We start from the raw sequence: 55,806 nt of genomic DNA, 5'->3' as shown, positions 1-55,806 counted from the left end.
ATTTTCCCCCTTTCACATTATATTCGTTAGAATAGTGTACCATAAAAAACAAAAGTTTTCCACAGATAATTTTAAAAATCCACACTGTTAAGAAAAGTTTTCCACAAGATGTGAATAAAAGTCAGAACCTTTGCTGGTCCTGACTTTTTGTAATGATTTTAGTGTGGAAAAGAGTGTTTATAAAAATAAATTGTAAACAAGTCTATTTTAAATTGTTGATAATTCTTTCGAATTCATCGAGGTCATTAAAGCTAATCCGAATTTCTCCGCTCCCGTTTTTCTTCTTGATAATTTTTGTAGCTGTTCCAAGAGTTTTACTGAGTGAATCTTCCTGTTCTTTTAAAAATTGGTCGCGTTGTTTAAGTTTAGTGTGTTTTTTCTTATTTGCAGCTATTAATTTTTCAAGCGTACGCACACTTAAATCCTTTGATAAAATGAGTTGAACCCATTCGGCTTGCTTTTCTTCTGAAAATGACACCAATTGTCGCGCGTGCCCTTGTGAAATTTGTCCTTCTTCTACAGCTTGTTTAGTCTGAGATGATAGATTTAGTAGGCGCAATAAATTACTGATATATGGTCTTGATTTTCCCATGATTTGAGCAACTTCATCATGTGTTAACCCTCTACTAATCAATTTTTGATAAGAGGCTGCTTCTTCTATCGGATTTAAGTTAGAACGCTGCAGATTCTCTATGATAGCCTGATAGAGTAAATCATCATCAGTTAGTTCTTTTACCACTGCTGGTATTGTAGTCAGTCCAGCTAATTGACTGGCTCGCAACCTTCTTTCTCCAGCTAATAATTCGTATCCTATAATAGAAGATTTTCTTACAATAATCGGTTGAATTAAGCCATTTTCCCTAATGGATTGAGCGAGCTCAAGTAGCTCCTTTTCATCAAAATGAATTCTTGGCTGATAGGGATTGGGATGGATTTCTGAAATATCTAGTGTACGTAATTCTTCCATATATCCTTATTCTAGCAAAAAAAACGAGACTTTACAATTGTGTAAAGTCTCATTTCAGATTGCAGACAAACATCGTTTTGGTGTTTGTCTTTTTTACTGTTTTTAGAGAAAAATGGCTGTTTTAATGCTGAAACCACCCCATCTGGACAAAATAAAAAGGCCTTCTTGCCATCCTTTTAACTAGTTTTTTGAGATTTAAGCACGCCAAAGTCAGTCCAATCTTATCCTCCATTTTGGACTTGCCTTTTTCTCTCGTGTAGCGCAGATTATGGTATTCCTTGGCTGTGCCAAATAGCCGTTCAATCGTCTCTTTCCGATGTTGATAGAGTTCCTTCATCCCTCTTTGATGACGAATATCCTCGCACTGTTCCAAATACTCCTTCCAAATATGCCGCGTGACAACTTTTTGATGGTTCTTACTGGTCGTACATACTGATAATAGGGGACAGTTGGCACAAATTGCTGGATCACTTTTGTATTCTCGGTAGCCTTCTCGGGTAGTCGTGCGATAGGTCAAGGCCTGATGTTCAGGACACAGGATACAATCGAAGTGTTCGTCATAGACAAAATCTTTAGGACGAAGTTGTCCCTTCTTCCCACGGGGACGGGTGTAGGGAAGGACAGGAGTGATTTCCTTATCAAGCAAAAACTTGGCAATACTGGGAGTTTTATAGCCTGAATCCGCAATGATATACTCTGGTTTCAAGGGTTCAAGCTTGGCAAAAAGTGCAGGAAAAGCCTGGCTGTCATGGATATTGCCAGCCTCAACACTATAAGCAAGTGCCCAGCCATACTTATCACAGGCAACTTGGGCAGAATAAGCGAAAACTTCCTTATGATCACCTTTATGGAACCAGCCACTCTCAGGGTCGGTAGTGGATAGTTTCTGGTTTTTAACCTCTCTTTTTTCGACGGGCTTTAGTGGCTTTTTTCCGTGCTTTACCCGATCTTGATTAATTTCGATTTCCAGCTGTTCACTCATGAATTTGGCCTGCTTTTCCACCTCTTGGTTGATAAACTTACGATTATTGGCCGCAGCTTTAATATGAGTTCCGTCTATGAAAATCTCCGTCGGGTCAATTAGGCCTGCATTGATACACAGCCCAAGAATATGCGTGAAAATGGACTCAATCAACCCTTTCTCTTGAAAGCGACGGGAATAATTTTTGCCGTATGTCGTGAAGTGAGGCACCTTGTCATCTAGGGTTAAACCAAGAAACCAGCGATAGGCAGTATTCACTTCAATATCCTTGATGGTCTGACGCATGGAACGAATACCATAAAAGCACTGAATCAGAGGAATTTTAACTAACATGACAGGGTCAAGACTAGGACGACCATTATCAGGCGAATAGGTATCTTCTACTAGGTCATAAATGAAGTCGAAGTCAATCACAACTTCCACTTGGCGCAGGAAATGATCTGCAGGCACAAGCTGGTCAAGGGTATAGAAACCGTACTGATTGCGGTTATAGTCAGGTTTTTCTTTGTGTAGCATAGGAGAACCTCATAAGTTCTTTTTCTTATATTATACTCCTAAATACGAAGAAAAGCCCTTAGAAAATCAATTCTAAGGACTTTGTCTTCAGTCTGAAACGAGACTTTACAATTGTGTAAAGTCTCGTTTGTCAATTATTCGCTAAGTTCTTCTGTAGAATGTGTCAACTTAATGTCAACAGTTTGTTTCTGATTATTGCGGTAATAAGTTACAGTGATTGTGTCTCCGATTTGATGTTTGTAGAGAGCACTTTGGAGATCACTCTTATTTTGAATAGTTTCTCCGTCAATCTCAGTAATGACATCAAAAGTTTCTAATTTTCCATCTGCAGGTAGTCCACTTTGTGTAGAGACAATTACGACACCGGATGTTAATTCCGTATTTGATAATCCAGCTTTTTCCAATTGACTAGTTGACAAGGTCGTCAAGTTAACCATATGAACTCCAAGAGCAGGTCGGCTAACTTTTCCAGCTTTCTCAAGTTGATTGATAATGGCTACGGCATCATTTGCAGGAATAGCAAATCCCATCCCTTCCACAGCCACACCTGAGCTACTTACAGAACTTGAGGTGATTTTGCTAGAGGTGATACCAATAACTTGTCCTTGGATATTAATCAATGGTCCTCCAGAGTTTCCAGGGTTGATAGCTGTATCAGTTTGAATAGCGTTGGTTGAGATTGTTTGACCATCTTCTGATTGTGAAGTAACTGTCCGACTTAGGCTAGAAATAATACCTTGAGTAACTGTATTAGCGTAGACGCTACCTAGAGGACTACCAATTGCGATAGCAGTTTCTCCAACTTTAATTGTATCGGAATCAGCAAATTCAGCAACAGCAGTGACTTTATCTGCTGATATTTTTATAACAGCTATATCAGAATAGGTATCGGAACCAACGAGTTCACCGCTGATTTTTTCTCCAGATGCTAAAAGAATATCAATCTTTTCTGCGTTATTAATAACATGCGTATTTGTCACAATATAGGCATATTGACCATCTTTTTTATAGATAACCCCAGACCCCTCTCCAGCAACAGCTAGTTCGTCAGATGATTCAATATTTCCAAAGATAACACCAAGACTATTGTTGGCTGATTTTTGGTAATTAATAACAGACACAACAGCATTTTGTACTTTCTCTACAGCTTTTGTGGTGGAAGTTTCATTATTATATTGAACATTGCTGACACTAGTGATGGCAGAATTTGCTTGTTGAACCTGTGGTTGGAAGAAAGATGCTGATAAGGCCCCAATAAGACCCCCAAAAAATCCAATTACAAATAAAATCGCAAATTTCAAATATTTTTTCATATAAGGAATCCTTTCCATTTCTTTAATTTTCTTTAAGATTACTCTTGCTTTCTTAATTATAGCTTAAAGTTTTCAAAAATCAATCCACAACCTGTGGATAACTCTGTGAATTATGTGAAAAACTGTAGCCATATCCTGATTTTCTAAAAATATTTTCTGTCGTATGCTTGTGGATATGTTACAATTATTTTATGAAAATAAAATTGATTACCGTTGGAAAATTGAAAGAAAAGTACCTTAAAGAAGGTATTGCAGAATATAGTAAACGATTGGGACGATTTACTAAGTTGGATATGATTGAGCTTCCTGATGAAAAAACACCAGATAAAGCCAGTCAGGCAGAGAATGAACAAATATTAAAAAAAGAAGCCGATAGAATTATGTCTAAAATTGGAGAGCGAGATTTTGTCATTGCCTTAGCGATAGAAGGCAAACAATTTCCATCGGAAGAATTTAGTCAAAAGATATCTGACATTGTAGTAAATGGGTATTCAGATATAACTTTTATCATTGGTGGTAGTTTGGGTCTCGATTCTTGTATTAAAAAAAGAGCTAATTTGTTGATGAGTTTTGGACAGTTGACGCTTCCCCATCAACTAATGAAATTAGTTCTCATCGAGCAGATTTATCGCGCATTTATGATTCAGCAGGGAAGCCCATATCATAAGTAGTTTCACGTGAAACAAGGAGTGAAAATGAATCAAAAAGAGTATCGTGTTTTTGAGGGATTGAGAATTGCTTGTTCATTAACGTTTATCAGTGGTTATTTAAATGCCTTTACTTTTGTGACTCAGGGTGGTCGCTTTGCTGGAGTGCAATCAGGAAATGTTATTTCCCTAGCTTATTTTTTAGCTAAAGGTGATTTTGCGCAGGTAGTTAATTTTTCCATTCCCATTTTATTTTTTGTATTCGGACAATTTTTTACCTACTTAGCAAGAAGGTATTTTGAAAAACAAACATGGTCTTGGCACTTTGGTAGTAGTGTAATGATGTTAGTTCTTATTTTACTAACTATCATTCTCTCACCTATAATGCCTGCGTCTTTTACAATTGCTAGTCTAGCCTTCGTAGCCTCTATTCAAGTAGAAACATTTAGAAGGTTACGAGGTGCTCCGTATGCCAATGTGATGATGACAGGGAATGTCAAAAATGCTGCTTATCTCTGGTTTAAAGGAGTTATTGAAAAAGATTCAGAACTTAGAAAAACAGGTAGAAACATCTTATTGACCATTATAGGGTTTATGCTAGGTGTCATCATATCTACTCACCTATCCTTCAAATTTGAAGAATATGCCCTTATTGGTCTGATTTTGCCGGTTTTATATATTAATTATGAATTATGGCAAGAAAAAAGACCTACTCGAGGTAGGTCTAAATGATTCCAGCAGGATTCGAACCTGCGACCGTTCGCTTAGAAGGCGAATGCTCTATCCAGCTGAGCTATGGAACCTTAACCATTTTATTTTACATTAAACAAAGCACTCTGTCAATACAATAAAAAATCAAAAAATGTATTGACAAACAAAGTCACATGTATTATACTAGTTATTGTTCTAAAAATGGTCCGTTGGTCAAGGGGTTAAGACACCGCCTTTTCACGGCGGTAACACGGGTTCGAATCCCGTACGGACTATTTCTTCCGCCATAGCTCAGTTGGTAGAGCGCATGACTGTTAATCATGATGTCACAGGTTCGAGCCCTGTTGGCGGAGTAAATAAAGACTAAGAAACCTTGAGAAATCAAGGTTTTTTGCTTTTTACAAGAAAAAACCGAGAAAGTTTAGTATTCTCGGTTCTTAGAATAATAGTATCCAATGAATTGATAGGAGAAAAATACAAAAACTGCACCAAAAGAAATCAGTAAACCTAGATAGAAACCATTTGGTACAAAGGTTAAAACTAGTTTAGTTTGACCTGGACTTACATCCACTTTCATAAAACCCTCTTGCGATTTTTGGATTTTGATAGGTTTACCATCAATGGTTGCATTCCATCCTTTATCATAGGGTAAAGTAAGGAGGAGTGAGGCTTCTTTATCGGTTACAAAATCAACGGTTACTTTATTACCATCAGTTTTTGTTACTACTTGTTTTTCTTGGAGAATGGAAATAGCCTGTTGGAAAGCTAATAAGTCCAATCGATAAAATTGTGGTTTATCAAAAGAAACTTGATTATTCTCAGGAAAATATACATCGACTTGAACTTGTACATCTGTAGTAAAGCTCCCCACATTGAAGAAAGAGAAAGCATTATCTAGTGTAAATTCACTTGACTGATTATTGACAGTAATGACAACTTTTTTTTGATTCTCATTTGAGAATGTTAAATTTGGCAAATTTAAGTATACTTGGCTATTTGCAGGTATATTTACTAAGAAAGTTGCCTTTGCAGCATCCTCATTATCAACTTTGTTGACAGTCATTCGATTGCTCAACTCAACTGTATTTTGTGAAACAACATCTGATAAAGTGTGGTAGTATTTTTGAGATAGCCTTGTTAGTTGATTAAGAAAATTTGTTTGATTATCGAGAGTCAGATTTGTAAAATTGACATCTTTGTAAATCCCTTCAGTCAATAGGGCTAACCCTAGATTAAAACTATTTTCGTAAAGATTAATAGTAGACTGACTCTGATTCAGTGTGAAACCAAACTTATTTGGGTCCGTAGTAGCTAAATTATATTTGACTCCGAATAGGCTATCAGCAATGATTGTATTATTCTGATAACGAAGATTCAAATTGGTACCGTCTGAACGGAAACCGAGCTTATCTAGTACTGAGCTGGAAGCACGATTTCGAATGGAGGAGAATTGAGAAATACCATTGTAATTGAATTTCATGCTATCATTGCCAGTTTGTGGTAATAGACGTTCTATACGATAAAATGAATCAGTTTTAGTCTTTGTAGACTTTACAATACTGTCAATATCTGTCAATTTTTCTTCATAGTTTGATTGGCTAGGAAAATGCCATTCATCAGAAATCCCCTGAACCTGATAATGGCTATGTAATCCAAGTTCTAAGAAAGTGAAGAACAATAAAACAATATTAATCCATTTTAAGGATGATTTATAGCGAATCATTGCTACAAAAAGAATGAAGTAGGCTATTAGAAATTCTAGTGTGAGTAGGAAATTTACATCCGTTAGAAACTCATAATGATCTCTAAAAATAAAGGTAGAAGTAAAGCAAATGAGTAAAAATGAAACAATTAGAGTAAAATTTTTAATACTTACTTGACGTAGTCGTACCAATGTCTCTGCTGCTAAATAGATAACGGTTATTGATAGAGCCCATGCATAACGATAGAGGAACATGTTTGGCGCATGCATACCTTGCCAAAAAAGATTGAGTGGTTGTAGGTAGAAACTTGAAATAATGAATGTAAAGAATAGAGCATAGGAGAGTTTGACAGTTGGTTTTATTTCTTTTAATGTAAAGAATAGTAAAGCGAGTATTAATGGAACGAGACCAACAGAGATCATGGGAATAGAACTGAATTTTGTTGTATCAAAGCTACCAACTAAGTTTTTTGCAAAGAAGTCCAGATACCAAGAGTCCTCGGTTTTTAGGTTGACAATTTTTGTAAATGTCTCACCATGAGTTTTTAAATCCAAATAGGTTGGCAACAACATGAACATGCTGCTTAGAGCAGATAAAATTGACACTATTGTAAAGTTGATAAATCTTTTGATTCTCTGACTATCTATCCATGATAATTGAACCAATGTCCATAATGTTAGAAAAATAGCCACCATATAACCGAAGTAATAGTTTTGGATAAACAAGCATGTTAATGTTATGTAGTAGAGAATCGGACCCTGTTTTTTTAATAATCGATGCAATCCAAGAAGAACGAGTGGGAGGAGTAAAAAAACGTCTAGCCAGTTGTTTATTTCTAATTGACTTGTACTAAAACTCATCAGAGAAAAACTAGTAGCGAGTAACAGTGCCCATTCTTCTTTCAAATTTTTATGGATACCCTTTAGACTGAAATAAGTTGACAACCCAGTCAATCCAAATTTGACAATAGTGACAAGGTAAATAGCGTCAGGCATGGATTGTAAATCAAAGAAAAAGACAATTGGAGATAGGAATGAGCCTAGGTAATAGGAGGATAGAGCATAAAAATTGAGTCCTAGACCACTTGTAAAGGTGTAAAAAAGAGAGCCGTCTCCGTGTAAAGTATTTCGTAATGTTTGATTAAAAATAACATACTGATGGAAACCATCACTGGCCAATATTGTTGTATCACTTCCCCACCAGATTCCTTGAAATGCTAAGACGATAGAAATAATAGTCAGCGGAATAAGGAAAGATAAGAGATAATAAATGGATGTTTTTGTAAATATTTTTTTCATAGATTTAAAAGAAAAGGGAGTGGGAAAGAACTTGATCGGTCAAAAAAGAGTTCGTCAACAAGTCTTTATTTCTAGTTGTTGAGCTGAAACAGTCTATTCCCAGACTGTCTCACTCCCACCCCCGCACAGCTCAAACTGTCTGGGAGACAGTTTGAGGTTGGAGATAAGGCGAACTTTGTTCGCAACAGTCGTAATGGTCAGATTTGGAGTGTGAAACACGAACAAATCTGACAATCAACCACTGCGCTGAGATGTTGACACGAACTCTGAGAAGAGAGGCTGGGACTTTTGCCCAGCCTCTTTTTATTATGCTTTCCAAAGTTCTTGTACTTTTGCTTGTACTTCAGCATTTTCCAAGAATTCATCATAAGTTTCGTCGATTCGGTCGATAACACCGTTTTTAGAAATGACGATGATATGGTTTGCTAAAGTTTGAATAAATTCGTGGTCATGGCTGGCAAAGATGATGGACTCTTTAAAAGCTTTTAAACCATCGTTCAGACTGGAAATTGACTCCAAGTCCAAGTGGTTGGTTGGATCATCTAAGACCAAGACATTTGACTTGAGGAGCATGAGTTTTGACAACATCACGCGCACTTTTTCGCCCCCTGACAAGACGTTTACAGGTTTGTTAACCTCATCACCCGAGAAGAGCATACGTCCCAAGAAACCGCGCAAGAAGGTATTGTCATCTTCTTCCTTGCTGGCAAATTGACGGAGCCAATCAAGGATAGATTCGTTTGTATCAAAATCACGAGTATTGTCTTTTGGTAAGTAGGATTGACTAGTAGTGACACCCCACTTAACAGTACCTTCATATTCAATATCGCCCATAAGAGCACGAATGAGAGCAGTTGTTTGGATGTCGTTTTGACCAATAAGAGCAGTCTTGTCACCTGGACGCAGGATAAAGCTGATATTGTCAAGAATCGTTTCACCATCGATGACAACTTTCAAGTTTTCAACTGTTAAGAGGTCATTACCGATTTCACGTTCTGATTTGAAGTTGATAAATGGGTACTTACGGCTAGAAGGAATAATTTCCTCCAACTCGATTTTGTCCAACATCTTCTTACGTGAAGTAGCTTGCTTAGACTTAGAGGCATTAGCAGAGAAACGGGCAACGAATTCTTGTAGTTCTTTGATTTTTTCTTCTGCTTTGGCATTACGGTCAGCTTGTAGTTTAGCTGCTAGTTCACTGGATTGTTTCCAGAAGTCATAGTTACCAACGAAAATCTTGATTTTACCGAAGTCAAGGTCGGCCATGTGGGTACATACTTTGTTTAAGAAGTGGCGGTCGTGGGACACGACGATAACCGTATTTTCAAAGTCAATCAAGAAATCTTCGAGCCAGTTGATGGATTGGATGTCCAGACCGTTGGTTGGCTCGTCCAAAAGAAGAACATCAGGCTTACCAAAGAGAGCCTTAGCCAAGAGGACCTTAACCTTCTCACCGTTGGTCAATTCGCTCATGTTTTGGTAGTGGAGGTCTTCTGAAATGTTGAGGTTTTGGAGCAATTGAGAAGCTTCACTTTCAGCTTCCCAGCCACCAAGTTCAGCAAACTCACCTTCTAATTCAGCAGCACGAACACCATCTTCATCAGAAAAATCTTCCTTCATGTAAATAGCATCTTTTTCTTTCATGATGCTGTAAAGTTGCTCATTTCCCATGATAACAACGTCAATCACGCGCTCATCTTCATAGTCAAAATGGTTCTGACGTAGTACAGAAAGGCGTTCGTCTGGTCCAAGTGAGATATGGCCTGTTGATGGTTCAATGTCACCAGCAAGAATTTTCAAAAATGTAGATTTACCAGCACCATTGGCACCAATCAAACCGTAGGTATTTCCTGCTGTAAATTTGATATTGACATCGTCAAATAATTTGCGGTCGCTAAAGCGAAGCGACACGTCTGATACTGTAAGCATAGTTTCTCCTCTATTTCTGTCTATTAGTTTTATTGTACTAGAAAGAACTTGAATTTTCAATGAATTACATTGGAATCAAAATATCTTCATCATAATGTTTATGGTCTTTTTGAAGACTGAAGCCACGTCCACGCACCTGACTCGCAGGCATAACAACCATAAAGGCAGTTTCATCAATTTCTAATACCGCTGTCTCCAGTTTCTGCATTTCTGGAATAGAGATGGTAGTCATCAACATGCGCTTGTCAACCCCTGTAAAGCCACCGATAATTGGAAGTTCTGTCACACCGCGATCAGCAACTTTAGTAATATAGTCTTTAATTTCTTCTGATTTTTGAGAAATAATCATGACATTTCGAGAAGATTGGGTACCAGACATCATGCGGTTGACAATATAAGTAATGGTCATTAGGGCAATAATCGAGTACATAACAGTATCAGTATCGAAGGCAACAAATCCAAGACCAACGATAATACCATCAATAATAGCCATTGTCAGACCTAATGATAAAGGGGTGTACTTGTGAATAAATTGAATAAGAATACCTGTTCCACCAGTAGAAGAATTTCCAAGGAAGACAAGCCCAAGTCCAAAACCTAGGATAATTCCACCGAAAATAGCAGCTAGGAGAGGATTTTCTGTCAAGTTGGGTAAACCTGCTGTCAACTTGATGCAAAGAGGATAGATGATAGCTCCATAGACAGTTTTGATAAATACAGATTTTCCTAAGAAAAACCAACAGATGATTAATAAAGGGATGTTACAGTAGAGGACAAAGTCAGATGGACTCCACCCCAGAAGAGCATTGAGTGCGATTGCTAAACCTCCGACACCACCAGATACGATATTATTCTCTAGAAAAAAACTGTTAAATCCAATGGCCATGACAACTGATCCGAGTGTGACAGAGATAAAGTCCTTTATACGTTCTTTCATATATTCTCCTTGGTTAGTGTTATAAAAGCAATTTCTATTATCCCTAATTTAGACAGTATCGTCAAGGATTTGTCAGCTTGACTTTCTAATTTTTTGCGGTTATAATAGGAATCAATCAGAAGAGTAGTAAGTGGATAATTTTTAGAGAGTTTGTGGTTGGTGTAAACAAACAAGAGTCGCTTATGAATGGACTGAGTGAATAGAATCTGAATAAATAAGGATTCGGCTAGCAGGCCTTATGTGCAAAAAGATGTAAGCTTATTTAAAATGCTTATAAGTGAGGTGGCACCGTGTCCTTGACGCCCTCGCACAGTTTTCTGTGCGTGGGCTTTTATTATGTAAAAGGAGAACATTTTATGAGTAAACCGATTATCCTAACAGGAGACCGTCCAACAGGCAAATTACATATTGGACATTATGTTGGTTCGTTGAAAAATCGTGTTTTATTACAGGATGCAGGTCAACATGAACTTTTTGTCTTTTTAGCAGACCAACAAGCGTTGACAGATCATGCAAAGGAACCGCAAAAGATTGTTGAATCCGTTGGAAACGTAGCACTAGATTATCTAGCGGCAGGACTTGATCCAGCTAAGACAACGATTTTCATCCAAAGTCAAATTCCTGAATTGGCAGAGCTGACCATGTACTACATGAACTTGGTATCTGTGGCTCGTTTGGAACGCAATCCGACTGTAAAAACCGAGATTGCTCAGAAGGGATTTGGCGAAGGAATTCCAGCTGGTTTCTTGGTTTATCCTGTTTCTCAAGCGGCAGATATTACAGCCTTCAAGGCAAACTTTGTTCCAGTAGGAAATGACCAGAAACCTATGATTGAGCAGACTCGTGAAATCGTTCGTAGTTTTAACCATGCTTACCAGACGGACATTTTGGTGGAGCCGGAGGGCATTTATCCTGAAAATGAGGCAGCTGGTCGCTTGCCAGGTTTGGACGGCAATGCCAAGATGTCTAAGTCACTTGGAAATGGTATTTATCTGGCAGATGACATGGATACGCTCAAGAAGAAAGTCATGTCCATGTACACTGATCCCAACCACATCCGTGTTGAAGACCCAGGTAAGATTGAAGGAAACATGGTTTTCCACTATCTTGACGTCTTTGGGCGCGAAGAAGATAAGGCTGAGATTGAGGCTATGAAGGAGCACTATCAACGTGGTGGTTTGGGCGATGTGAAGACCAAACGTTATTTGCTGGACATTTTAGAGAGAGAATTAGGACCAATCCGTGAACGCCGTCTGGAGTTTGCACAGGATATGGGACAGGTTTATGCCATGCTGAATGAAGGAAGTCGCAAGGCTCGTCAGGTTGCGGCCACTACCCTTGATCAAGTAAAGGATGCCATGGGAATCAACTACTTTAAATAAGGTTAACAATAAAAGAGCAATGTCATAAAAACGTTGCTTTTTTTATTTGTTTTATAATAAAGTAAAAAACAAACGTTCGATTTTCTAAAAGAAAGTAGTAAAGAATTTTCTGAATTTTTATCATTACTTATTTTAAAGCGAATAATAATTGACAAATGATTTCAAAATGTTATCATAAATAAAATAATTATAGCGATAGCTAGTAACAAAAAAGAAAAGAGGAAGAAAATGTCAAACTGGGACACTAAATTTTTGAAAAAAGGCTTTACCTTTGATGATGTATTACTTATTCCGGCTGAAAGTCATGTATTGCCACATGATATTGATTTAAAAACACAATTAGCACCAAATTTGACCCTTAATCTTCCGATTATTTCTGCTGCCATGGATACAGTAACAGATAGCAAAATGGCTATCGCTATGGCGCGTGCAGGTGGTTTGGGCGTCATCCATAAGAACATGTCTATCGCGGAGCAGGCTGATGAGGTGCGTAAGGTAAAACGTTCTGAAAATGGTGTCATTATCGATCCATTCTTCTTAACACCAGAACACACCATTGCTGAAGCTGAGAAATTGATGGCTACTTATCGTATTTCCGGTGTGCCAATCGTTGAAACATTAGAAAATCGTAAGTTGGTCGGTATTATCACCAACCGCGATATGCGTTTCATTTCAGATTACTCACAGCCAATTTCGACCAACATGACAAGCGATGAATTGGTGACAGCGCCAGTTGGAACAGATCTTGCGACTGCGGAGTCTATTCTTCACAAGCATCGTATTGAAAAATTGCCATTGGTTGATGAAAATGGTCGTTTGTCAGGTTTGATTACCATCAAAGATATTGAGAAAGTGATTGAGTTCCCAAATGCAGCAAAAGATGAATTTGGTCGTCTTTTGGTTGCGGGTGCTGTTGGTGTTACATCTGATACTTTTGAACGTGCAGAAGCCCTTTTTGAAGCGGGTGCAGACGCGATTGTCATCGATACAGCTCACGGTCACTCAGCAGGCGTTCTTCGCAAGATTAAAGAAATTCGTGAACACTTCCCAACTCGTACCTTGATTGCAGGTAATATTGCCACAGCTGAAGGAGCTCGTGCTCTTTATGAAGCTGGTGTTGATGTTGTGAAGGTCGGTATTGGACCAGGTTCAATCTGTACAACACGTGTCATCGCAGGTGTCGGTGTACCACAAGTGACAGCTATCTATGATGCCGCTGGTGTTGCGCGTGAATATGGTAAAACGATTATCGCTGATGGTGGTATCAAATATTCTGGAGATATTGTCAAGGCACTTGCCGCTGGTGGTCATGCCGTTATGCTTGGTTCTATGTTTGCAGGAACTGATGAAGCACCAGGTGAGACAGAAATCTTCCAAGGTCGTAAGTTCAAGACCTATCGCGGTATGGGCTCTATTGCTGCCATGAAACAAGGTTCAAAAGACCGTTACTTCCAAGCATCTGTCAATGAAGCTAACAAGTTGGTTCCAGAAGGAATTGAAGGTCGCGTAGCCTATAAAGGTTCTGTTGCAGATATGATTTTCCAAATGGTTGGTGGACTTCGCTCAGGTATGGGCTATGTAGGTGCTGGTAACTTGACTGAATTGCATGAAAATGCTCAATTCATCGAAATGTCAGGTGCTGGTTTGAAAGAAAGCCATCCACACGATGTTCAAATCACAAACGAAGCTCCAAACTATTCAGTTCAGTAAAACAAAAACAAGACCCTGTTGACAGGGTCTTTCAGATTGAAGAAAAAGTCCATTTTGGATAATTTTCTTCAATCTTTTTTCTTTATGTTGAAAATAAAAAAACTCTCAGAAACGCCGAAATATCAATATTTCTAAGAGTTTAATAACTTGCTATCTTCCGCAAACTTCTTCAATTTTTTATATTTTTAGGAGTTTGTCTACGTTCTGCAAGACCCTCTTGACAGGGTCTTTACTTTTTTGTAAATTTTATTGACAACAGTGTAAACAATCTTATTCTGACTCAGTAACCTTACCAGACTCAATATGGAAGATTTTTAAATTATCAGGTAGCTTATGTAAATGGTCTAAAGATGTCGTTGTAATAAATGTTTGAATCGTATCTGTAATAGTTTCTAGTAGTTTGATTTGACGATTATTATCCAGCTCACTCATAACATCATCTAAGAGTAGAATTGGGTATTCTCGTGTGACCTCCTTCATCAGCTCAATTTCAGCCAGTTTGAGTGACAGAACGAGACTGCGGTGCTGACCTTGGCTACCATAATGGGCATTCATTCCATTTATAAAGAAAGCTACATCATCTCGATGTGGTCCAACTCCTGTATTTTTCTTAAATAAATCACGTTTACGGCATTTTTCGAGTTCTGTCAAGAAATTGTCAATTAAGTTGTCAGTATTTGTAAAGTTTATAGAGGATTGATATTCGATGGTCAATTCTTCTTTTTGATCAGAGATTTCCTGAACTTTTTTGTTCCCAAATCTCTCTAGTTTTTTAAGGAAATCAAGCCTGTGTTGAATAACTCGACTGCCGAATTCAGCAAGCTGGTGATCAAGTACTGATAGAAAGGTTTCGTCGATCTTATCAGTGGATTTTAGATAGGCATTGCGTTGCTTGAGAGTATGATTGTAGTTAGTCAAGTCAGCAAGATAGAGTGGTTTGATTTGCCCTAGCTCGACATCGATGAACTTTCTTCTCAAAGCAGGCGCACCTTTTATCAGCTGTAAATCTTCAGGGGCGAAGAGAACAACATTCATGTGGCCGATATAGTTGGAAAGCTTGGCTTGTTTGAGATGGTTGACCTTGGTCACTCGCCCCTTGTCTGTCAAGTGAATGTCAAGGGGAACTTTACCGCTTGTGCGATGGAGTAAACCAGAAATAGATAATTCCTTTTCTTGAAACTGTAGTAGGTCCTTATCTGTCCGTGTTCGATGACTTCGTGTTAAGGCTAAAACATAGATAGATTCTAGAATATTGGTTTTTCCTTGGGCGTTTTCGCCTAAAAAGACATTGAGCCCTTTGTGGAACTCAATATCTAATTGGTTGTAATTGCGAAAATGTTGTAACTCTAATCGTTCTAGCCACATGTCTATATACCAGGGAAACGAACAGGTTTTCTTTCAGTATTTTTAGTTGCTTTTTTAGGAGTTTTTACCTGTTTCTTATTCTTTTTATTTTCTTGATTTAACTTTTTAACGATTGCAGCCACACGTTCTTTTTCAGCTTGATCCTCTTGGTGCTGTTTGATTTCCTCTGCACTAGGAGCGACGATTGTGATGCTGGTGTTGTGGTCTGGGAGTGTGATAACATCTCCGACACGGATTTTTTTACCGCGTCTTTTTTCATCCTCTCCATTGAAAAGAATGGTATTTTCTTCTAAGAAACCTTTAATGGCACCTCCTGAATGGAGAATACCAGTCGTTTTTAACAATGCTTGTAATGTGATGTAGTCATCAAATAATTTAAATTCCATAAGTCACCTCGTTACAGAATATTATATCACAAAATGGTATAATGGAAGGTACAATGTTTGAAAGAGGAAGACGATGAAATTACAAGAGGGAGTAGATCTTCATTTTATTGATACAGATCAGTTTACGACAAATCGTATACGTATTCGCTTTGCAGCTGAAATGAGTGAGGCTACAGTTGCTGGTCGTGTGTTAGTTGCAAATATTTTTGAAATGGGTAACCAAGAATTTCAGACTGCTCAGGCTGTTCGGAGAAGATTGGCAGAATTGTATGGTGCTCAGTTCTCGACCTCAGTTTCGAAACGTGGTAGGGTGCACTGTATAGATGTGACAATTTCATATGTCAGTCCTCGTCACTTGCCAGAAAATGAGGATATTACAGTAGAGATTCTTGATTTTTTATACACATGTATATTTAGACCACTGAAAAAGGGACGAGGATTTGATAGCCAGATTTTCGAGGTGGAAAAAACGAATTTAATCAATTTTCTTCAGTCAGAGATAGAAGATAATTTTTATCATGCAGATGTTGAAATGAGTAAGCTTTTTTATAAAGATCCCTCTCTTCAAATTCCACGCGTCGGTAGGCTTGATTTGGTTGAAAAAGAAACAGCAGAATCAACCTTTCAGATTTATCGGAATATGTTGCGTATGGATAAAATTGATATATTTGTCTTAGGGAAGGTTGACAGAGAACAAGTCAAAAGAAAACTTGAAGATTTTGGTTTTACTTATAGAAAACCAAAATTAGAGTTAGAATATCATCAGGAATACTCAAACATCACGCAAGAAAAAATCGAGCGTAAACAGGCAAGGCAGTCCATTTTAGAATTGGCATATCATTTACAAGTGGTTTACAACGATGTAAACTATCCAGCTTTGATGGTATTTAATGGTCTACTAGGTGCTTTCTCCCATTCGAAATTATTTATGAATGTTCGTGAGAAAGAAAGTTTGGCCTATACAATTGGAAGTCAGGTCTCTATTTTTTCAGGAATGCTGAAGGTCTATGCTGGAATTAGCCGTGAAAATAGACTCAGGGTAATGAAGTTAATTAGTAAACAACTACTTGATTTAAAATGTGGTAAGTTTACAGAAGAAGAATTAGAGTTGACAAAAAACATGTTGATTCATTCAGCAACCTTGGCTCAAGATAGGCAGAATAATTTGATAGAACAAGTATATAATCAAGTTACCTTAGGAAATAGAAATTTAAGTTGGTTAGATTGGATTGAGGCTATCAAATCGGTATCAATAGACGATGTCATTCGAGTAGGACAGATGATTAATTTACAGGCTGTTTACTTTATGGAGGGGACAGAAGAATGAAGTTAGTTGAGAAGAAGTATCCTTACATGAAAGAATCTGTCTTTTATGGGAAAGTTGACAATGGGTTGACAGTTATTTTACTTCCTAAAGTCGATTTCCATGAGACATATGGAATTCTAACGACAAATTTTGGGGGTATTCATACTCGATTTACATTGGCTAATGGTAATAGTGTTGTTTATCCTGCAGGGATTGCACATTTTTTAGAACATAAGCTGTTTGAAACTGAGAATGAAGAGGATATTATGAATGAGTTTGCTAAATTGGGAGCAAGCGCAAATGCTTATACCAGTTTTAGACAGACTAGTTACTTATTTTCAACGACTCAGAAAGTGTTGGAGTCTCTATCACTTTTACAATCTTTTGTTCGAGAACCGTATTTTACAGAAGACAATGTAAAAAGAGAACAGGGGATTATTGAACAAGAAATCGAGATGTATCAAGATGATGCAGATTATCGCTTGTTTACGGGAATTCTATCATCACTTTATCCAGAAAGTCCTTTGGCCTATGATATAGCAGGGACAGTTGAATCAATTGCTGCAATTACTGCGGATGATTTACATGAGAATTTTGATGTGTTTTATCATCCAAGTAACATGAATTTATTCGTTATTGGTAATTTTGATTTAGAGGCAGTTTGGAAACAAATTTCAAGTTATCAAGTAGCTCAGATGGATAATCCAGCTCAGTCGTTTGAATTGGCAGGTGTCCAAAAGTTGCCGATACAGGAACATCTCTCAGAGCAATTTGAAGTATCTACCCCAAAATTGGCTGTTGGTTTACGGGGAAATGACGAGGTTGATAAGGAGACTATTCAGAAATATCGGCTTAGTTTACAATTTTTATTTGCCATGTTGTTTGGTTGGACTTCAAAACGCTATCAACAGTTATACGAGCAGGGAAAAATTGATTCTTCTTTCCAGTTCCAATTAGAGGTTACACCTGAATACCACTATTTGATTATCTCGGGCGATACTCAAGAACCCATTACGCTTTCTAGTATACTGATGAAAGCACTTAGGAAATTTGAGGATGATGCAGATGTGACAGAGGATCATTTACAATTGTTGAAAAACGAGATGTATGGAGATTTTATTCGTAGCTTGAATTCTCTTGAGTTTACAGCTAGTCACTTTGTTTCTCAGTATTCAGAATATGAAAATGTTTTTGATATACCTCAAATGATACAAAGTCTTCAGTTAGATGACATCAGAGAGGCAGGTCGTCGCTTTATTGATCACTGTGATATGACAGATTTCACGATTTTTCCAAAATAAGTGGGCGCAACCCGTCGAAATTTCCTTGGAATTTTGTTAGAATAGTATACTGTACATGATGAGCGATAGAGAGAGGGTATTATGAGACAAAAGAGTATAGGGGAAGTACTTAGAACAGCCAGAGAAGGACGGGGTTGGACATTCGTTGATTTGCAACGGATAACAAAAATCCAAGCTAAATATTTGCAGGCACTTGAGTACAATGATTTTGATTTTATTGCAAACTCAGATGATGTTCAGTCTATTTTAAAAGCATATGCTGAGGCTTTGGAATTAGATGCAGATGTTCTACTGGATGCTTACGAGACCAATAGTTTAGTGAAATATTATGAAGATGGAGAAGAAGAACTACGATCTTCAGAATTGAAAAGAAGCTATAAGGTTCGTAAACGTAAAAAGAACTCATATCTTCCGTTGATTTACTTATTACTCGCGACGGGTTTGATTATTATTTTTGTGACTTATATTGTTCATAGCAGGCTTCAAAATAGAGCATCTATTACGCCTACTACAACATCATATAGTATAGTTGAGCAATCTGTATCTGAAGCAAGTAGTGGTACAGAGACGAGTTCTACTGAGCAGGCGCAGTCAAATTCAACGAGTTCAAGTAGTTCCGCTACAGAAAATGTGACTATTTCAGGATCAGGTTCTAACATTGTTGCGACCCTTAAAACAGTGAATTATCCAGTAGAAGTAACTGTAACAGCAAAAAATACAACGAGTTGGATCAGCCTTTCTGACACCTTGTTAGAGGGGGGTGTTACACTAACACCTGATAATCCGACAGTAACTACTACTATTGAAGAAGGAGTGACTTCTACTACACTTGTTCTTGGTGTTGTCAAAGGAGTAGAGGTAACTGTAGGTGGTAAAAAGCTAGATCTATCAGCCTTGACAGCAGATACAGGCTCAATTACAATAAATTTTGGACAATAAAGGTTTTATATGAAAAAAGAAAATATTCCCAATGCATTGACGATAGGTAGGATCTTGGTAATTCCAATTTTTATCTTGTTACTGACCGTTTGGGATTCAACAATTAGTCATGTCTTAGCAGCACTTATTTTTGCATTAGCTAGTATTACGGATTATCTAGACGGCTACTTGGCTCGTAAATGGCAGGTTGTAACAAACTTTGGAAAATTTGCGGATCCGATGGCAGATAAGATTTTGGTGATGACAGCATTTATCATGCTTGTAGAGCTTGGCTTTGCTCCAGCTTGGGTAGTTGCAATTATTATTTGTCGTGAATTGGCAGTGACAGGTCTTCGTCTACTCTTGGTGGAAAATGGAGGAACAGTTCTAGCTGCGGCTATGCCGGGAAAAATTAAAACATTTTCACAGATGTTTTCAGTGATTTTCCTGCTCTTACACTGGAACGTCGTGGGGCAAATAACACTCTATATTGCACTTTTCTTCACCCTATATTCAGGTTATGATTATTTCAAGGGTGCGTCCTTCTTGTTTAAAGATACATTTAAATGATGAATATTATTGAAGTAAAAAATTTAAAATATAAATACAACCAAGAGGATGAGCAATATACTCTAAATGATGTCTCGTTTCACGTGAAACAGGGAGAATGGTTGTCTATTATTGGACATAATGGTTCGGGTAAATCAACAACAGTTCGTTTGATTGATGGTTTGTTGGAAGCTGAATCCGGTGATATTTATATTGACGGTGATGCCTTAACCATTGATAATGTATGGGATAAGCGACGCTTGATTGGTATGGTTTTTCAAAATCCAGATAACCAATTTGTAGGCGCTACAGTTGAAGATGATGTTGCATTTGGTTTAGAGAATCAGGGAATCCCTTTGGAGGAGATGCGTAGTCGAGTTGACGAAGCTTTGGAATTGGTTGGAATGACTGATTTCAAAACACGTGAGCCTGCTCGTTTATCTGGTGGTCAGAAGCAGAGGGTGGCGATTGCTGGAGTGGTTGCCTTACGTCCAAAAATTATTATTTTGGATGAGGCTACGTCTATGTTGGATCCAGAAGGTCGTCTCGACTTGATTAAGATTGTCCGTGAAATTAAGGAGCGTCATGGTATGACGGTTATCTCTATAACACATGATTTGGATGAGGTTGCATTGAGTGATCGAGTTATCGTGATGAAAAATGGACAGGTTGAATCAATTAGCACTCCAAATGAATTATTTATGCGAGAAGATTTGGTAGATTTAGACTTGGATAGACCGTTTACGACAGAACTGGCTTCATCTTTGCGCCAAACTGGACTCGATTTACCGCTCCGCTATTTTACAGAGGAAGAATTAGAGGAAACTTTATGGGAATTGATCTCCAAGAAGTAAGCTATACCTATCAAGCTGGCACTCCTTTTGAGGGGCGTGCGCTTTTTGGTGTGGATTTGGAGATTGTTGATGGCTCTTACACGGCCCTTATTGGGCATACGGGTTCGGGTAAATCAACGATTTTACAACTTTTGAATGGATTAAATGTACCAACAGAAGGAAGAGTAGTCATTGATGATGTTGTGATTACAGCGACGTCTGAAAATAAGGATATTAAGCAAGTCAGGAAGAAAGTTGGGCTGGTGTTCCAATTTCCTGAAAGTCAAGTGTTTGATGAGACAGTTTTGAAAGATGTTGCTTTTGGTCCACAAAATTTCGGAGTTTCTCAGGAAGAGGCTGAAACGATTGCGCGTGAAAAGTTGGCCTTGGTTGGAATTGATGAAAGCTTGTTTGAGCGTAGTCCTTTTGAACTATCTGGTGGTCAAATGCGTCGGGTAGCTATTGCTGGGATCCTAGCAATGGAACCAAGTATCTTAGTTTTGGATGAACCAACGGCTGGATTGGATCCTGCGGGTCGTCAGGAATTGATGGATATTTTCAAAAAGCTTCATGAATCAGGCATGACAATCGTTTTGGTAACTCATTTGATGGACGATGTGGCTAACTATGCTGATTTTGTTTACATTATGGAAAAGGGAAAGCTGGTCCGTTCTGGTAAACCAGTCGATATTTTTCAAGAGGTAGATTTTTTAGAGAGTATTCAGTTGGGAGTGCCTAAGATTACTAAGTTTGCAGCTAATTTGGAGAGAAGAGGCTTTGTATTTGAACGTCTTCCTATTACAATTGAAGAATTTACGGGGATGGTGACACATGGATAAATTAATTTTAGGTCGCTATATTCCTGGGGATTCAATTATTCATCGTTTGGATCCAAGAAGTAAGCTTTTAGCAATGTTTGGATTTCTATTGATGATTTTTTGGGCCAATAATTTGGTCACCAATGCCTTGTTGATAGCATTTGTTTTAGGAATGGTTGTTTTATCTCGTATTCGCTTATCATTTTTTATTAATGGTTTGAAACCGATGATAGGAATTATTCTATTTACAACTTTCTTCCAGGTTTTCTTTACACCTGGAGCGACCATTCTATGGGAATTTTGGATTTTTAAATTATCTGTAGAAGGGTTGCAACAGGCGGCGATTATTTTTGTTCGCTTTGTTTTGATTATTTTCTTCTCAACCCTATTGACCTTGACGACGACACCGCTTAGCTTGGCTGATGGTATTGAGTCGGGGCTTGCACCTTTGAAGAAATTTAAAGTTCCTGTGCATGAAATTGGTTTGATGTTGTCCATGAGCTTGCGTTTTGTACCGACCTTGATGGATGATACCACTCGGATTATGAATGCTCAGAGAGCTCGTGGAGTGGACTTTAATGAGGGAAATCTTATTCAGAAGGTAAAGTCAGTTATTCCTATTTTGATTCCGTTATTCGCATCAAGTTTTAAGAGGGCAGATGCTCTTGCAACGGCGATGGAGGCGCGTGGGTATCAAGGCGGAGATGGGAGAACCAAGTACCGGATTTTGGAATGGAAGTTAGCAGATACGTTAGCAATTTTAGGTATGTTAGCTTTAGCCGGACTCTTATTTATATTGAAAAAATGAGTAAAAAACGCTAGAAATAGCGTTTTTATTGTCTAATCTCAATTTGTCTGTAATATTTGTAACAATTTCACAAAGTCTAAGTAATAGTTAGAGGGTATGATAGACACATGACAGAAAGGAATGTGACTATTATGAACATTACATTAAAGAAAAACTTAAAAACAACTATTGCTGGTTTGGTAGCGGGAATCTCCCTTTTGACTGCGGGTGTAGTCAGTGCAGAAACCTATACTGTAAAGTCTGGTGATACCCTGTCTGAAATTGCTGAAACATACAATACTACTGTTGAAAAATTAGCAGAGCAGAATAAGATTACCAACTTAGATTTTATCCATGTCGGTCAAGTTATCGAATTGGGTGATGTGACAGTGAAGGCAGTAGAGAGTTCAGTTGAACAAACTCAATCATCATCAACTTCTACTGCAACAGCAACAACTAGCACCTATTCTTCAAACTTGAGTGCTGAAGATGCAGCAGCAAAAGAATGGATTGCAATGAAGGAATCAAGCGGTAGCTATGATGCCCGTAACGGTATCTACATTGGTCGTTACCAGTTGACAAATACTTACTTGAATGGTGATTACTCACCAGAAAACCAAGAGCGTGTAGCAGATGCTTATGTTGCTAGTCGCTATGGTTCATGGTCTGCAGCCAAGGCTTTCTGGTTGGTAAATGGTTGGTACTAAGATAAATTAGAAGAGGTCTAGCACGATGCTAGACTTTTTTCTATTGTTGAAAGTTGTCTAGCTTTACAGATAGGGTTGTTTTGTTTATAATTGTGAAAAAATTGACTAGAAAAGAAGAACTATGAAATTACAAAAACGAATTTTTCGATTAAATATGATCATGCTTATTTTTTCCTTGGTTGCGATGCTGGGGGTAAGTGTTTATGTGGTTAATAGTATTTATCGTAACCAAGAAACATGGCAGTCCACTAGCCAGAAGACATCAAGTAGTCAACAGAGTTTGGAAAAGTTTTCGGGATCAGATTTTGCAGTATTGGCAGATGAGTTAGCATCGAATGATGCACGACTCTATGTAGAAAGTAATGGTGAGGCTGTCTTTTCAAATCTGAAAGATGATGTGGATGAGATATTGGGAGTGACAGTATCATCAACCACTCACACCTCCTATGTAGATGGAGAAATTGTGATTAGCCGTAAACTCGCCACGGATGGGCAAGTTTATTATTTATATGCCTTGTTAGAAGATTTTGAAGACCAGCAAGAAAGCCAAGAATTTCAAGCCTTCCTGATACAGCTTTTGTTAGTTGGTGGAATAGGTATCGTGGTCGTAGTGATGCTTAACTTCTTCTTTACTCGCCGTCTCTTAGGTGTTGTTATGCGGCCTTTGGATGAATTGCATAGCGGTGTAGAGCGTATCCAGCAGGGAGATTATACAGTGCCTTTGACCTATCAGGGAGATAAGGAATTTGAAGAATTGACCCAAGGGTTCAATCAAATGCAGACTTCTTTGTTAGATGCCCGTGAGAAAAATCGACTGTATGAACAAAATCGAACCCAGATGGTCGCAGATATTTCGCATGATTTACGGACTCCCTTGACTTCTATCAAAGGTTATGCCAAGGGAATTTTGGATGGTATTGCCAATACGGACGAAAAACGTAATCAGTATTTGACTGTTATCTATCAAAAATCTCAGGTGATGGAGAAATTACTGGAAAAATTATTTGCTTTTTCACAATTGCAGACAGATAAAATGCCATTTGATAAAGTCCAGCTTGATTTGGCTATCTTTTTACAGTCCTATGTAAGCGAGAAAACTGAGGAATTAGTAGATGAGGACATTCGGTTTAGTTTGGAAGTATCGGATGGATTACCAGTTGAGATTGACCCAATTCAATTTCGTAGAATTCTAGATAATCTGGTGGACAATGCACGAAAATATGCCGCTGTAAAGCCCTTGATAATCAGTATTACTGGACAAATGCAGGAGCAAGAAGTTGTTCGGACTTTTACAGATAACGGAAAAGGTGTAGAAAAGAATAGATTTGACTTGATTTTTGAAGAATTTTACAGGGCAGACGATACCAGACAGCAAGTAGAAGGCCATAGTCTGGGGTTAGCGATTGTAAAAAATATTATGGAGAGACTGGATGGCCAGGTATCTGTTGAGGCAACTCCAGGTCTTCGATATATCTTTAGACTACCTAGAAAGGATATGAAATGACACGGATTTTAATCGCAGAAGACGATGTAGAGATTGCTTATTTGGAGCGAGATTATCTGGAAATGCAGGGCTACCAAGTAGATTTGGTACATGACGGTGGTCTTGTAGAGGACCAACTCAAAAAAGAGGATTATGCTCTTTTAATGCTGGATGTCATGCTCCCAAATAAAACTGGCTACGATCTTTGTCGTGATTTACGGGATAAGGTGGATTTCCCTATTTTGATGGTTACATCCAAGCAAGAAACCATGGACGTGGTGAGAGGCTTGGGCTTGGGAGCAGACGACTATATCAGTAAGCCTTTTGATCCTATGGAACTGGTGGCGCGTGTAAAAGCTCATTTGGCTCGCTACCAGCGTTTTCAAAAGGATAATGATCAGAATGAATTAACAGTTGGGAATATGACTATTTTCTTGGATAATTGGAAGGTGACTTTGGATGGTCAGGAAATCAAATTGCCCAATCGTGAATTTGAATTGCTGGTTTATTTAGCAAAACACCCTAACCGAGTATTCTCTAAAGATCACTTGTTTGAAACCATTTGGGGATATGACTATGTTGGAGATAGTGCGACAGTTGCTGTTCATGTCAATCGGCTCCGAGATAAATTGGGAGCAGATTTGATTGAGACTGTCTGGGGAGCAGGCTATCGTCTTAATGATTAATTTATAAGTGTTTAGAATTTGTTTAGAAAGTTTCTCTAAAGTGTTAAAACCTATCCTCTATAATAGACTTATCAGCAAGAGCTGAAGAAAACAAGTTAAAAAGAGGACAAAATGGAAAATAACAATCAACAACAAGAAATTATTGAAGTGGCAGAAAATAAGAAAACAGGTGTCTGGGAATCAGTCAAACAGAAGGTTACAGGCATGAGTAAGAAATCGATTATCTTATTGTCGGTAGGTGCCTTGGCACTTGTGACGGCTGGTTTTGTCGCAGCAGAAGTTTATGAAAATAAACTAGAGGCATTAGGAGATCAAATTGAGCGACAAGTTGGAATTGCAGATGATGATGACAATCAACAGGTAATAGCACAAGCTAATGCATCATCAGCCTCATCAGTAAATACAACTTCTGCTAGTCAACTAGCAACAAGTTACGGTGTAAAGTTAGTTGACACCTCTGAGCTAGATGGTACTTATACAGCACCATCTGGAAATGCCACCTACACGTTGACTGTAAAAGGGAATCAAGCAACCTTGACAGAAGTTGACAAAGACGGAGATCAAGATATTGAACAAGTTATCTTTGATTTAGATAAAAAACTTGCCTATATTGACGGTGAAGCAGATAGTTATACATTGAATGGTCCAACTCTTACTTTGATAGAAATTGATGCCAATGATACAACTCTAGATAAACTCACTTTCATCAAACAATAAGAAAAGGGAGTGGGAAAGAACTCGACCATTCATAGAAGAGTTCGTCAACAAGTCCTTATTTCCAGTTGTTGAGCTGAAACAGTCTATCCCCAGACTGTTTCACTCCCACCCCCGCACAGCTCAAAAGGTTCAGTGAACCTTTTGAGGTTGGAAATAGAGCGAACTTTGTTCGCAACAGTCGTAATGGTCAGATTTGGAGTGTAAAACACGAACAAATCTGCCAATCAACCACTGCGCTGAGATGTTGACACTAACGTTGAGAAGCGGTGCTGGGCTTTTTGCCCAGCCTCTTTCGTTTACAACCTTGTCAATCTTCCCCAAAAATTTCTTGAGCCAGGCGACGACCCGTCGGTGTAGCTGCAAGGCCACCTTCGGCAGTTTCACGGAAGGCAGTTGGTAGGGCAGAGCCAACTTGGTACATGGCATTGATAACCTCATCTACAGGAATTTTTGATTCAATTCCTGCCAGTGCCATATCAGCAGCTACCATGGCGTAGCTTGCTCCCATTGCATTACGTTTGACACAAGGGACTTCTACCAGACCAGCGACGGGATCGCAAATCAGACCCAGCATATTTTTGATGACAAAGCAGATGGCTTGGCTGGCTTGGTAGGGAGTTCCACCTGCTGCCAGTGTCAGGGCTGCGGCAGACATAGCAGAGGCAGATCCGACTTCTGCCTGACAGCCTCCTTCTGCACCTGAGATGGAGGCGTTGTTGGCGATAACTAGTCCAAAGGCTCCAGCTGTAAATAGGAAGTCAAGTTGCTGTTCTTCTGTCAAATTGAGCTTTTCAATAGCAACTCCTAGCACAGCTGGTAGACAGCCAGCAGATCCAGCAGTGGGAGTGGCACAGACTAAGCCCATTTTGGCATTCAATTCATTAACGGCCATGGCATTTCTTGCGGCGGATAGGACAGCGGAATCTGACAGGGTTTTACCAGATTTCATATAGGCATCTAACTTGGCAGCATCGCCTCCTGTTAAACCAGATACGGATTTGCTTTCAGTTAGTCCATCTACGATGGAGGCTTTCATAACTGTCAAGTTTCTTGACATGATTGTCAATATTTCTTCACGGCTACGTCCTGTCAATTCAATTTCAGTCGCAATCATGAGTTCAGCTACATTGCCAGAAAAGTTGTCTGCTTGCTGAACTAATTCTTCTATAGTATAAAACATGTCTTTCTCTTTCTAGTTGAAGAAGGTTACATTGTGCAGGTGTGGAATTTTTTCAATCTCTGCGATGGAATTTTCACATTGGCGGGCATCGATTTCAATAATCATAATGGCTTTTTCGCCAGCTTGTTCACGTGTCACATTCATTTGAGCAATATTGATATTGTATTTTGATAAGATGTCAGTTACCTTGGCAATCATACCTGGAACATCTTGGTGAACGATGATAATTGTCGGCGTGTTCATATTGAGGTTGACAGAGAAACCATTAAGCTCGGTCACTTGGATATTCCCCCCACCAATCGAAACGCCCGTTGCCGAGATAGACTTCTTATCATTTTTTATGATGATTCGAGTGGTATTGGGATGTGGGGTATTACTGTCCTTGTTGACACGCCAGTAAACCTTAATACCACGCTCCCGAGCAATATCCAGAGAGTCTGGGATACGAGGGTCATCCGTATCCATACCCAAAATACCTGCCACCAAGGCTACATCGGTGCCATGTCCTCGATAGGTTTTGGCAAAGGAGTTGTAAAGTTGAAATTCAACCTCTGTCGGCTCATCGCCGAAGATGGAAGACACAATTTTCCCAATTCGGACCGCACCAGCTGTGTGACTAGAAGATGGTCCAATCATAACAGGCCCGATAATATCAAAGACCGATTGAAATTTTAAGTTGCTCATAATTTGCCTCGTATTTTTTTCTTACCCTTATTATACCAAATTTTCTAGTCAGGGAATATGCCTAAATGAATGGGCTTTCCCATGTCAAATTCCTGTCGATCTTACCTTTTGTGTGGTATAATACAAGTTGTTCAAAATCGACCTTCAAATCGTTTTTTGAAAAAATTTTGGAATACGACCTTCAAATCGTTATTTCTACGAAAAGATGGGAGAAGATTATGTCAATTGACAATTCTAAAACCCGTGTTGTTGTCGGTATGAGTGGCGGTGTAGATTCATCGGTTACGGCTCTCTTGCTCAAGGAGCAGGGCTACGATGTGATCGGCATCTTCATGAAAAACTGGGACGACACGGATGAAAATGGCTTCTGTACAGCAACAGAAGATTACAAGGATGTGGCTGCAGTGGCAGACCAAATCGGCATTCCTTACTACTCTGTCAACTTTGAAAAAGAGTACTGGGACCGCGTATTTGAGTACTTCCTAGCAGAGTATCGGGCAGGACGCACACCCAATCCAGATGTCATGTGTAATAAGGAAATCAAGTTCAAGGCTTTCTTGGATTACGCTATGAACTTGGGTGCGGACTATGTGGCGACGGGGCATTATGCTCAGGTGTCACGCGACGAGGACGGCACCGTCCACATGCTACGTGGGGCAGACAATGGTAAGGACCAGACCTATTTCCTCAGTCAGCTATCACAGGAGCAGCTACAGAAAACCATGTTTCCGCTCGGCCATTTACAAAAGCCTCAGGTGAGGGAAATAGCAGAGCGAGCAGGCTTGGCGACCGCTAAAAAGAAGGACTCGACAGGCATCTGCTTTATCGGTGAAAAGAACTTCAAAGAATTTTTAGGGCAGTATTTGCCAGCCCAGCCCGGTCGGATGATGACCGTTGACGGTCGTGACATGGGAGAGCATACAGGCCTCATGTACTATACCATTGGTCAGCGGGGCGGGCTTGGTATCGGAGGACAAATCGGAGGGGACAATGAGCCTTGGTTTGTTGTCGGAAAAGACCTGTCAAAAAATATCCTCTATGTCGGACAAGGCTTCTATCATGACTCCTTGATGTCAACTTCTTTACAGGCGAGTCAAGTGCACTTTACACGTGATATGCCTGAAGAATTCACACTTGAGTGTACAGCTAAGTTCCGCTACCGTCAACCAGATAGTCAAGTAACTGTCAAGGTGAAAGGTGACAAGGCAGAAGTCATCTTTGCCGAGCCACAACGAGCAATCACACCAGGACAAGCCGTTGTTTTCTATGACGGACAAGAATGTCTGGGCGGTGGCATGATTGATATGGCCTATAAAGATGGAGAGGCTTGTCAGTATATTTAATCAAAAATAAAAGCTTAGCACCCTCGTACTAAGCTTTTTATCTTATCCCCAGAAAGCATCTTCGGCGGTTTGGTCGGCTGAGAAGAGCCAAACTTCCTTGATTTTGCCATCTTCCATACGAAAAAGATCGATACCATTCATGTTTAGTTCTTCACCATCTGTTCTAGTACCGAGGAATGTTACGTTAGCGGCAACAAGAGTATCATTATCTGACACCCAGTTTGTCACTACTTTGAAAGTTCCATTTGTTTTTTCGGCGAAAGTTGCTAGATGTGCTCCGAGTACTTCCTTACCAATTTTAGCACCAGATGTTGAATGATTTCCGGGTTGATGCCAGATAATGTCGTCAGCCATTGTTTCAAAAAGAGCTGCAAAATCACCAGCGATGAGAGCATTGTTATAGGCATTAAAAATTTCCAAGTTTGTTGACATTTGATGTCCTCCAATTTTTTTGATATAGTACAATTATAGTGGAAGTAGTCAATTATGCAAGTAGGTACTTTTGTATTTGTTGGTATCAAAAGTGATACTATTGTGATAAATAAAGGAGAATTTTTTTGAAAAAAGTTAGTGAATATGGTATTTGTCCTTTTGCAACAACGCAAAAAGTCTTGACTGGTAAGTGGGGATTGGTGATTATCTACCAACTCAGTACAGGAACGAAACGCTTCAATGAATTACAGCGACTAATTCCAGGGATTACCCAAACCATGTTAACAAGGCACCTTAGACAATTGGAGGAGGATCGCATTATTAGTCGCACGGTCTATGCAGAAGTCCCACCTCGTGTAGAGTACAGCTTGACAGAAATGGGTGAAAAATTTCGGTCGGTGCTGGATGCTGTTGAGGCTTGGGGCTTAGAATATATTGAAACGTTAACGTAACACCAGATTTGAAATTCTACAAATCTTTTGCTAAAATAAGAGTAACAATCATCATGATGGTCAAAGCTCATGGGAATTGTAGGCTTTTTTGTCCTGCAATTTTCGAGAGTTTTGGCTATTTTTTGCGATTGGGGAGAGAAGATGGATTTTAGGACCAGAATTGACAATCAGATTTTTGGTGTTCGTGCGACGGGCTTGGTGGTACAAGATGAGAAGTTATATCTTGTTAAGTCGCCTGAAGGGATTTACTACACTTTGGGTGGAGCTATTCAGCTTGGCGAAACAACCGAAGAGGCTGTGCAACGGGAAATGCAAGAAGAAATCGGAATTGAGGTGGAACTTGGACCACTAGCATTTATCGTTGAAAATCAGTTCACCTTACAGGAGAAATCCTATCATCAGATTGAATTTCTCTATATAGTTACCCCACTATCTAATCCTGCTCCCAATCTGGAAGAAGGAAATTCTATTCGTCAGTGTGAATGGGTTGCTTTTGCGGACTTAGAGAAACTGGATCTCAATCCAGCCTTTCTTAAGACCGAGCTAGCCAAATGGGACGGACAACTAAAGCATTTTATGAACAAAGACAACTAAAGTAGCGGAGGAAACCATGCCTGTTAAATTGATTGCCCATGTCTTGCTGACTGTTGCAGACAGTCACTTGATTATTCAGCGTTTGCAGATTAAGCGTGGCAAACCCAATGTTTTTCCTCAATATTGGGACATTCCAGGCGGTCGTGTTGAGGAGAATGAGTTGCCCCGTGATGCTGCAGTGAGAGAGTGTTTTGAAGAAACAGGTATTTCGATAGCCAAGGAAAATCTGACCATTATCCATGAAGATAGTCAGTTTGATGAAGAAAAACAGACGGTGTTTACAAGGCTGGTCTATGAAGTGGCACTTCCTGAACAGCCCAAAACCATTCTTCTTGATCCAGAAGAGCATACTGATTTTATATGGTTTACTAGGCGCGATGAAAACAAGAAAAACTTAGTTCCATATCTGGACGAAATTTTAGAAAAGAGAAGGATGAATGGATTTCAGAACCAGAGTTGACAACCAGATTTTCGGTGTCCGGGCCACTGCATTGATTATAAAAGATGGGAAAATATTTCTCACGAAGGACTCTAAGGGACGCTATTATACCATTGGCGGTGCTATTGCGGTCAATGAGGTGGCGGCAGATGCGGTTGTTCGAGAAGTCAAAGAAGAATTAGGGATTGACAGTCGTGTCAACCAACTGGCTTTTGTTGTCGAAAATCAATTTACACATGAAGGTATAGACTTTCACAACATCGAGTTTCATTTTATCGTGGAGCCTATTGGAGAAATCCCTGAGAAGATGATTGAAGGCCAATTAAAACAAACGTGTGAATGGATTGAACTTGACAAACTTGTCAACCTAGATATCGTGCCAGCCTTTCTGGCTCAAGAATTGCCAAACTGGAATGGGCAAGCCAAACACATCATGAATATGAAGGAGAAAACAACATGACACACACATTTGCAGAAAACTACGATGTCATCGTGATCGGAGCGGGGCATGCGGGTGTAGAAGCAGGATTGGCAGCCAGCCGCATGGGCTGTAAGACCTTGCTTGCAACTATTAACTTGGATATGGTGGCCTTTATGCCTTGTAATCCCTCCATTGGTGGCTCTGCCAAGGGGATTGTGGTAAGAGAAATTGATGCCTTGGGTGGCGAAATGGGTCGCAACATTGACAAGACCTATATCCAGATGAAGATGCTCAATATGGGCAAGGGACCGGCTGTTCGTGCCTTGCGGGCTCAGGCAGATAAGGCAGAGTACGCAGCAGAGATGAAGCGGACGGTGGAGCGTCAGGAAAATCTGACCCTGCGTCAAACCATGATTGATGAGATTTTAGTGGAAGACGGCAAGGTTATCGGTGTCCGCACGGCTACCAACCAGAAATTTTCAGCCAAGGCAGTTGTGGTGACGACGGGTACAGCCTTGCGTGGTGAGATTATCATCGGTGACCTCAAGTATTCGTCAGGTCCTAACAATAGCCTAGCTTCTATCACGCTAGCGGATAATCTGAAAGAATTGGGACTTGAGATCGGTCGTTTCAAGACAGGGACACCACCGCGTGTCAATGCTCGTACCATTAACTACGAAGACACGGAGATTCAACCAGGCGATGAAAAGCCAAACCACTTTTCATTCTTGTCCAAGGACGAGGACTATTTGCTGGATCAAATTCCTTGCTGGTTGACCTATACCAACGCCACCAGCCACGAGATTATCAACAGTAATCTTCATCGAGCACCTATGTTTTCAGGAATTGTCAAGGGGATTGGGCCCCGTTATTGTCCGTCAATCGAGGACAAGATTGTCCGTTTTGCGGATAAGGAACGCCACCAGCTTTTCCTAGAGCCAGAAGGTCGCAATACAGACGAAATCTATGTTCAAGGGCTGTCAACCAGTCTGCCAGAAGATGTGCAGCAGGACTTGATCCACTCTATTAAAGGCTTGGAAAATGCCCAGATGATGCGGACGGGCTATGCTATCGAGTACGATATGGTTATGCCGCACCAGTTGCGGGCGACGCTTGAAACCAAGAAGATTTCAGGGCTCTTTACAGCAGGTCAGACCAACGGAACATCAGGTTATGAAGAAGCAGCAGGTCAGGGAATTGTCGCTGGTATCAATGCAGCCCTCAAGGTGCAGGGCAAGCCTGAGCTGATTTTGAAACGAAGCGACGGCTACATTGGTGTTATGATTGATGACCTGGTAACCAAGGGAACGGTGGAGCCTTACCGCCTCTTGACCAGTCGGGCAGAATACCGCTTGATTCTGCGTCATGACAATGCTGATATGCGACTGACGGAGATTGGTCGTCAGGTTGGCTTGGTAGATGATGAACGCTGGCAGGTCTTCCAGATTCACAAAAACCAATTTGACAATGAAATGAAGCGTTTGGAGTCTATCAAACTCAAGCCAATCAAGGAAACCAACGAAAAAGTTGTTGCTATGGGCTTCAAGCCTTTGACAGACGCTTTGACTGCCAAGGAATTTATGCGTCGTCCAGATGTGACTTACGCAGATGCGGTAGCCTTTATCGGTCCTGCGGCAGAGGATTTGGACGCCAAGACCATTGAATTGATTGAAACAGAAGTCAAGTATGAGGGCTACATTGCCAAGGCCTTGGATCAGGTGGAGAAGATGAAACGTATGGAAGAAAAACGCATTCCAGCCGACATTGACTGGGATGATATTGACTCCATTGCGACCGAGGCTCGCCAAAAATTTAAGCTGATTTCACCAGAAACCATTGGACAAGCTAGTCGGATTTCCGGTGTCAATCCAGCCGATATTTCCATTCTCATGGTTTATCTGGAAGGACGTAGTCGTTCCATTTCTAAAAACAAATCAAAGGACAGTCACTAAGGCTGTTCTTTTCGCTGTATGTCAGCTATATGTCAACTACTTTAAAATCATGTGAAAAGTAGCTTTTTTACTGAATTTATGGTAGAATGGCAGGCAGAGGTTAGTGATGAAAAAATTTCGATTTTCGACAATTCATTTTGTCATGATAGGTGTCATTTTATTTGGGTTGGTGGCTCTTGTCCACCGATTTTTTCCAATTGGTGCCAGTACAGTTTTTGCGCTACTCATCAGCCTATTAGTGTTGATTGCGCTGTTTATTTATCAAAAACATTCTTATGAATTTAGTGAGATAGAACAGATTGAATATCTCAATAATCAGGCCAATTCTGGTTTGATGATGCTCTTGGATAAAATGCCAGTGGGAGTTATCAAAGTTCGACCAGATAGTAATCAGGTAGAATGGTTTAATCCCTTTGCTGAGCTGATTTTTGCTCAAGAAAATGGTGAGTTTGATCAAAAAAAACTACGTGAAATTATTGACGTTGGTCTGGATGAGGAGCGAATTTATGCAAACTTTTCAGGCAAGAGATACGCTGTTAACGTTGATTTTGATCAAGGGTTATTTTACTTTTTTGATGCTTCATCAGAGTACTCAGCGACAAATAGTTTGATCGGAAGCCGTCCTGTTATAGGGATTATTTCAGTTGATAATTATGATGAACTCGAGGACACGGTATCTGATTCACAGATTAGCCAAGTCAATTCCTTCTTGGCTCAATTTGTTTCGGAATTTTGCCATGATTACGGTATCTACTACCGACGAGGCACAATGGATCGATTCTATTTCTTTACAGATTATGCTGTGTTGGAAAAATTGATAGAGAATAAATTTTCAGTTATTGATAAGTTCCGCGAGGAGGCTAAAAAGTTAGATTTAGGTTTGACTTTGAGTATGGGATTGGCGTATGGTAATGAAAACCATCACCAAATCGGACAGGTTGCGCTCCAAAATCTCAATATGGCTGAGGTTCGTGGTGGAGACCAGGTTGTGGTCAAGGAAAATGATGAGAGTAAACAGCCACTTTTCTTTGGCGGTGGCTCGGCTTCTTCCGTTAAACGAACACGTACGCGGACTCGTGCTATGATGTCTGCTGTATCAGATAAGCTCAAATCGGTTGATGCTGTTTTTGTGGTGGGACATCGTAATTTAGATATGGACGCGCTTGGATCCGCGGTCGGTATGCAGTACTTTGCTCAAAATATTATGAACAATGCCTATACGGTGTATAATCCAGATGAAATGGCACCAGATATTGCACGTGCTATCAAGAAGTTGAGTGATGAAAATTGTTCTAATTTGCTAACGGTTGAGGAAGCCATGAAGATGGTCACTTTCCAGTCGTTGTTAATCATGGTAGATCATTCAAAGATTGGCTTGACTTTGGATAAGGATTTCTATGAACAATTTACTCAGGTTGTGGTGGTTGATCATCATCGTCGCGATACAGATTTCCCAAATAATGCAGTTTTGACTTATATAGAGAGTGGTGCTAGTTCTGCGAGTGAGTTAGTAACGGAATTAATTCAGTTCCAGAATGACAAACACCATAAGCTTAATCGCATTCAATCTAGTTTATTGATGGCTGGGGTTATGCTTGATACAAAAAATTTCACCTCTCGTGTGACTAGTCGTACTTTTGATGTGGCTAGTTACTTGCGGACTCGTGGTAGCGATAGCTTGGAAATCCAGCAGATTGCTGCGACAGATTTTGAGGAATATCGTCAAATCAATGAACTGATTTTAAGTGGGCAGAGAATTGAGTCCAATGTTGTTATTGCGTGTGCAGATGATACTAAAGAATACGATAATATTATTCCGAGTAAGGCTGCTAATACAATATTGGACATGGCAGGAATTGAGGCGGTATTCGTTGTAACAAGAAATACCAAAGGGTATGTATCTATTTCTGCAAGGAGTCATAGTAAAATCAATGTTCAACGCATTATGGAAGAAATGGGGGGCGGTGGTCACTTTAATTTGGCGGCAGCCCAGGTCTATGACCAAACCCTTGAACAAGTTAAGGAAAAACTCATCAGTAAAATTTATGAGGAAATAAAAGAAAGTTAGGTGAAGCAGATGAAAGTTATCTTTTTGGCAGATGTAAAAGGTCAGGGAAAAAAAGGCGAAATCAAGGAAGTTCCAACAGGTTACGCCCAAAACTTCTTGATTAAGAAAAATTTGGCTAAGGAAGCTACAACGCAAGCAATCAGCGCTCTTCGTGGTCAAGAAAAGTCTAAAGCTAAAGCTCATGCGGAAATGGTTGCTGAAGCAGAGGCTATCAAGGCCAAGTTGGCAGAAGAGGCTACATTAGTGAAATTTGTCGAAAAAGTGGGTCCAGACGGTCGTACCTTTGGTTCTATCACTAGCAAGAAGATTGCTGAAGAATTGGAAAAACAATTTGGTATCAAGATTGACAAACGTCATATCCAATTAGACCACCCAATTCGTGCCCTTGGTTTGATTGATGTTCCTGTCAAAATTTATCAAGATGTGACAGGCGTTATCAATTTGAGCATTAAAGAAGCTTAGAAAAGTTATCATTGTCAGTGAGGAGGTGAGATCTTGGCAGAGTTGGATGAATTGCGGGTGCAACCGCAGGATATTCTGGCTGAACAGTCGGTCTTGGGAGCTATTTTCCTTGATGAAGGCAAGCTGGTCTTCGTTCGTGAATACATTGAAGCTGAAGATTTTTTCAAACATGCTCATAAGCTAATTTTTAAAGCTATGATTGCTCTTTCTGATAGAAATGAGGCAATTGATGCGACTACCATGCGTAACTATTTAGTGAACCATGGTGATTTGGAAAATATCGGTGGTTTGGCATACTTGGCTGAAATTATCAGTTCGGTACCGACGGCAGCCAATGCGGAATTCTATGCCAAGATTGTTGCTGAAAAGTCTAATCTCCGTAAACTGATTGCCCGTTTGACAGATGCAGTTAATCAGGCTTATGAGGGTGCGGATGGTTCAGATGACATTATCGCCAATGCTGAAAAAGCTCTGATTGATGTCAGCGAAGGTGCTAGTCGAAGTGGTTTCAAGCGGATTGATGATGTTTTGAATATCAACTTTGACAATCTTGAAACCCGTGCCAAACAGACTTCGGATATTACAGGTATTGCGACTGGCTATCCTGCCCTTGATGCCATGACAACGGGTCTGCATGAGGAAGAGTTGATTATTCTTGCGGCTCGTCCTGCGGTTGGTAAGACGGCCTTCGCTCTCAATATTGCTCAGAATATTGGTACAAAATTAGGTTTGACCGTTGCCATCTTTTCTTTGGAGATGGGTGCGGAGAGCTTGGTGGACCGTATGCTCGCTTCTGAGGGGGTTATCAATTCGAGGGCTATTCGTACGGGGCATTTGACGCAGGAAGAATGGAATAAGTACATGGTGGCTCAAGCTAACCTGGCTCGGGCTAGCATTTACATTGATGATACACCAGGTATCAAGATTACAGAGATTCGTTCGCGTTCACGGAAGTTGGCTCAGGAAACGGGCAATCTGGGCTTGATCTTGATTGACTATCTTCAATTGATTACGGGAACAGGTCGGGAAAACCGACAACAAGAGGTTTCTGAGATTTCCCGTCAGTTGAAGATTTTGGCCAAGGAATTGAAGGTTCCAGTTATTGCCCTCAGTCAGTTGTCGCGTGGTGTGGAGCAACGTCAGGATAAGCGACCTGTTCTGTCTGATATTCGTGAATCGGGATCTATCGAGCAGGATGCGGATATCGTTGCCTTCTTATATCGTGATGATTATTATGAGCGCGGTGAGCAAGAAGACGGCGGCATTCCAAATAACACGGTTGAAGTGATCATCGAGAAAAACCGTTCCGGTGCGCGTGGTACCGTGGAACTGCTGTTCCAAAAAGAATACAATAAATTTGCAAGTATTTCCAAGAGGGAGGATGGATAGAGAATGAGTGATGCATTTACAGATGTTGCTAAAATGAAGCAAATCAAACAAGATATTAAGGACCATGAGGGGCAGATTGTCGAGTTGACCCTTGAAAATGGTCGTAAGCGTGAGAAGAATAAGCAGGGGCGTATTGTAGAGGTTTATCAGTCTCTCTTTATCGTTGAATTTGAAGATCCAAACAATACCTTTGTGGAATCGTATACTTACTCAGATATTTTGACAGAAAAGATTTTGATTCATTACTTGGATTAGGAATGGGAGCCTGTGATTGCAGGCTTTTTTGTATGATTTATAGTCATTTGAATTAACTTTGATACATCGTCACTTTCGGCTTGCCGTACTCTGCAGAAGTGACTTGCTTTGCAAGTTATATCTCCAACCTAGCACAGCCACTAGGCTGTGCTAGCAACCTGCACCTCAGTTCCTTGTCTGAAAGCTAATTCATTCGACTATAACAAAACGATATATTGACTAAGGTAAAGCGGTGTGTTACAATATTAGTACATAAAAACGTTTTCAATACTGTCTTTTGAGCTAGATAGAAAGGAGTTTATATGGAATTTCAATGGTTTACAGTTCTGGCTCTGTTTGCAGAAGGGCTCTTGTCTTTCTTATCACCCTGTGTTCTGCCCATTCTCCCTATCTACATTGGTTTGTTGGCAGGTGGAGCTGAGGGGAAAGAGGGAGAGAAGAAGGTTCTCGTAAATACGCTAAGTTTTGTAGTTGGGATTGCTCTGACCTTCTTCTTATTGGGATTTGCCTCTAGTTTGCTGAGCAGGGTCTTACAAGCAAATGCTCAAGTCTTGCAGATTATTAGTGGTCTATTGATTGTTCTGATGGGAATTTTGCAGTTGGGTTGGTTCAATATTCCCATGTTAGAGCGTGAATTTTCTGCTAAAAATAAGGTGTACCAAGCAGGGAAACAGGTCACTCCATATCTAGCTTTCCTGATGGGTTTTACCTTTAGTTTTTCTTGGACTCCATGTATAGGACCTATTCTGGCATCTGTTTTTATTTATGCTAGCAGTCAGCAGGGTTGGTTGAGCGGTATCTTGCTGTTGGTCTATTGTCTTGGCTTTATTCTTCCCTTTATTTTGGTTGCCTTCTTTTCTCAGAAAATGTTGGCCTTCTTCAAGAATAATCGGCACTATTTGGCTTGGACTAAGCGTATTTCAGGCTATTTATTGCTCTTGATAGGCTTGAGTATTTTAACAGGTTTCTTCCAACATCTTGTGCGTTTTTTCCAGTAGGATAGAAAGGATTTATTTATGAAAAAGTTGGTATCAATTGTCGTTTGCTTACTTGTTTCTTGCTTTGTTTTGACTGCCTGCTCTCTCTTACCATTGGTCAGTCCGTCTTCTACTGAGTCGACTTTACAGGTCAATCAACCAGTCACGCTAGATTTTTCCCTAAAGGATAAGGATGGAAATGATGTCAATCTGGCGGATTACAAGGGGAAAAAGATTTATATCAATGTTTGGGCGACCTGGTGTGGTCCTTGTCAGAGAGAAATCCCAGAATTGGAGGAAGTTTACCAAGAGTACAAGGATAAGGAAGATTATGTTTTCTTGTCTATCACGTCACCTAAGGATGCTGAGTTTGCGAATACCAATCCTGCGGATGTGAGCAAGGATGAGATCTTGGAGAAGGCCAGTGAGTTAGGAGCGACCTACCCAGTCTTATTTGATACCAAAGATCAGGCGATGACACATTTTGGTATTGCTGCTTTTCCGACACATATTCTCATCAATAGTGATGGAACCCTCAAGGTTTCTTTTGCAGGACAGGTTCAAAAGGATAAGCTGGTTGAATTATTGGAAGAAATGCAATAAGAACGATGAAAAAGGCTTTACAGAGCCTTTTTTTTGTGCTATACTAACCTTTGTGCGAAATAACAGCAGGGCAAAATGAAGCTCGTCAACAGAAGGTCAGCAAGAAGAGTAATCGTTGCTGTTTCGATGAAGGCCTCCTGCACGAATCAGGTTTGCTTAAAACGTTATTTCCTACAGACAAGTCTTTTTGTTTCCTTTTAGTACTAGGCAAGGAGGTGCAGGCTATACTGAGGTATGCCAAGCCGACTTAACGACGTAATAAAAGAGAAACGAAATGACGGAAATTTTTATTTTTAGGAGGACATAACACATGTCACGTTATACAGGACCATCTTGGAAACAAGCTCGTCGTCTTGGCTTGTCATTGACAGGTACAGGTAAAGAATTGGCACGTCGTAACTACGTACCAGGTCAACACGGACCAAACAACCGTTCTAAATTGTCAGAATACGGTTTGCAATTGGCTGAGAAACAAAAATTGCGTTTCTCTTACGGTTTGGGTGAAAAACAATTCCGTAACTTGTTCGTACAAGCTACTAAAATCAAACAAGGTACTCTTGGTTTCAACTTCATGCTTCTTTTAGAGCGTCGTTTGGACAACGTTGTTTACCGTCTTGGTTTGGCAACTACTCGTCGTCAAGCACGTCAATTCGTAAACCACGGTCACATCCTTGTTGACGGCAAACGCGTTGACATCCCTTCATACCGCGTTGAAGTTGGTCAAGTGATCTCAGTTCGTGAGAAGTCAATCAAAGTTCCAGCTATCCTTGAAGCTGTTGAAGCAACTCTTGGACGTCCAGCTTTCGTATCATTCGATGCTGAAAAGCTTGAAGGTTCATTGACTCGCTTGCCAGAACGCGACGAAATCAACCCAGAAATCAACGAAGCTCTTGTCGTAGAATTCTACAACAAAATGCTCTAAGATTTGTATTGATATTTTAAAAGCCCTATTTACAAGGGCTTTTTGTCTGTATTTTAGGAGGGATTATGTGGCGTAAGTATTTTTTGCTAGTGCTAATAGCTATTTTGGTCGTAGGTGGGGCCTTCTTTCTATCTCAATCAGCGACTACGCCAAATGAATCAGACTATGTGAAGGCTGTAAAGAGTTACCAGACTATTTCGATAGATGAAGTGGAGCAAAAGGTCCAAGACGAGGAAGAATTTATATTATACATAGGTCGTGAGACATGCCCTTATTGTCGTGATTTTGTTCCGAAATTAACAGAGGCAGTAGAGCAATCACGTGCGACTATCTACTATTTGGATAGCGAGTCGGATCCGAGTGGAAAAATACAACAATTTCGACAGAGTCAAGGTCTTGCTACGGTTCCTAGCTTAACCTATTATAAATCGGGTAAATTATCTGGAATACTTCGTAAAGGGAGTCAGGCAACAATTTCCGAAATAGCAAGCTTTTTAGCTCTTCAAGGGTGGTAAATAATTTTTATTAATGTATGATTTGAATTCTATGCATTTATATTATTGTGAAAAATGTTTCAAAACAGATTGAAAAACATTTCACAATCTTGTATAATACTAATATCAGATAAAAATTGGAGGTTTATCATGAAAAAGAAAGCTTGGTTAGGCTTATTATTGAGTCTACTTGCTGTTGTGTTTTTAGTGGCATGTGGAGGCAAGTCTGAAAAGACAGCTACATCTTCATCATCTACGACCTCTTCTTCATCAGAAGAAGCTGTTTCAGGTGCATCTGAGAAAGTTTATACAGATCCATCTGAGTTGAAAGATAGCTACGATGTTATCGTTGTTGGTTCAGGTGGTGCAGGTATGTCGGCAGCTATCTCAGCTAAAGATGCTGGTGCTAGTGTTGTTTTGTTAGAGAAAATGCCTGTTATCGGTGGTAATACGGCTAAATCATCAGCTGGTATGAATGCTTCACAAACCAAATTCCAAGAAGCGGAAGGTATTGCTGATTCAAACGATAAATTCTATGAAGAAACACTTAAAGGTGGTAAAGGAACAAATGATCCGGAATTACTTCGTTACCTTGTAGATAACTCAGCTGGTGCAATTGACTGGTTGGATGGAATGGGGATTACTCTTAGCAACCTAACTACAACTGGTGGTATGAGCGAGAAACGTACCCACCGTCCTGCAGATGGTTCAGCTGTCGGTGGCTACTTGGTAAATGGTCTTTACCACAATCTTGTTGAACGTGAAGTACCAATTTTTGTCAATGCAGATGTTACAAAACTCCAAGACAAGGATGGGGCTGTGACAGGTGTTGAAGTGAAGATTGCTGGTGAAACTAAGAAAATCTCAGCTAAAGCAGTTGTATTGGCGACTGGTGGTTTCGGTGCAGATTTGGAAATGGTTGCTAAATTAAACCCAGCATTGAAAGGTTATGTTACAACCAACCAAGAAGGTTCAACAGGTGACGGTATTGCACTTGCTGAATCAGAAGGTGCAGCAACTGTTGATATGGAACAAATCCAAATTCACCCAAGTGTTGAGCAAGAAACTTCTTACTTGATTACAGAAGCAGTTCGTGGCGAAGGTGCTATCCTTGTCAACTCAAAAGGTGAGCGTTTTGTTAACGAATTGGAAACTCGTGATAAAGTTTCTGCGGCTATCAATAGTTTGGATCCAAACTACGCTTATGTTATCTTTGATGATGCCTTGAAAGATCGTGTGAAGGCTATTGCTCAGTATGAAGAAAAAGGTCTTGTAAAAACGGGTGCTACTCTTGCGGATTTGGCTAAAGAAATTGGTGTACCTGCGGATGCTCTTCAAACAACACTTGATACTTGGAACAAGGCTGTGGCAGACAAAAATGATGCGGCATTTGGTCGTACATCAGGTATGGACCATGCTTTGAATACTGGTTCTTACCATGCGATTAAAGTTGCACCTGGTGTCCACCATACAATGGGTGGTGTGAAAATCAATACCAATACTGAAGTATTGAAAACAGACGGTTCAGCAATTTCAGGTCTTTATGCTGCTGGTGAGGTAACTGGTGGTGTTCATGGTCAAAACCGTATCGGTGGTAATGCAGTAGCAGACATCATCGTATTTGGTCGTCAGGCTGGCGAACAAGCAGCAGGATTTGCTAAGAAATAAATTGTAGATACAAGAGGCTCGGCAGAAAGATGGTCGAGCTTCTTTTTCTTGTCCCTCTATCTCTAAGATGATATACTTTTAAGGTATGAAGAAGAAAATAGTATTATTGTTAGGAGCTATTGTAGTCATTGTTTTGATTTGGTCTGCTATTGCTGGTCAGCGTCAGCAATCCTATGCCGAGGCTGAATTAAGAGACCAGGATAAAATCTGGATTATCACTGATTTGCATTATTTATCACAGGATTTATTTGATGATGGAGAGGCTTTTTCCTATATAGAAAAAACAGCTGCTGGCAAGGATTTACGTTATGGAAAAGAGCGGATGGAGGCTTTGGTTGAGCAGGTTGAGCGTGAACATCCTTCCTTGTTACTAGTCAGTGGAGATTTGACTCTAAACGGTGAAAAGCATAGCATGGTTGAGTTGGCGCAATACTTTACACGCATGGAAGAACATGGAACGGAAGTTTTGGTGATTCCTGGTAACCATGATGTTGCCAGTGGATGGGCTAGGGCCTTTAAGGGAGACCAGCAGATAGTGACGGATCAGGTCACTGCTCAGCAATTTGCAGAGCTATTTGTCAATCACGGTTATCAACAAGCTAGCAGTCGTGACAAAGCCTCATTGAGCTACCTGGCCAAACCATTTTCCAATGCTTGGTTTCTGATGATAGACAGCAACATCTACTCTGACAGCTACGGAAAAGGAGCTCCTCCAACCAATGGACGTATCAAAAAAGAGACCCTAGAATGGATAGAAGTTCAGCTTCAGGCAGCCAAGGAAGCTGGAGTGAGCCTGATACCTGTTGTCCATCACAATGTCTTGCAACAGCATGCCATGCTGACAAAAGGCTATACTTTGGATAATGCTGCCGATTTGAAGACCTTGTTCAATCAATATGGGATTCATTTTGGTTTTTCAGGGCACACTCATTCTCAGAATATTGTTAAGGAAGACTTGGGACAAGTTAACTATACAGAGGTGGTCAATGGAGCATTTTCTATTTATCCAGCTATTATCGGTCAATTGAGCCTTGATGATACAAGTATTCACTATCAAAAAACTCAACTTGATATGGCTTCGTGGACAGAAAAGCACCAACCTAGTGATCCAAATTTGAAGGATCACGTTACCTACTTACAAACTGTCTTTGACAATACCAGTGACATCATGGTCCACAATGTGTTAAACGATGAGCGTTGGTATGATGGGGAGACGGCAGATGCTATTTCACAATTTATCATGCCGGCCAACCGTGCTTATTTTTCAGGAGAAAAACTAGATCAGACTTGGCTAGATGAGAAGGTATTTCCAAGCCAGACTTATCAGACCTTGCAAGCAGCATCACCGAGAAGTTTCTTGGCTGATTATCTTGATGTGATTATAAAACGGAGCCAAAGTCGAGATGTGGAAAAACTAGAAATTACCACCAAAAACTGATAATAGTTATCCACAGAAACACAAAGAAATCCACAACTTATCCACAGCTTGTGAATAAGTTTGTTTTTGAAAATAATTGTGCTCTGCAACTTTCCTGAAAATATGATAAAATAGTAACAAATTGTGTCAAATGGAGAGAAAGATGACCTTACTAAGCATTGCTATTCCGAGTTATAATTCGGAGGCCTACCTTCATTACTGCGTTCATTCCCTTGTGATGGGTGGTGATAAGGTTGAAATTCTGATTATTAACGATGGTTCGACCGATCGGACTCAGGAAATTGCAGAGGGACTTGCTAATCAATTTTCGAATGTACGAGCTATTTATCAAGAGAATAAGGGCCATGGCGGAGCTGTTAATACAGGGATACGTGAGGCTAAGGGTAAGTACTTTAAAGTTGTAGATTCAGATGACTGGGTCGATACCAGGGCCTATTTGAAGATCCTAGAGAGTTTGCAGGCTTTGGAAGATGAAAATACGCCAGTTGATGCCTTTATCTCCAACTTTGTTTATGAAAAAGAGGGACAATCTCGCAAAAAATCCATGTCTTATCAGGATGTTTTACCAGAAAATCGGATTTTTGGCTGGGAAGATGTGGGGGCATTTTCCAAGGGGCAATACATGATGATGCATTCCTTGATTTACAGGACAGATTTGCTACGGGAGGTTGGTCTTGTTCTGCCAGAGCATACTTTCTATGTGGATAATATTTTCGTATTTACCCCCTTACAAGCAGTGAAAACGATGTACTATCTTCCAGTCGATTTTTATCGTTACTTTATTGGGCGAAATGACCAGTCTGTCAATGAATCCGTCATGATTAAGCGCATTGACCAGCAGTTAAAAGTCAATCGAATCTTGGTAGATAATTTGGACTTGGAGGCGATTGACAATCCTGATTTGCGAAGTTACCTACTCAATCATGTGGAAATTACGACCATTATCTCCTGTGCCCTTCTCAATCGTGCTGGAACAGCTGAGCATATGATGAAGAAGCAGGAACTATGGCATTATATTCGTGATAATAATCCTGCTCTATTTAAAATTGTTCGAAAAGGGTTACTTGGGCAATTAACCAACCTTTACGGTTACCCAGGTCGAAAAATTTCCAATGCCGTCTATAAAATCGCTAAAAGAATTTATGGTTTTAACTAAAACTCAGTTTCGGCTGAGTTTTTCTGTTATAATAAGGAATACGAAAAGCGTTTACAAAGGAGAAGATAAATGCAAAGATTAGGACAAACAGGTCTAGAAGTTTCACGAATTGGTCTAGGTTGTATGCGAATGGCTAGTCTGACAGAGCAGGAAACTGCTAAAGTGTTAGATACAGTCGTTGGACAGGGAATCAACTTTTTTGATCATGCGGATATTTATGGTGGTGGTGAATCAGAAATCCGTTTTGCTCAGGGGGCAAAATTGGCGGGATTGAAACGTGAGGACCTGCTTCTCCAATCAAAATGTGGCATTCGTAAAGGTTATTTTGATTTCTCAAAAGAGTATATTTTGGAATCTGTGGATGGGATTTTGAAGCGCTTGGATACGGAATATTTAGACGTTCTCGCCTTACACCGTCCAGATGCTCTAATGGAGGCAGAGGAAGTGGCAGAAGCCTTTTATCTCTTGAAAAAAGCAGGGAGGGTTCATCATTTTGGCGTCAGCAACCAAAACATTTACCAAATGGAGTTATTACAGTCCTATCTCGATCAACCGCTTGCAGTTAATCAATTGCAGCTCTCTCCAGCCCACACGCCTTTGATTGATGCTGGACTACATGTCAATATGAAAGATGATGCTGCGACTATGCGTGATGGTGGGCTGATTGATTATTGCCAGCTTAAAAAAATCACTATCCAAGCCTGGTCTCCTTTCTTGATTGATTTGCAACGAGGTATTTTTGCTAACCATCCTGACTATGCTCTTTTAAATCAAACGATTGGGGAAATAGCAGAGCGATACAATGTTTCACATGAAACAATTGTGGTAGCTTGGATTTTGCGTCATCCAGCAAAGATTCAAACCATAGTTGGGTCCATGAATCCAGATCGTTTGACAAAGATTGCCCAAGCAAGTGAGATTACTTTGACTAGACCAGAATGGTACGATATTTACAGAAGCGCAGGCAACATCTTGCCCTAGGAGGTACTTATGCAGTGGGAAATAAAATCATTTGACCAACTAAGTTTACAGGAACTTTACGGTATCTTGACACTGAGAGTTGATGTCTTTGTTGTTGAACAGGCCTGTCCCTATCCTGAAGTTGACGGTAAGGATCCAAACTGTCTTCACCTCTTAGGAATGGATAATGGAGAGTTAGTAGCTTACTTGAGAATCTTGCCAGCTGGTCTAAGTTATGATGAAGTTTCCATCGGACGTGTGGTCATCAAGCCAAGCCATCGTGGTAAAGGATTGGGGCGACCAATGATGGAGAAAGCTATCGCTTACATTACAATCGAGTGGAAGGAAAGTCAGATTAAAATCGGTGCCCAAGCCTATTTGGAAAAATTCTATCAATCGCTTGGCTTTAAGCCAGTTTCTGAAGTATATTTGGAGGATGATATTCCGCATTTGGATATGCTATACAGCAAACCAGTCGTTTAAGGCTGGTTTTTCGATTTTTCTCGGCAATTTCCCCCAAAAATCAGTTATTTTATGGTAGAATGAATAGGTATAAAATCAGTAAAAGAGGAAGAATATGAAACGTTCTATGTATGCTGGACGTGTTCGTAAGGAGCATGTCGGACAGGAAATTACTTTGAAAGGTTGGGTTGGCCGCCGTCGTGACTTAGGTGGCCTGATTTTCATTGACTTGCGTGACCGTGAAGGCATTATGCAATTGGTGATTAACCCTGAGTCAGTTGAGGCTGAAGTGATGGCAAAAGCTGAGAGTCTTCGCTCTGAATTCGTTATCGAAGTAACAGGAACGGTTGTTGAGCGTGAGCAAGCTAACGACAATATCCCGACAGGAGCTGTTGAACTGCAAGTAACCAGCTTGACAGTGTTGAACACAGCTAAGACAACTCCATTTGAAATCAAGGATGGCATTGAAGCCAGCGATGACACTCGTCTTCGTTACCGTTATTTGGATCTTCGCCGTCCAGAAATGCTCAACAACTTCAAATTACGTGCAGCGGTAACCCACAGCATTCGCAATTATCTGGATGACTTGGAATTTATCGATGTGGAAACACCAATGTTGACCAAGTCAACACCAGAAGGTGCGCGTGACTACTTGGTGCCTTCTCGTGTGTCAAAAGGTCATTTCTATGCTTTGCCACAAAGTCCACAGATTACTAAGCAGCTTTTGATGAACGCTGGTTTTGACCGTTATTACCAAATCGTTAAGTGTTTCCGTGACGAAGACTTGCGTGGGGACCGCCAACCTGAGTTTACACAGGTGGACTTGGAAACCTCATTCTTGAATGAAGTTGAAATCCAAGACATCGTAGAAGGCTTGATTGCTAAGGTCTTGAAAGATACCAAAGGGATCGATGTGACCTTGCCATTTCCACGTATGTCCTATGACCATGCTATGAACTTCTATGGTTCAGACAAGCCAGATAGTCGTTTTGACATGCTCTTGCAAGACTTGACAGATACTGTCAAGGAAGTTGACTTCAAGGTCTTCTCAGAAGCACCAGTTGTTAAAGCCATTGTGGTCAAGGGTGCGGCGGATAGCTACTCACGTAAAGATATTGATAAATTAACAGACTACGCCAAACAATTTGGTGCTAAGGGACTTGCTTGGGTTAAAGTAGACAAGGGAGAATTAGCGGGCCCAGTTGCTAAGTTCTTGACGGGTATTACAGAAAACTTGACAGCAAGTTTACAACTTGAAGACAAGGACTTGGTTCTCTTTGTAGCAGATGAATTGGAAGTTGCCAACAATACCTTGGGAGCCTTGCGTAATCGCTTGGCTAAAGAACAGGACTTGATTGACGAAAGTAAGTTCAACTTCCTCTGGATTGTAGATTGGCCAATGTTTGAGTGGTCAGAAGAAGAAGGACGTTACATGAGTGCCCACCATCCATTCACCTTGCCAACTGAAGAAACAGCTCATCATTTGGATGGTGATTTGGCGAAGGTGCGTGCAGTTGCCTATGATATTGTCCTAAATGGTTATGAGCTCGGTGGGGGAAGCCTTCGTATCAACCAAAAAGACATGCAAGAACGGATGTTCAAGGCTCTTGGTTTCTCAGCTGAAGATGCGCATGAGCAGTTTGGTTTCTTGCTAGAAGCTATGGACTACGGTTTCCCACCACACGGTGGATTGGCTATCGGGTTGGACCGTTTTGTCATGTTATTGGCTGGTGAGGATAATATCCGTGAAGTGATTGCCTTTCCGAAGAACAACAAGGCATCTGATCCAATGACACAGGCACCAAGTACGGTTGCATCAGCACAATTAGAGGAATTAGCTTTAGATATAACTCTTGAAAATGAATAAATTTTTCAGAAAACAGCGTGTACGCTTCTTAAGAAAGGCCAGAAAGAATAAGTTTTGGTCGGTCATTTTGGGAATTTCTCAGGAAAAATATGCTGAACGGATATCGGGGTCCATTATTTATGGACTCCTATCTAGTATTGCGGTGAATTTTTTCTTTAGACCAGGGAATGTTTATTCGTCTGGAGTTACTGGTCTTGCCCAGATTGTCTCTGCTCTGGCAGCTTCTTACGCTGGTTGGAATGTACCGATTGCGGTGGTCTATTACGGTCTGAACATCCCCTTGCTTATCTTAGCTTGGTATAAAATTGGTTATAAATTTACTATCTTTACCTTTATTACGGTATCCTTCAGTTCTTTCTTTATCCAATTTATGCCGCCAGTTACCCTGACGACAGACCCTTTAGTCAATGCTATTTTTGGCGGTCTCATGCTGGGAACTGGGATTGGATTTGCGCTTAGGAACAATGTATCTAGTGGTGGTACTGATATTGTCTCTATTATTATTCGCAAGAAGACGGGACGTCAAGTTGGCTCCATTTCCTTAATTGTCAACATTATGATTATGTTGATTGCAGGGATGACCTTTGGCTGGCAATATGCCCTGTATTCAATGGTTGCGCTGTTTATCTCCAGCCGCATGACGGATGCAATCTATGTCAAGCAAAAGCGGATGCAGGCTATGATTATTACCAATCAACCAGAACGAGTTATCAAAAAAATCCATAAAAAGCTAAATCGCGGTGTAACCATTATCAATGGTGCCGAAGGGGCGTATAATCATGAGCAAAAAACGGTTCTGATTACCATTATCACACGTGCGGAGTTTAGTGAATTTAAGCAAATTATGAAAAAAGCAGATCCTCAAGCCTTTGTATCTGTAGCTGACAACGTCAATATTATTGGTCGGTTTGTGGAAAGTGACTGATTGACAAACACTACATGTAGGAGTAAAATAGTATTTACAGTCTACATGTAGTGTTTTTATTATAAAGAGGAAATGTATGAAGAAGAAAATATATTTGGTTTACATCAGTTTGAGTGGCAATACAGAGAGTTTTGTGAAACGTCTAAAGTCTTTTTTCCAATTTCAAACTGACTGGGAGATTGAACTGGTCCATGTTAAAGATTTGGTCAAGCAGGATATTCCTTTCTATCAGCTAGATGCTCCCTTTGTCGCCTTTCTTCCTACCTATCTGGAGGGCGGAAATGGTGTCGATAACGGAGATGTGGAGATTTTGACCAATCCTCTCGGAGATTTTATCGCTTTGGGGACCAATGCAGAGCTCTGTCTGGGTGTCGTTGGCTCTGGCAACCGCAATTTTAACAACCAATATTGTCTGACTGCCAAGCAATATGCTGAGCGATTTAATTTTCCTGTTATAGACACCTTTGAACTCAGAGGGATGCAGAATGACATTGAACGCATTGGTCGGAAGATAATGGAATTGATGTAAAGAGCCTCAACTCAGCTTTATGCTGGGTTGTTTTTTGGTCACACAAAAAAACTCACCAGAGTGACCAGTGAGTTTTAAGGAGATTATGAAAAATATTTAGGATTGACTATAGTATACCTCAGACTATATCGTGTTTCATCGGTCTAAAGTCCTATTTGTCTTCTAAAATGCAAATACTCTGTCCTGCAATCGTGATTTCTTGCTGATCACGCTCTTCGACTGGAGGATAGTTGTAGAGAACTGCCTTATCTTTTTCACGTTCATAGGTAAAGTCGCTATCCGCAAAGTTGATGATAAATTGAATGGTCTTTTCTTCACTTGTTACTTGATAGCGAAGAACATATTCAGTTAACCAGTAGAAATCACAAGTTTCTTGGATACTTTCGTAGTTATCCTGGCTGAGTATTGGATTATTTTTGCGGAAGGTAATTAATTCCTGAATGAACTCGATATGTTCCTTATAACGAATAGCTCGTGTCCAGTCCAGACGGTTGATAAGGTCAGGGACATTGTAAGTATTATCTAATTCATCTTTTGTACGGAAAAATTCCTGCCCGCTGTGAATGAAGGCCATACCCTGAGAAATCAAAATCAGTTGAAGTCCAAAGCTAGCAGCACGTTTCTGCTGTTGAGGTGTCCAGTTTGGATTCTCAATATGGAAATAGTCAAATGCTGTAGCATTATCATGGCATTCGATGTAGTTGAGGGACTGTTGAGGCGTTAAGAAATGGCTTAATCGGCTACCAGTTAGGAGATGTTGTACCTTTTCGTGCAATTGCTTATCTACTAGACGGCTTGGATTGAGCAAGAGTTTCTTAAAGGTATCACGGTAATCGTCATTGAAGAAGCTGATTTCAGGTAACTGCTCTGCATTGTACTGGTGAGCCAGCTTTTCAAATTCGAGGCCTGTTGCCATTTTCCATCCTTCACCATAGAGGTAGACATTTGGGTGAATGGCAGATAATTCAGTTTGAATCTGGTTGATTGTTTCGCTATCTAAAATACCCATAAGGTCGAAACGAAAGCCATCAAAACCATAGAGTTCTAGCCATTGGCGAAGGGATTGTTTGATGTAGTTGCGGACCATACTGCGCTCGCTGGCAACGTCGTTACCGCAGAATGTCCCGTCTGTTCGCATGCCGTGGTCATCATAGCGATAGAAGTAGCCTGGAACGATGAGCTCAAATGCGTACTTTTCAGCATGATAGACGTGGTTGTAAACAACGTCCATAATAACTGAAATATCTGCATCATGGTAGGCCTGGATAGCCTCTTGTAGCTCTAGAATACGTGCGTAAGGATCGTTTGGTTGGCTAGAATAGGAACCTTCTGGCAGATTGTATTGCATAGGGTCGTAGCCCCAGTTGTAAACAGCTTGGGGTTTATTTTCATCCACACTGCCAAAATCATAAACAGGCAATAATTGAATATGGGTAACGCCTAGTTCTCTGATGTAATCCATTCCTAGCTTCATTCCATCCATGGTAGGAGACTCTGTCAATCCGAGAAATTGACTGCGATGCTTGAAACCAGCTTCTTTTTGCCATGAGAAATCACGGACGCTCATTTCATAGATAATGGCCTGAGAGATAGGTCGTTGGGTCTTAGCACGACGAATTTTATGAAGTTTATCTGGATTGATAACGTAGCTGTCACCTGAGTTGGCTGTGGAAGACAGGGCGTAGGGATCGTGAACGGAAATCCATTCACCGTTTACTTTGTGGAGATAGTGATAGCTGTTCGCTTCTAGGTCTCCTTCAACAGTAATTTCCCAAACTCCTTTTGCTCCCTTCGTCATTGCATGTGGTTTTCCTTCTAGAACAAGAAAAACTTGCTTAGAAATAGGTGCCCATAATTTAAAGGTTGTTGCCTCTGGTCGATAGGTTGCTCCCAAGTCTTGCCCATTGTATGTATAACTTTGTTCAAAAAGTGTAGAGCGAACGATATGACCATAGCCGAGTTCAGCTTTATTACGATCCTGGTCGTAGATGGTATAGTCCTTGTCCAATGTCAATGCATGGAGGCTGGTTAGATAATAGATAACGAGATTGTCTACTTCTAGACAGGAATGGATAAAAAGTTGAGACGTAGCATCATTTGATTCAAGTGAGAAGCTCATATGTTCGGAGTCGAATCGTTTTTCCATGACCAAGCGAATAGTTGCTACATCATCAAGGAATGCTTGAAATTGTCGTAATGCCATGAGCCAAAAGGCTCCTTTCTAAGTTAGAGTTCGGTGATGGTATGTGGAATGACACGTCGGTAGCAGACTTGCTTGTCGTCCTTGTTGTCATTGATGATTTGGTGCAGAGTATTGAATGCGACGCGTCCTAGCTTAATAGCGTGGACGTCAACGTAGGCTTCAATATCTAGTTTTGGCTTGACGGAGTCAAAAGAAATGATAGGAAGTTTGACTCCGACTTCGTTGAGATATTTGACAACACCTTCGGCAACGGAAGTGTCGGTTGTGACGATTGCATCCAGGTCTTGTTTGAGTAATTTCTTAGAAATTTTGTAGGCACTGTCTTCGAGAAGGAAGCCAGACACAAACTTGACCTTGTTTTCATCTAGGGGAATATTGTGCGATTTAAGGGCGTTCTTGTAACCAGTATAACGGTCTTGAGATACGACCAACTCTTTGTTACCAGCGACGAAGGCAATGTTTTTGTAACCTTTATTGATGAAGTAGTTGGTAGCTTCAAAGCCGGCCTGGATATTATCATTATCAACTAGTGATATGAATGGAGAATCCGCCTTACCAAGAATGAGGAAGGGGAATTTGTGTTGGATAGCCAATTGTACCAATGGATCGTCGGGCTTGGAATAGAGGAAGATAAGGCCGTCCACTCGTTTGCCGTAGACCATCTGAGAAATCGCTTCTAGACGTTGTTCTTCATTCTTTCCTGTGGAGATTTGGATGGCATAATTATGATCTGCCGCAACTTGAGAAATTCCTCGTAAGGCAGTAGGGAAGAAAGGGTTTTGATAGAAAACATCCGAGTCATCTGGCAAAACCAGTCCGATAACCTGTGTATAGCTAGAAACTAGGCTTCGAGCGTTGAGGTTTGGATGGTAGTTGAGATCCGCCATGGCTTTCCGCACCAAGTCTTTCGTTTTTTGGCTAATGGCAGAGCTATTTTGAATGACACGAGTAACTGTAGATGGCGAGACACCAGCTAATTTAGCCACATCTTTGATGGTTGCACGCATATAGACCTCCTAGATTTCATCTCTGAATTTTGTTTTGAAAAATACCCATAACAAGCATAGCACAAATAGGATGTTTTGTATGGTCAGAAGGGTAGTCACAGGTTGACCAAATAGTCCAATTAGACAGGCTATAAGAGTAGGCAGGCCCAGACAGTTGAGAGCAAAATTATAGCACTCTGCAAACGTTTCAAAATGGAAGAAACGAGACTTTTTAGTCAAAAAGAGGAAGAAGCTGGCTCCTAGTAGGATGAAGAGTAGGTTTGTTGTTAAAATAAAGGTCGAAATAAGAGTGATGGACAGTCCGACAGCTGCTCGGTTGGCTTGATACCATTTTTTAGAGATGGTTGCAGTCAAGGTCTCCTTACTAGCAAAATCGTCAGTATTCAAACCTTCATAAGTCAATTCGCTTAGAATATCACTTCCTTTACGAATAGTCAGAGACTGATTGGCGAATTGATAAGTAAAGTCAGAACTAGAGCTAACGGTATCACCAAATGTCACTTGCTCCCAGTTAGTATTTCCAGTATAGGTTAGGTGGTTGTTTTCGATGACTGCGTGTTGACGGAGGTCATCTACGACCTGATCTGTCAGAGGTGCATAGATACCTTCTACGAAATTTTCTAAAGGATAGGTTTCGAGATTGACAGTCTGTAGGGAGCTCGGAATGAGCAAGAGCGCCACTAAAAAAAGCGTTGTAAACAACCGTTGCCAAAGGTTCATTAGTCTACGATTGGCAAACATATTTCTTGGAGAGAAGATACTAGAAAAATAGGAAAAAGGATATGGGAGCATTCGTTGGACCTTTCATAAATATCAATGTTTCCCCTAAAAAGGGAAAAGGTGGGACAGGGTTATCCCTTGTCACCACCGCTTGTTAAACCAGATACAAAGTTCTTTTGTAGGAAGAAGAATAGGATACTGATAGGGAGGGCAATAAGAATGGCACCTGCCGCAAAGTAGGCAATCTTCATATTCTTCACATCACTGATGAAGGTTTGAAGGCCGACAGCTACAGTATAGAATTCTTTTTCACGAAGCAAGAATTTGGATAGGATGTAATCTCCAAAAGGTCCCATGAAGGCCCAGAGCGCTTGTACAGCAATCATTGGACGAACGAGTGGGAGGACGATTTGCCAGAAACGTCTGAAGTGACCGGCACCGTCTAGTTTTGCAGATTCATCAAGTGAGATTGGCACCGTATCGAAGTAGCCTTTCATGAGCCAAGCGTTCATTGGGATACCACCACCGACATAAAGGAAGATGAGGAACCAGCTTTGGTTGAGCGCATTGAGCATGAGGGCCATAACGAAGAAGGCGGTAAGAGCAGCCATGGTTGGTACCATTTGGATAATCAAGAAGAAGACCAAACTCTGCTTACGAGCGATGAAGTTATAGCGACTATAAGCGTAACCCGCTAGTACCACTATACTTGTTTGAATAACCATTGTCAAGAGAGCAATGATAAGCGTATTGAGGTACCAGGTTCCGTATAGAGTCTCGCTAAAGAGCTTGCTGAAATTGTCTAGTGTAAAGTTGATATTGCTATCCAATTTGAAGGCAACCACGTTACCAGACTTGAAGGCGGACATGATTGTAATCAAGAGAGGATAGATGATGATAACAGACAGAACAATCAGATAGAGATAGGTTAAGGTCTGATTGAGTATGCGTCTAGTTTTTACAGATACTTTCATCTTATACATCCTCCATTTCAAAAGCATTTAGTTTTTTGAAGGCAATCATGGAAATACTGATGACAATCATTGAGATAATCAATGTAACTGCTGCCGCCATTGAGTATTGAGGTGATGTACCTGTGGTTAATTTATAAATCCATGAAATCAAGATGTCAGTTGAACCTGCTCCACCACCGACGCTACCAGGACCACCATTGTTGAAGAGGTAGATGATAGAGAAGTTGTTGAAGTTGAAGGTGTATTGACTGATTAGTGTTGGAGCTGCTACTGCTAAAATCATCGGAAGGGTGATGTTACGGAATTTTTGAATGGCACTTGCACCATCAATGTAAGCAGCTTCATACAAGTCGTTTGGAATGGATTGCAAAATACCCAAGGTCAAAACATAGATATAAGGGAAACCAAGCCAAGCCTGCATCATAATGAGGGCAACTTTAGTCCAGAATGGGTCGGTTTTCCAAGGGATAAGGAAATTATCGATGAATGGTAGGAATTTGCTCAGGAATGGCAATACCTGTGTGTTAATAGCGCCGACACTATCGTTGAACATGTTACTAAAAGTCAAGATAGTTACGAAGGCAGGAACAGCCCATGGGAGCAAGAAGATAACACCGAAGATGCGTTTTCCTTTGATGAATGGCTGATTTGCGATGATGGCTGTCAAGATACCGATAACAATTTGAGCTGTTGAAGCGCAGAGTGCCCAGATAATTGTCCAGCCAAGTACAGAGCCAAATGCGGTACGGAATGTGCTTAGTTTCCAGATGTTTGTAAAGTTGGTAATACCAATCCAATCCAACAATGCGCTTGGTGGCAGGTGTTTGAAGTCGTAGTTTGTAAAGGCGATAAACAATGTAACGACAACTGGGAAGATGATAGCAAAGGTCATCGCAATATATGATGGGATAATCAAGAGATATGGGAAACCATTCTCATAGATGCCTTTTACCATTTCTTTTAATGTGGTAGCTACTGGCATCCCTGAATTCCATCGTTTCGCAGTATCACGTGCATCTTTTAGGTTGAGTGCATAGAAAGCGAGATAGACAACCGTGATAATCAAATGGAAAGAACCGCGAATCAGCATGAATAGTGAATTATCTTGTCCACGAACACTACCGAGGGTAATCAAGTTGCCTAATTCACCAGCTGCAATAGCAATAAAATAAACAAGGAAGGCAAGGGTAACACCCAAAAAGATGTATCCTTTGGCTTTTTGTTTATTGTAGATTTGTCCGAGACCAGGGATCAGGGACAAAAGGAGTGCCTTACCTGG

52 protein-coding genes, 3 tRNA genes, 1 pseudogene and 1 other annotated feature (1 of these 57 only partly in view) are annotated in these 55,806 nt (G+C 40.3%); of the genes and pseudogenes, 39 read left to right on the top strand and 17 right to left on the bottom strand.

Annotated elements, in window-relative coordinates; translation table 11 throughout:
* Positions 1–202: 202 nt before the first annotated feature.
* From PHA78_RS12435 to PHA78_RS12425, 3 genes and pseudogenes are all read right to left on the bottom strand, one after another.
* Positions 203–967, bottom strand: coding sequence for a ParB/RepB/Spo0J family partition protein (locus PHA78_RS12435; protein ID WP_099778999.1), 765 nt, complete (start codon positions 965–967; stop codon positions 203–205).
* Between the two features lie 11 nt (positions 968–978).
* Positions 979–2,465, bottom strand: a pseudogene (locus PHA78_RS12430) (IS1182 family transposase).
* Between the two features lie 134 nt (positions 2,466–2,599).
* Positions 2,600–3,796: a S1C family serine protease gene (locus PHA78_RS12425; RefSeq protein WP_043024644.1), complete on the bottom strand. Its 1,197-nt coding sequence runs from the start codon at positions 3,794–3,796 to the stop codon at positions 2,600–2,602.
* Between the two features lie 173 nt (positions 3,797–3,969).
* Here PHA78_RS12425 and rlmH point away from each other — a divergent pair, with 173 nt between their 5' ends.
* Complete coding sequence (gene rlmH, locus PHA78_RS12420; RefSeq protein ID WP_044764447.1) at positions 3,970–4,449, top strand: 23S rRNA (pseudouridine(1915)-N(3))-methyltransferase RlmH; 480 nt, start codon at positions 3,970–3,972, stop codon at positions 4,447–4,449.
* A 24-nt stretch (positions 4,450–4,473) separates the two neighbouring features.
* The gene (locus PHA78_RS12415; protein WP_024393106.1) at positions 4,474–5,157 is read left to right on the top strand and encodes a YoaK family protein; all 684 of its coding nucleotides are present in this window, start codon (positions 4,474–4,476) and stop codon (positions 5,155–5,157) included.
* Here PHA78_RS12415 and PHA78_RS12410 read toward each other — a convergent pair.
* Positions 5,155–5,228: transfer RNA gene (locus PHA78_RS12410), tRNA-Arg, on the bottom strand. The two genes, PHA78_RS12415 and PHA78_RS12410, sit on opposite strands and share 3 nt — an antisense overlap.
* A gap of 111 nt (positions 5,229–5,339) precedes the next feature.
* Here PHA78_RS12410 and PHA78_RS12405 point away from each other — a divergent pair.
* Both PHA78_RS12405 and PHA78_RS12400 read left to right on the top strand, forming a co-directional pair.
* Positions 5,340–5,411, top strand: a tRNA-Glu gene (locus tag PHA78_RS12405).
* A gap of 5 nt (positions 5,412–5,416) precedes the next feature.
* Positions 5,417–5,489 (top strand) — tRNA-Asn (locus tag PHA78_RS12400).
* 68 nt (positions 5,490–5,557) lie between these two features.
* Here PHA78_RS12400 and PHA78_RS12395 read toward each other — a convergent pair.
* The 3 genes from PHA78_RS12395 to PHA78_RS12385 all read right to left on the bottom strand — a co-directional run bounded on the left by PHA78_RS12395 (position 5,558) and on the right by PHA78_RS12385 (position 11,003).
* Positions 5,558–8,137 (bottom strand): YfhO family protein, encoded by a 2,580-nt coding sequence (locus PHA78_RS12395; RefSeq protein ID WP_272158304.1) that lies wholly within the window; start codon positions 8,135–8,137, stop codon positions 5,558–5,560.
* A gap of 306 nt (positions 8,138–8,443) precedes the next feature.
* On the bottom strand, positions 8,444–10,066 hold the full coding sequence (locus tag PHA78_RS12390) for an ABC-F family ATP-binding cassette domain-containing protein (RefSeq protein ID WP_012775415.1): 1,623 nt from the start codon (positions 10,064–10,066) through the stop codon (positions 8,444–8,446).
* 64 nt (positions 10,067–10,130) lie between these two features.
* Positions 10,131–11,003, bottom strand: a complete 873-nt coding sequence (locus PHA78_RS12385) for a YitT family protein (RefSeq protein WP_015647591.1) — start codon at positions 11,001–11,003, stop codon at positions 10,131–10,133.
* Positions 11,004–11,104: 101 nt separating this feature from the next.
* Positions 11,105–11,313 (top strand) — a binding site (T-box leader).
* Positions 11,314–11,359: 46 nt separating this feature from the next.
* Between PHA78_RS12385 and trpS the strand changes: the two genes are divergently transcribed.
* The gene (gene trpS / locus PHA78_RS12380; RefSeq protein WP_099806534.1) at positions 11,360–12,385 is read left to right on the top strand and encodes a tryptophan--tRNA ligase; all 1,026 of its coding nucleotides are present in this window, start codon (positions 11,360–11,362) and stop codon (positions 12,383–12,385) included.
* Positions 12,386–12,613: 228 nt separating this feature from the next.
* Positions 12,614–14,095, top strand: coding sequence for an IMP dehydrogenase (guaB, locus tag PHA78_RS12375; protein ID WP_024378802.1), 1,482 nt, complete (start codon positions 12,614–12,616; stop codon positions 14,093–14,095).
* A gap of 270 nt (positions 14,096–14,365) precedes the next feature.
* Here the strand turns inward: guaB and recF are convergent, their stop codons facing one another.
* Entirely contained in the window at positions 14,366–15,460 is a 1,095-nt protein-coding gene (recF, locus tag PHA78_RS12370; RefSeq protein WP_024418405.1) for a DNA replication/repair protein RecF, read from the bottom strand.
* A 2-nt stretch (positions 15,461–15,462) separates the two neighbouring features.
* Positions 15,463–15,846 (bottom strand): S4 domain-containing protein YaaA, encoded by a 384-nt coding sequence (gene yaaA, locus PHA78_RS12365; protein ID WP_044682534.1) that lies wholly within the window; start codon positions 15,844–15,846, stop codon positions 15,463–15,465.
* Positions 15,847–15,919: 73 nt separating this feature from the next.
* Here yaaA and yfmF point away from each other — a divergent pair, with 73 nt between their 5' ends.
* From yfmF to PHA78_RS12310, 11 genes are all read left to right on the top strand, one after another.
* Positions 15,920–17,173, top strand: a complete 1,254-nt coding sequence (gene yfmF, locus PHA78_RS12360; protein ID WP_024378801.1) for an EF-P 5-aminopentanol modification-associated protein YfmF — start codon at positions 15,920–15,922, stop codon at positions 17,171–17,173.
* Positions 17,170–18,453 (top strand): EF-P 5-aminopentanol modification-associated protein YfmH, encoded by a 1,284-nt coding sequence (gene yfmH / locus PHA78_RS12355; protein ID WP_029175418.1) that lies wholly within the window; start codon positions 17,170–17,172, stop codon positions 18,451–18,453. The genes yfmF and yfmH overlap by 4 nt, the downstream gene beginning before the upstream one ends.
* Before the next feature lie 81 nt (positions 18,454–18,534).
* Positions 18,535–19,392 carry a cytoskeleton protein RodZ gene (gene rodZ, locus PHA78_RS12350; RefSeq protein WP_099806533.1) on the top strand — a complete coding sequence of 286 codons (858 nt, stop codon included), beginning with the start codon at positions 18,535–18,537 and terminating at the stop codon, positions 19,390–19,392.
* A gap of 9 nt (positions 19,393–19,401) precedes the next feature.
* Positions 19,402–19,941: a CDP-diacylglycerol--glycerol-3-phosphate 3-phosphatidyltransferase gene (gene pgsA / locus PHA78_RS12345; RefSeq protein WP_024375811.1), complete on the top strand. Its 540-nt coding sequence runs from the start codon at positions 19,402–19,404 to the stop codon at positions 19,939–19,941.
* A complete protein-coding gene (locus PHA78_RS12340; RefSeq protein WP_002941820.1) occupies positions 19,938–20,774 on the top strand; it encodes an energy-coupling factor ABC transporter ATP-binding protein in 837 nt (278 codons plus the stop codon). Before pgsA ends, PHA78_RS12340 begins: the two co-directional genes overlap by 4 nt.
* The gene (locus tag PHA78_RS12335) at positions 20,750–21,592 is read left to right on the top strand and encodes an energy-coupling factor ABC transporter ATP-binding protein (protein WP_002938195.1); all 843 of its coding nucleotides are present in this window, start codon (positions 20,750–20,752) and stop codon (positions 21,590–21,592) included. Before PHA78_RS12340 ends, PHA78_RS12335 begins: the two co-directional genes overlap by 25 nt.
* The gene (locus PHA78_RS12330) at positions 21,585–22,379 is read left to right on the top strand and encodes an energy-coupling factor transporter transmembrane component T family protein (protein ID WP_172046687.1); all 795 of its coding nucleotides are present in this window, start codon (positions 21,585–21,587) and stop codon (positions 22,377–22,379) included. The genes PHA78_RS12335 and PHA78_RS12330 overlap by 8 nt, the downstream gene beginning before the upstream one ends.
* Positions 22,380–22,510: 131 nt before the next feature.
* Positions 22,511–23,065 (top strand): LysM peptidoglycan-binding domain-containing protein, encoded by a 555-nt coding sequence (locus PHA78_RS12325; protein ID WP_222358312.1) that lies wholly within the window; start codon positions 22,511–22,513, stop codon positions 23,063–23,065.
* A 121-nt stretch (positions 23,066–23,186) separates the two neighbouring features.
* The gene (locus tag PHA78_RS12320) at positions 23,187–24,569 is read left to right on the top strand and encodes a HAMP domain-containing sensor histidine kinase (protein ID WP_272158303.1); all 1,383 of its coding nucleotides are present in this window, start codon (positions 23,187–23,189) and stop codon (positions 24,567–24,569) included.
* Positions 24,566–25,234 carry a response regulator transcription factor gene (locus PHA78_RS12315; RefSeq protein WP_002941832.1) on the top strand — a complete coding sequence of 223 codons (669 nt, stop codon included), beginning with the start codon at positions 24,566–24,568 and terminating at the stop codon, positions 25,232–25,234. Before PHA78_RS12320 ends, PHA78_RS12315 begins: the two co-directional genes overlap by 4 nt.
* 111 nt (positions 25,235–25,345) lie before the next feature.
* Complete coding sequence (locus tag PHA78_RS12310) at positions 25,346–25,951, top strand: hypothetical protein (protein ID WP_257059927.1); 606 nt, start codon at positions 25,346–25,348, stop codon at positions 25,949–25,951.
* Between the two features lie 307 nt (positions 25,952–26,258).
* On the opposite strand, the gene sdaAA is transcribed toward PHA78_RS12310, so the two are convergent.
* Positions 26,259–27,131 carry an L-serine ammonia-lyase, iron-sulfur-dependent, subunit alpha gene (sdaAA, locus tag PHA78_RS12305; RefSeq protein WP_024381283.1) on the bottom strand — a complete coding sequence of 291 codons (873 nt, stop codon included), beginning with the start codon at positions 27,129–27,131 and terminating at the stop codon, positions 26,259–26,261.
* A gap of 12 nt (positions 27,132–27,143) precedes the next feature.
* Positions 27,144–27,815: an L-serine ammonia-lyase, iron-sulfur-dependent subunit beta gene (gene sdaAB / locus PHA78_RS12300; protein WP_029185739.1), complete on the bottom strand. Its 672-nt coding sequence runs from the start codon at positions 27,813–27,815 to the stop codon at positions 27,144–27,146.
* Between the two features lie 218 nt (positions 27,816–28,033).
* On the opposite strand from sdaAB, the gene mnmA reads away from it, so the two are divergent.
* Positions 28,034–29,158, top strand: a complete 1,125-nt coding sequence (gene mnmA / locus PHA78_RS12295; RefSeq protein WP_029173413.1) for a tRNA 2-thiouridine(34) synthase MnmA — start codon at positions 28,034–28,036, stop codon at positions 29,156–29,158.
* 42 nt (positions 29,159–29,200) lie between these two features.
* On the opposite strand, the gene PHA78_RS12290 is transcribed toward mnmA, so the two are convergent.
* Complete coding sequence (locus PHA78_RS12290) at positions 29,201–29,590, bottom strand: nuclear transport factor 2 family protein (RefSeq protein WP_002938206.1); 390 nt, start codon at positions 29,588–29,590, stop codon at positions 29,201–29,203.
* Positions 29,591–29,715: 125 nt separating this feature from the next.
* Between PHA78_RS12290 and PHA78_RS12285 the strand changes: the two genes are divergently transcribed.
* From PHA78_RS12285 to nrdI, 21 genes are all read left to right on the top strand, one after another.
* A complete protein-coding gene (locus tag PHA78_RS12285) occupies positions 29,716–30,042 on the top strand; it encodes a winged helix-turn-helix transcriptional regulator (protein ID WP_002938209.1) in 327 nt (108 codons plus the stop codon).
* A gap of 141 nt (positions 30,043–30,183) precedes the next feature.
* Positions 30,184–30,636 (top strand): NUDIX hydrolase, encoded by a 453-nt coding sequence (locus PHA78_RS12280; protein WP_192369402.1) that lies wholly within the window; start codon positions 30,184–30,186, stop codon positions 30,634–30,636.
* Between the two features lie 16 nt (positions 30,637–30,652).
* Positions 30,653–31,096, top strand: coding sequence for an NUDIX hydrolase (locus tag PHA78_RS12275; RefSeq protein ID WP_192369401.1), 444 nt, complete (start codon positions 30,653–30,655; stop codon positions 31,094–31,096).
* Positions 31,074–31,535: an NUDIX hydrolase gene (locus PHA78_RS12270; RefSeq protein WP_024387310.1), complete on the top strand. Its 462-nt coding sequence runs from the start codon at positions 31,074–31,076 to the stop codon at positions 31,533–31,535. Before PHA78_RS12275 ends, PHA78_RS12270 begins: the two co-directional genes overlap by 23 nt.
* Entirely contained in the window at positions 31,532–33,448 is a 1,917-nt protein-coding gene (mnmG, locus tag PHA78_RS12265) for a tRNA uridine-5-carboxymethylaminomethyl(34) synthesis enzyme MnmG (RefSeq protein WP_024381277.1), read from the top strand. The genes PHA78_RS12270 and mnmG overlap by 4 nt, the downstream gene beginning before the upstream one ends.
* Before the next feature lie 106 nt (positions 33,449–33,554).
* Positions 33,555–35,516, top strand: coding sequence for a DHH family phosphoesterase (locus tag PHA78_RS12260; protein ID WP_272158302.1), 1,962 nt, complete (start codon positions 33,555–33,557; stop codon positions 35,514–35,516).
* A gap of 9 nt (positions 35,517–35,525) precedes the next feature.
* Positions 35,526–35,978 carry a 50S ribosomal protein L9 gene (rplI, locus tag PHA78_RS12255; RefSeq protein WP_044754897.1) on the top strand — a complete coding sequence of 151 codons (453 nt, stop codon included), beginning with the start codon at positions 35,526–35,528 and terminating at the stop codon, positions 35,976–35,978.
* Between the two features lie 33 nt (positions 35,979–36,011).
* The gene (dnaB, locus tag PHA78_RS12250; protein WP_125070127.1) at positions 36,012–37,367 is read left to right on the top strand and encodes a replicative DNA helicase; all 1,356 of its coding nucleotides are present in this window, start codon (positions 36,012–36,014) and stop codon (positions 37,365–37,367) included.
* Positions 37,368–37,370: 3 nt separating this feature from the next.
* A complete protein-coding gene (locus PHA78_RS12245; RefSeq protein WP_002938218.1) occupies positions 37,371–37,622 on the top strand; it encodes a Veg family protein in 252 nt (83 codons plus the stop codon).
* 302 nt (positions 37,623–37,924) lie between these two features.
* Positions 37,925–38,620, top strand: a complete 696-nt coding sequence (locus tag PHA78_RS12240; RefSeq protein WP_125070126.1) for a cytochrome c biogenesis CcdA family protein — start codon at positions 37,925–37,927, stop codon at positions 38,618–38,620.
* 18 nt (positions 38,621–38,638) lie between these two features.
* On the top strand, positions 38,639–39,202 hold the full coding sequence (locus tag PHA78_RS12235; RefSeq protein WP_125064787.1) for a TlpA family protein disulfide reductase: 564 nt from the start codon (positions 38,639–38,641) through the stop codon (positions 39,200–39,202).
* Positions 39,203–39,512: 310 nt separating this feature from the next.
* Positions 39,513–40,124 (top strand): 30S ribosomal protein S4, encoded by a 612-nt coding sequence (rpsD, locus tag PHA78_RS12230; RefSeq protein ID WP_002938227.1) that lies wholly within the window; start codon positions 39,513–39,515, stop codon positions 40,122–40,124.
* A 65-nt stretch (positions 40,125–40,189) separates the two neighbouring features.
* Positions 40,190–40,639, top strand: coding sequence for a thiol reductase thioredoxin (locus PHA78_RS12225; RefSeq protein ID WP_024377573.1), 450 nt, complete (start codon positions 40,190–40,192; stop codon positions 40,637–40,639).
* Between the two features lie 129 nt (positions 40,640–40,768).
* Positions 40,769–42,286 carry a flavocytochrome c gene (locus PHA78_RS12220; protein ID WP_024376006.1) on the top strand — a complete coding sequence of 506 codons (1,518 nt, stop codon included), beginning with the start codon at positions 40,769–40,771 and terminating at the stop codon, positions 42,284–42,286.
* 85 nt (positions 42,287–42,371) lie between these two features.
* Positions 42,372–43,724, top strand: coding sequence for a metallophosphoesterase (locus PHA78_RS12215; protein WP_024377574.1), 1,353 nt, complete (start codon positions 42,372–42,374; stop codon positions 43,722–43,724).
* A 142-nt stretch (positions 43,725–43,866) separates the two neighbouring features.
* On the top strand, positions 43,867–44,880 hold the full coding sequence (locus tag PHA78_RS12210) for a glycosyltransferase family 2 protein (protein WP_024377575.1): 1,014 nt from the start codon (positions 43,867–43,869) through the stop codon (positions 44,878–44,880).
* Positions 44,881–44,949: 69 nt separating this feature from the next.
* The gene (locus PHA78_RS12205) at positions 44,950–45,861 is read left to right on the top strand and encodes an aldo/keto reductase (protein ID WP_024377576.1); all 912 of its coding nucleotides are present in this window, start codon (positions 44,950–44,952) and stop codon (positions 45,859–45,861) included.
* Positions 45,862–45,870: 9 nt separating this feature from the next.
* Positions 45,871–46,323, top strand: coding sequence for a GNAT family N-acetyltransferase (locus tag PHA78_RS12200; RefSeq protein WP_024418382.1), 453 nt, complete (start codon positions 45,871–45,873; stop codon positions 46,321–46,323).
* A gap of 94 nt (positions 46,324–46,417) precedes the next feature.
* On the top strand, positions 46,418–48,169 hold the full coding sequence (aspS, locus tag PHA78_RS12195; protein WP_272158299.1) for an aspartate--tRNA ligase: 1,752 nt from the start codon (positions 46,418–46,420) through the stop codon (positions 48,167–48,169).
* A complete protein-coding gene (locus PHA78_RS12190; protein WP_029175419.1) occupies positions 48,156–49,094 on the top strand; it encodes a YitT family protein in 939 nt (312 codons plus the stop codon). Before aspS ends, PHA78_RS12190 begins: the two co-directional genes overlap by 14 nt.
* A 76-nt stretch (positions 49,095–49,170) precedes the next feature.
* Positions 49,171–49,623: a class Ib ribonucleoside-diphosphate reductase assembly flavoprotein NrdI gene (nrdI, locus tag PHA78_RS12185; protein ID WP_009911016.1), complete on the top strand. Its 453-nt coding sequence runs from the start codon at positions 49,171–49,173 to the stop codon at positions 49,621–49,623.
* Between the two features lie 151 nt (positions 49,624–49,774).
* Here the strand turns inward: nrdI and pulA are convergent, their stop codons facing one another.
* The 5 genes from pulA to PHA78_RS12160 all read right to left on the bottom strand — a co-directional run.
* On the bottom strand, positions 49,775–51,826 hold the full coding sequence (gene pulA, locus PHA78_RS12180; protein WP_024376013.1) for a type I pullulanase: 2,052 nt from the start codon (positions 51,824–51,826) through the stop codon (positions 49,775–49,777).
* Between the two features lie 23 nt (positions 51,827–51,849).
* The gene (locus tag PHA78_RS12175) at positions 51,850–52,833 is read right to left on the bottom strand and encodes a LacI family DNA-binding transcriptional regulator (protein ID WP_029996983.1); all 984 of its coding nucleotides are present in this window, start codon (positions 52,831–52,833) and stop codon (positions 51,850–51,852) included.
* A gap of 9 nt (positions 52,834–52,842) precedes the next feature.
* Positions 52,843–53,553 (bottom strand): integral membrane protein, encoded by a 711-nt coding sequence (locus PHA78_RS12170; RefSeq protein ID WP_015445375.1) that lies wholly within the window; start codon positions 53,551–53,553, stop codon positions 52,843–52,845.
* Between the two features lie 131 nt (positions 53,554–53,684).
* Positions 53,685–54,527 carry a sugar ABC transporter permease gene (locus PHA78_RS12165; protein WP_002941891.1) on the bottom strand — a complete coding sequence of 281 codons (843 nt, stop codon included), beginning with the start codon at positions 54,525–54,527 and terminating at the stop codon, positions 53,685–53,687.
* A gap of 1 nt (position 54,528) precedes the next feature.
* Positions 54,529–55,806 carry the 3' portion of a sugar ABC transporter permease gene (locus tag PHA78_RS12160; RefSeq protein WP_009911009.1) on the bottom strand. It continues 18 nt past the right edge of the window, so the window shows 1,278 of its 1,296 coding nt (coding positions 19–1,296); its start codon lies off the right edge, out of view; it ends in the stop codon at positions 54,529–54,531.

The organism is Streptococcus sp. HN38, from assembly GCF_028335765.1.
GTDB lineage: Bacteria > Bacillota > Bacilli > Lactobacillales > Streptococcaceae > Streptococcus > Streptococcus suis_P.
This window is presented reverse-complemented; position numbering and strand designations above follow the sequence as displayed.

Bases quoted from the DNA above. Each gene is read 5' to 3' on its own strand.
- PHA78_RS12220 (WP_024376006.1), top strand. From the start codon at position 40,769: ATGAAAAAGAAAGCTTGGTTAGGCTTATTATTGAGTCTACTTGCTGTT.
- PHA78_RS12215 (WP_024377574.1), top strand. From the start codon at position 42,372: ATGAAGAAGAAAATAGTATTATTGTTAGGAGCTATTGTAGTCATTGTT.
- PHA78_RS12280 (WP_192369402.1), top strand. From the start codon at position 30,184: ATGGATTTTAGGACCAGAATTGACAATCAGATTTTTGGTGTTCGTGCG.
- PHA78_RS12310 (WP_257059927.1), top strand. From the start codon at position 25,346: ATGGAAAATAACAATCAACAACAAGAAATTATTGAAGTGGCAGAAAAT.
- PHA78_RS12320 (WP_272158303.1), top strand. From the start codon at position 23,187: ATGAAATTACAAAAACGAATTTTTCGATTAAATATGATCATGCTTATT.
- PHA78_RS12175 (WP_029996983.1), bottom strand. From the start codon at position 52,833: ATGCGTGCAACCATCAAAGATGTGGCTAAATTAGCTGGTGTCTCGCCA.
- PHA78_RS12325 (WP_222358312.1), top strand. From the start codon at position 22,511: ATGAACATTACATTAAAGAAAAACTTAAAAACAACTATTGCTGGTTTG.
- PHA78_RS12435 (WP_099778999.1), bottom strand. From the start codon at position 967: ATGGAAGAATTACGTACACTAGATATTTCAGAAATCCATCCCAATCCC.
- mnmG (WP_024381277.1), top strand. From the start codon at position 31,532: ATGACACACACATTTGCAGAAAACTACGATGTCATCGTGATCGGAGCG.
- recF (WP_024418405.1), bottom strand. From the start codon at position 15,460: ATGTGGCTAGAACGATTAGAGTTACAACATTTTCGCAATTACAACCAA.
- yaaA (WP_044682534.1), bottom strand. From the start codon at position 15,846: ATGGAATTTAAATTATTTGATGACTACATCACATTACAAGCATTGTTA.
- pulA (WP_024376013.1), bottom strand. From the start codon at position 51,826: ATGGCATTACGACAATTTCAAGCATTCCTTGATGATGTAGCAACTATT.
- PHA78_RS12425 (WP_043024644.1), bottom strand. From the start codon at position 3,796: ATGGAAAGGATTCCTTATATGAAAAAATATTTGAAATTTGCGATTTTA.
- PHA78_RS12340 (WP_002941820.1), top strand. From the start codon at position 19,938: ATGATGAATATTATTGAAGTAAAAAATTTAAAATATAAATACAACCAA.
- PHA78_RS12225 (WP_024377573.1), top strand. From the start codon at position 40,190: ATGTGGCGTAAGTATTTTTTGCTAGTGCTAATAGCTATTTTGGTCGTA.
- rpsD (WP_002938227.1), top strand. From the start codon at position 39,513: ATGTCACGTTATACAGGACCATCTTGGAAACAAGCTCGTCGTCTTGGC.
- PHA78_RS12165 (WP_002941891.1), bottom strand. From the start codon at position 54,527: ATGAAAGTATCTGTAAAAACTAGACGCATACTCAATCAGACCTTAACC.
- PHA78_RS12245 (WP_002938218.1), top strand. From the start codon at position 37,371: ATGAGTGATGCATTTACAGATGTTGCTAAAATGAAGCAAATCAAACAA.
- PHA78_RS12395 (WP_272158304.1), bottom strand. From the start codon at position 8,137: ATGAAAAAAATATTTACAAAAACATCCATTTATTATCTCTTATCTTTC.
- pgsA (WP_024375811.1), top strand. From the start codon at position 19,402: ATGAAAAAAGAAAATATTCCCAATGCATTGACGATAGGTAGGATCTTG.
- PHA78_RS12270 (WP_024387310.1), top strand. From the start codon at position 31,074: ATGGATTTCAGAACCAGAGTTGACAACCAGATTTTCGGTGTCCGGGCC.
- PHA78_RS12315 (WP_002941832.1), top strand. From the start codon at position 24,566: ATGACACGGATTTTAATCGCAGAAGACGATGTAGAGATTGCTTATTTG.
- yfmH (WP_029175418.1), top strand. From the start codon at position 17,170: ATGAAGTTAGTTGAGAAGAAGTATCCTTACATGAAAGAATCTGTCTTT.
- PHA78_RS12335 (WP_002938195.1), top strand. From the start codon at position 20,750: ATGGGAATTGATCTCCAAGAAGTAAGCTATACCTATCAAGCTGGCACT.
- sdaAA (WP_024381283.1), bottom strand. From the start codon at position 27,131: ATGTTTTATACTATAGAAGAATTAGTTCAGCAAGCAGACAACTTTTCT.
- PHA78_RS12200 (WP_024418382.1), top strand. From the start codon at position 45,871: ATGCAGTGGGAAATAAAATCATTTGACCAACTAAGTTTACAGGAACTT.
- rodZ (WP_099806533.1), top strand. From the start codon at position 18,535: ATGAGACAAAAGAGTATAGGGGAAGTACTTAGAACAGCCAGAGAAGGA.
- PHA78_RS12210 (WP_024377575.1), top strand. From the start codon at position 43,867: ATGACCTTACTAAGCATTGCTATTCCGAGTTATAATTCGGAGGCCTAC.
- PHA78_RS12385 (WP_015647591.1), bottom strand. From the start codon at position 11,003: ATGAAAGAACGTATAAAGGACTTTATCTCTGTCACACTCGGATCAGTT.
- PHA78_RS12390 (WP_012775415.1), bottom strand. From the start codon at position 10,066: ATGCTTACAGTATCAGACGTGTCGCTTCGCTTTAGCGACCGCAAATTA.
- yfmF (WP_024378801.1), top strand. From the start codon at position 15,920: ATGAAATTACAAGAGGGAGTAGATCTTCATTTTATTGATACAGATCAG.
- nrdI (WP_009911016.1), top strand. From the start codon at position 49,171: ATGAAGAAGAAAATATATTTGGTTTACATCAGTTTGAGTGGCAATACA.
- PHA78_RS12275 (WP_192369401.1), top strand. From the start codon at position 30,653: ATGCCTGTTAAATTGATTGCCCATGTCTTGCTGACTGTTGCAGACAGT.
- PHA78_RS12235 (WP_125064787.1), top strand. From the start codon at position 38,639: ATGAAAAAGTTGGTATCAATTGTCGTTTGCTTACTTGTTTCTTGCTTT.
- PHA78_RS12290 (WP_002938206.1), bottom strand. From the start codon at position 29,590: ATGTCAACAAACTTGGAAATTTTTAATGCCTATAACAATGCTCTCATC.
- rplI (WP_044754897.1), top strand. From the start codon at position 35,526: ATGAAAGTTATCTTTTTGGCAGATGTAAAAGGTCAGGGAAAAAAAGGC.
- PHA78_RS12170 (WP_015445375.1), bottom strand. From the start codon at position 53,553: ATGAACCTTTGGCAACGGTTGTTTACAACGCTTTTTTTAGTGGCGCTC.
- PHA78_RS12330 (WP_172046687.1), top strand. From the start codon at position 21,585: ATGGATAAATTAATTTTAGGTCGCTATATTCCTGGGGATTCAATTATT.
- guaB (WP_024378802.1), top strand. From the start codon at position 12,614: ATGTCAAACTGGGACACTAAATTTTTGAAAAAAGGCTTTACCTTTGAT.
- mnmA (WP_029173413.1), top strand. From the start codon at position 28,034: ATGTCAATTGACAATTCTAAAACCCGTGTTGTTGTCGGTATGAGTGGC.
- PHA78_RS12205 (WP_024377576.1), top strand. From the start codon at position 44,950: ATGCAAAGATTAGGACAAACAGGTCTAGAAGTTTCACGAATTGGTCTA.
- PHA78_RS12415 (WP_024393106.1), top strand. From the start codon at position 4,474: ATGAATCAAAAAGAGTATCGTGTTTTTGAGGGATTGAGAATTGCTTGT.
- PHA78_RS12260 (WP_272158302.1), top strand. From the start codon at position 33,555: ATGAAAAAATTTCGATTTTCGACAATTCATTTTGTCATGATAGGTGTC.
- sdaAB (WP_029185739.1), bottom strand. From the start codon at position 27,815: ATGAGCAACTTAAAATTTCAATCGGTCTTTGATATTATCGGGCCTGTT.
- PHA78_RS12240 (WP_125070126.1), top strand. From the start codon at position 37,925: ATGGAATTTCAATGGTTTACAGTTCTGGCTCTGTTTGCAGAAGGGCTC.
- rlmH (WP_044764447.1), top strand. From the start codon at position 3,970: ATGAAAATAAAATTGATTACCGTTGGAAAATTGAAAGAAAAGTACCTT.
- aspS (WP_272158299.1), top strand. From the start codon at position 46,418: ATGAAACGTTCTATGTATGCTGGACGTGTTCGTAAGGAGCATGTCGGA.
- trpS (WP_099806534.1), top strand. From the start codon at position 11,360: ATGAGTAAACCGATTATCCTAACAGGAGACCGTCCAACAGGCAAATTA.